Consider the following 57,671-nt stretch of genomic DNA (forward strand, 5'->3'; position numbering starts at 1 on the left):
ATCACTCGATCTTCCTCCATTTGTGCTCCCCCTAGGCAAAAAAGGCTCGCTGCGCAGCTTTTCCTTTTTTGATCAAACAAAAGTGATCTTGGTGAAATTTTCCTATTACATACTAGTACTACGAATCCCAAAAGGAAAGCGTCCCAAAATCAGGGCGATTTTCCAAAAACGATATAAATCTTTTCCAAAAAGAAGGAACTTTAAGAATTTTAATAGAAAATGGAAGGAAAATCCTATTGCGTACGAAATAAATAGTCAAATATTACCAAAATATATAATATTTTGCTAATATTTGTAGATTTCTGTAAATTCATGAAATATAATGAACTTGTCTTCATTTTCGATCATAGAGAGGAGGAACTATCCATGAAAATCCAAGCGAAAAAAGTTGAAAGCGTTCGCACTACTGCAGTAGCAGCTTAATTCTCTTAAGAAAAGGGGGAGTAGCACACGAGCTATTCCCTTTTTTCATCTAAAATGAGCCGGGTTAGCGAACCCCACCATTGGGAGGAGTTTTATGGAACGTCGTCCTTTATTTAAACCAGTGCATCCCGTCTATGAAGTGACAGAGAAGATGATCCGCTTGGGGGAGGCTCCTGGCTATACCTTCGAATTGGAAGACGAGAATGGGTCCATCCGCAAGATGATCAAACTGATGGATGGCACTCGTACTGTCGGTGACATACATACATTATTGGTTGTCGATTACCCTGAAATTACGTATGAAGAAATATCGGAAGCAGTGGAATCACTGAGTGGCTTGGGCTTCCTGATGGATCAGGCGAAGGAAGAGGCTTCCGTCCTGACTTCGGAACAAAAGGAAAGATATAAAGCGAATATCCGCTACTTCTCCTTGTTTACCGATCTCAATCAAAGTCCAAGCGAGCTACAGGAACAGGTAAGTAGAAAAAAAGTGACGATCTTAGGGATGGGTGCCTTTGGCTCTACGCTACTGGTCAATCTGGTAGGAGCCGGAATCCAGCATATCAAGCTCGTGGATTTTGATAGAGTAGAGCTCAGCAATTTGAACAGGCAAATGGTCTTTAACGAGCGTGATATTGGTCGCTTGAAGGTGGAAGCGGCACGTGATTTCATCGGAAGGCTTCATTCTGAGGTATTGATTGAAACGGAGACGATGCAAATCAAGTCCAGTGAAGACGTGGAGCGGGTTATTGCCGGTAGTGACCTCGTGATGCTTGCAGCCGATCAGCCCTTTTTCTTTTTGCAGAGATGGGTGAATCATGCCTGCACCAAGCTGCAAATCCCGTTCATTGCTGGTGGATTCAACCTCATCGAAGGACAGTTCTTCATGGTAGAACCGGGCAAGACAGGCTGTATCGACTGCATGCATTTGCATCGTTCTAGACAGATTGAGGACTATCCGCAGTTGATCCAAAGGCTGCTCGATACCAACTTTATTCTGCCTACCGCCACCATTGCGCCTAACACCATGATGATTACGGGAATGATGGCTTCCGATGCAATCAGGTATTTGACAGGAATTGCTCCGGTACAATCTGCGGGCAAATTTATCATTTTCGATTTCAACACGTTGGAAAAGAGCGTGTTTTTTGAGTGGGAGCGAAATGAAGCCGAATGCCCGACTTGCGGAGGTGGCAGCGGAGCGGAGCCGATTTTTCATATCAAGAGAAGTGAAGTGCTCGCAAAGTAAAGAGTCGTTCCTGTAAGAGAGGAAGGTGTCTGTCAATTGAATATCTCGGGAGATAGCATTCTCAAGATGCACCCGCTTGCGCGACGGGCGGAAAACGAGGAAGAGATCCTCATTGGGCGAACAGATATCAGCAATTTCATTGTGCTTCCGGCCATTGGTGTCGAGATCATCGATATGCTGGATGAAGGGAAGAGCATCAATGAAGTCGCGACGATCATGGAAGAACAGTTGGGCGAACCGGTAGATGTGCTTGACTTTGCTCAGGATTTAATTGCTTCCTATCAATTTGTGTATATGGCAGATGGAGAAGTTGTCAACGAACCAGTACCAGTAGTGGATCATTTCTCTTGGATCAAGCAGGGTACGGGTCAGTTTTTCTTTAACCGTGTTGCCTTTGGATTATACGGTATCTTATTTGTCACAGGTCTTTTGATTTGTGTGTTTACGGGCAAGTATATCCCGGTCTATTCCGATATTTTTGTTTCTTCTTCCGTGACGGTTTCGGTAGTGGTTTCTTTTTTGGCCACGTGGGTTTTTCTGTTTTTCCATGAGATGGCCCACTTGATGGCGGCTCGATCATTGGGGATCGGTAGTCGTATCGGTCTGGGGCATCGACTTGTTTTTGCCGTAGCAGAGACGAACATGTCCAATATTGTTCTCGTTGAGCCACAGCGCAGATACAGGGCGTTTTTGGCGGGAATGTCCTGGGATGCGATGTTTATGGGAATCGGTGTGATTCTGTTGTTTGCCAATGATCAAGGCTGGTTGACGCTTGTGCCCTTCATGGAAGCATTCATTCGTATGCTGAATGTGATCCTGCTCATGGCTTTGGCCTTTCAGTTCATGGTTTTCATGCAGACCGACTTGTATTACGTGTTGGCAACCAAGTTCCAATGCTCCAATCTGATGGTGAATACACGCCTGTTTCTAAAAGCGAAATTCCGTTCCTTGACGCAGGATGAGCAGGAGGAATGGGAGTACGTAGCCGACCATGAGAAAAGAGTCATCCGCTGGTATAGCTGGGTCTACTTGATTGGATCGGTGTGGGGAATCTGGTTCTTTGTCCAGTATCAGCTACGCATGGCGGTTGATTTCATTTGGATTATCGCCGACGATATGAAAAACGCTCCGCTTCACTCGTGGGAGTTTTGGGACGGCATCCTGTTGATCCTGTTGGTTCTGGTTCCGTTTCTCATATTAGGCTGGTCGTGGATGAGAGCCTATCGACAACAGAGAAGCGAAAGAGAGCGAGCAAAATCCTTGCAGGGCACATAATTTGCGTCTTCACCTTGCCAAGCTGTCCTGTTACGCTAGGGGGAAGAGAGATACCGAGGCAAAGGAAGTGCTCACATGAACCCGATGATCCAAAATATTATTCATCTGCGAAAAGAGGGGCATCTGGACGAAGCGATCCAGCTTGCCCTTCAGCTCGTTAGCCAATCCCCGACTGATCCTGTCGCCCATTATCAATGTGCGTGGTGCCACGACGCAGCCGGAATGGAGAAGGAAGCCGTTCCCTTTTACGAAAAAGCGATTGAGCTCGGACTGTCTGTCGAAGAAGACCTGCAAGGGGCATTACTCGGTCTGGGCAGTACGTATCGCACGCTGGGACAATACGAGCAGGCAGCAGCTACGCTCGCGAAGGGGATGCAGCAGTTCCCCGATGATCGTTCTTTTCCGATTTTTCTTTCCATGGCGTATTACAATCTTGGGAAGCACCACGCAGCCATGAATCTCCTCCTGAAAAACCTCGCAGAAACCTCAAGCGATCCTACGATTTTGGCCTATCAAAAAGCGATTCTGTTCTATGCAGATGACCTGAATAAGACGTGGTAGCGCCATACCTTTCCATTTGCAGGAAAACAGTCGCCTCCCGTTGTACAAGTACAACAGCGGGAGGTGCCTATGTATAAGCTGATATTGGTAGATGACGAAGAAGATGTAAGAGAAGGGGTTAGCCAAGAAATTGACTGGCATAGCCACGGATACGAGGTGGTTGCCAAAGCAGAAAACGGCAGAGAGGCATTGGAACTGGTAGAGAGGCTGCGACCGGACGTCGTCGTCACCGACATCAAGATGCCCTTTATGAACGGACTTCAGTTGGCAGAGTCCATCGGGCGCGAGTTCCCTGCCATTCGTATCATTATCCTGACTGGGTTTGATGAGTTCGAGTACGCGCAAAAGGCCGTGAAGCTGCAAATTGATGAATATGTACTTAAGCCGTTTTCCACGAGCGAACTGATGGAAGCACTGGATAAGGTCAAGAGACGGATGGATGAAGAGGCGGCCCATCGGGAAAACGTTCAGTTACTGCGCGATAGCTATCGAAAAAGCTTGCCGGTTTTGCGGGAGGTTTTTTTATCATCTTTGCTGAGTCGTCAGCTCGTACAGAACGATGTTTTTTCAAAAGCATGCGAATACGGGATAGAGCTCAGGAGTCCCGAATATCTCGTGGCGGTCATCTGTGTAGACCAGCCCAAGCAGGAGGAGCAGCAGCTTTTTCTTTTCGCTGTGAAAAATATTGCAGAAGAGCAGTTGAACGTAGGAAAACAGGCGGGAATCGTTTTTCTCCATGAAGATCAGGTTGTACTGCTCATGCGAGCAAAAGTAGACGACACGCAGCGAATAGAAGTGCGAACACAAAATATCGCAGAAGAAATCAGGCGAACGATTGAAAAATATATGAGCATCACGGTAACGATCGGAATTGGCAACGTCGTGACCGATATAGCGGCACTCCCTTACTCGTATGAGGACGCCATGCAGGCACTCGATTACAAAAGCATCCTCGGCTGCAACAGGATGATTGTGATCCAAGATGTGGAAAAGCAAGCGAGTGAGCAAATACGCCTCGATGAGAGAAGGGAGCATGAATTGGTTCGGTGCATCAAAATGGGGACGAGTACGGAGCTTCGGAACGTGATTGATGAATTGTTTGATCAGGTGGAGGGTGTACCCGTATCCCTCGAGGACTACCGAATTTATTTGTTGGAGATTATGACGACCATTTTGAAGACTGCCCATCGTGCCGAAGTTGACATGGATCAACTGTTTGGCGGACAACGTTATCTGTTGCAGGTCATGACGACTTTTACCGGTATGGAGGATGCCCGAGAACAGATCACAGATATTTGTGAGCGCCTCATGGCGAGTATCGCAAGCGGACGGCAAACGACGTACAGGCGATTGATCACACAGGCATTGGACTACACCCACGCGCATTATCATTCTCCCGATATATCCATCCACAAGGTGTGCGAACATCTGCACATCAGCCTCGGTTATTTTAGCGGTATTTTCAAGAAAGAGACGAAAACCACCTTTGTGTCCTATCTCCTGTCATTGCGCATGGAAAAGGCCAAGGAGCTTTTGAGGACGACCGATTTGAAGTCCTTTGAAATCGCGGAGAAAGTCGGATATACCGATCCCAATTACTTTAGTTTCAGCTTTCGCAAGTATGCAGGTATGTCCGCCAAAGAGTACCGAAGTCAGAGCGAGCAGGAAGACTAACCGATGAAACGATTGCTCTCGGTGATCAAGGTCAAAGGCATTCAATTTATCATTACCACTTCCTTTACACTCGTGACGGTACTCGTCATGCTGTTTGTCGGGGTGATGCTGTACGGAAAATTTGCGCAGACGGCAGAGCAAAACGCCTATCTGCACACGCAGCAAATCCTGGAGCAGGTGAAATACAATCTGGACAGCTATTTGAATGGGATGACGCAAATTTTCGAACTCGTCGATGACAAGATCAGAAGAAGCAAGGGACTCACGGCAGACAAGCTGAGCGAACAGCTTGAGACCATCGTAGAAACGAGAAAGGATATCGTCTCCATTGCGGTTTTTACACGAGACGGAACGTTATTGGCCACAACTCCTTCCAAAATACTGAGGAGTAACACTCGTTTGACGGAACAGAGCTGGTTCCAGAAGGCGATCGAGGACCCGACGAACCTGTCCTTTTCGCTCCCGCATATCCAGAACTTGTTTAAAGGGGAGTACACCTGGGTCGTCTCGATGAGTCGGGAAATTCTTCTCCATGGACCTGATGGAGAAATTCCTGCCGTACTTTTAGTCGATGTGAATTTCAAGGAGATCGATGAGCTCTGTCAGAGAGTGGGCTTGGGGAAAAAGGGGTACGTCTACATCATCGATTTGGTCGGGAACATCGTCTACCATCCGCAGCAGCAGTTGATTTACGCCGGATTGAAAAATGAAAACCGTTCCTTGCCGCTGAAGCATTCTTACGGCAGCTATGTAGAAGAGACGCAGGATGAAACGCGTTTGATCACCATCAAGACGATTGATCAGCTAGGCTGGAAAATCATTGGGGTGTCCTACATGGACGAGATTGTGACGACCAAAAAAGAAATCAGTCGCTTCATTTTTTGGCTACTCATCTTTGTGATTGTTATTGTGTTGTTCGTACTGCACTATCTTTCTGCGAAAATATCACGACCGATCAAGCTGCTGGAGCGGTCCATGGAAAGGGTGGAGCAGGGAGACTTTTCGGAGAGTGAACCGATCCGGGGAAGCCATGAGGTCGAACAGCTTTCCTTGCGTTTTCATCTGATGGTCGCGAAGGTCAGGGAATTGATGCACCAGATCATTCGGGAACAGGAAGCCAAACGAAAAAGCGAGCTGGAGGTGCTACAGGCACAGATCAATCCGCATTTTCTATACAACACGTTGAACTCTGTGGTCAGAATGGTCGGCAACGGAAAAAACGAGGATGTCATCACCACGATTACTTCGTTGTCAAAACTGTTTCGGATTAGCCTGAGCAGAGGCAAGAACATTATCACGGTGCGAGAAGAGCTCGAGCATGTGCGTCATTATCTTATTATTCAAAAAATGAGGTACAAGCAAAAATTTGAGTACGAGATCGTGGTCGAGGATGAGGATGAGGATGAGGTGCTCAACTGTCTGACGCTGAAGTTGCTGCTTCAGCCGATTGTGGAAAACGCTATCTACCACGGGATTGAGCATTTGGCTGATCCGGGCCGGATTCGCATATTGGCAGCAATCATCGACGGCAAGGTGTTACTTCAGGTAAGCGACAATGGATTGGGCATGTCCCCTGATGTTCTCGCACAAGTAAAAGCTGGCTTTTACAAAAGCGAAGAAGGCACGGGCGTTGGGATTCAAAATGTGCAGGAACGCATCCGCTTGACCTTCGGCGAACAGTACGGTTTGGAAATCGAGAGCGAACAGGAAGAGGGGACTGTTGTGCGTGTGTGGATTCCGCGCCAGGTTGCAGAGGAGCGAGATCGTTTATGAGGACAGCAGCGGTAAAACGTTTGAGCGTATACGGGTTGGTCGTTTTGGCAGCGGTGACGCTTTTTTACTCGTGCAGTGCTCCGCTTACGGATGGGGAAGTAGACAAGAAAAAGACAGTGGCGCTGATCGTCCGTATGAAGCACGGTGATTATTGGCGAACGGTCAAGCTCGGGGCGGAGATGGCTGCCAAGGAATATGAGCGTAACCTGAATTTTTACGCGCCGGACTATGAGGAGGATGCCAGTAGGCAAATGGAGCTGGTGCAGCAGGCAATCGCAGATGGCTCCGAGACAATCGTGGTGGCACCTAGTGACGATCGAGTTTTGCGAGAAGCCATCAAGCTGACAAGAGAGCGGGCCATCCCGATTCTTGTACTCGACACAGTCGGAAAAGATTCAGCCGTCAAAAGCTACATTGGGACAGATAACTACGATATGGGCATGAAGGCATTCGAAAAAATGGTGTACCTGATTGAAAAAAAGGGACAAATCGCATTGCTCGGCACAGATCGGGTAAAGACAAATGCCAAACGAAGAGAGCAGGGCGTCCTCGATTTGCTACCACGGGAAACGCAGATTGAACTGATTGCCAACGAAAATGTTCCCTTGGATAAAAAGCAGATCGGTGAGTGGACGCGCGAATTGATCCGCAAGCATCCGCAGGTGAAGGGAGTGATTGCACTCGATGCCAGTACTGCGATCGGTGTGGCCGAGGAAATGGAAAACTGCGGGCTGCGGGACAAAGTAAAGATTGTAGCAATCGACAGTCCGCCTGAAGTGCTGGAGTATTTGCAGGAAGGAATCATTTCCGCGACGATCATCCAGAAGCCGCTATCGATGGGATATCTCGGCGTCAAGTACGCAGTCGAAGCGAGCAACGGAGAAGCAGTGCCCAGTCTGGTCGACACGGGAACAAAAGTAATCGATAGGGAGAATATGTTCTGGTCGGAGAATCAAAAGCTCCTCTTCCCCTTCGTAAAATAAGCCACCGAAAAACAGGTGAGAATTTTGATAAAAATGCGCAGGATTTTCGATGGAAGACATATGGGAAAACGCTTACATTTGGTGTATATCAGATGTAAACATAGGGGATAAAGGGGGATTATCGAATGAGAAAGCTGATTGCCACTACACTGGTGGCCGCTGTTACACTCTCGGTGGTTGGATGCTCACAATCAGGCGGTTCGCAGCCGACAGCTTCGGGGGGAGGAGCTGCTCCTGCGGGGAATCCCAAAATCGGAGTCGCCATCTACAAGTTCGATGATACGTTCATGACGGGAGTGCGCAATGCGATTTCGAAGGCCGCGGAGGGCAAAGCGGAAGTGGACGTTGTAGACAGCCAAAATGCCCAGCCTACGCAAAATGACAAAGTGGATTTGTTCATTAACAAAAAGGTAAATGCCCTCGCCATCAATCCGGTGGATCGCACGGCTGCTGGCGTCCTTATCGACAAGGCGAAGCAAGCCAATATTCCTGTCGTCTTCTTCAACCGTGAGCCGATGCCAGAGGATATGCAGAAGTGGGATAAGGTCTACTACGTGGGAGCAAAAGCGGAGGAATCCGGCACGATCTCTGGGCAGTTGATTGTCGATTATTGGAAGGCAAATCCGGAAGCAGATAAAAACAAGGATGGCGTCCTCCAATACGTCATGTTAAAAGGCGAGCCAGGGCATCAGGATGCTGAGCTGCGGACGAAGTTTTCGGTGAAGGCGATTGAAGATGCAGGGATTAAAGTAGAGAAGGTCGCCGAAGATACGGCCATGTGGGATCGCGTCAAAGGGCAGGAAAAGATGGCCGCCTTCCTCGCAGCTTCCGGTGACAAGATCGAAGCCGTTCTTGCCAACAACGACGATATGGCACTGGGGGCAATCGAAGCGCTGAAGGCATCCGGCTACTTTGCCAATGGCAAGTACATGCCCGTTGTTGGCGTGGATGCCACAGCGCCTGCACTGAAGGAGCTAGAGGCGGGAACCTTGCTCGGAACGGTCCTCAACGATGCGAATAACCAGGGAAAAGCAACGCTTAGCATCGCGGCGTCTTTGGCGAAGGGTGAAACGCCAACGAAAGATTCCACAGGCTTTGACATTACGGACGGCAAGTACGTATGGGTGCCCTACAAAAAAATCACCAAGGAGAACATGAACGACGCGAAATAAGAAGCAGGAGAGTCGGTGAAGAGACGAATCCGACTCTCCTGTTTCAGTGATGGGGATGATTTTGCAAAAAGGAGGGCATTCACATGGGCCAGCATGCGTTTTTGTTGGAAATGAACCACATTCATAAAGAATTTCCGGGGGTCAAGGCACTCGATGATGTCACGCTACAAGTCCGTCCCGGAACAGTCCATGCACTGATGGGAGAGAATGGAGCAGGCAAATCCACCCTGATGAAGTGTCTCTTCGGAATTTATCGGCCAGATGCGGGGGAAATCGTATTAAACAATGAGCGGGTGACGATGAGCAGTTCAAAGGACGCGCTGGGACACGGCATCTCCATGATTCATCAAGAGCTGCATCCGGTGCCCTTTCGCAATGTCATGGAAAACATATGGCTAGGACGTTTTCCTGTCAAAAGAATCGGGCCTTTTCCGTTTGTGGATGAGAAAAAAATGCTTGTGGATACAAAGAAGCTGTTTGCTGATCTGGGGATGGACCTGAATCCGCACGCTGTTGTCCGTGACTTGTCTGTATCCAAGGTACAGTCGCTTGAAATTGCCAAAGCTGTCTCCTACCAATCCAAAGTGATCATTATGGACGAACCGACATCTTCCCTGACGGGTAACGAGGTGGAGCAGCTATTTGCGATCATCCGCGAGCTGAAGAGCAGAGGTGTCGCCATCATCTATATTTCACACAAGATGGAAGAAATTTTGCGGATTGCGGATGACGTAACGATCATGCGCGATGGCAAGCTCATTGGAACATGGCGTGCAGCCGAGCTGACGACAGATCTGATCATTTCCAAAATGGTCGGACGGGACCTGACACAGCGTTTCCCGAGTCGATCCAATATGCCAGGAGAACCGATCTTGAAGGTAGAGGGGCTGAGCTCTCCATTTTCCCAGTCCTTTCAGCACGTGTCGTTTGAATTGCGCAAAGGTGAAATCTTAGGAGTAGGTGGCCTCGTAGGCGCACAACGAACAGAGCTGATTGAGGCATTGTTTGGACTGCGCGCGGTTTCAGCAGGAAAAGTGTCGATCAACGGTCAGGAGGTACGGATCAAATCACCGAAGGATGCGAAGAAATACAAAATGGCGCTCTTGACGGAGGAGCGGCGAGTCACCGGCATCATTCCTGTCTTATCGATTCTGGAAAATACGGTCATTGCGAATTTGGCCAGTTACCAAACACCTTTTCTACTCCTCAATGAACGTAAGCGAAGAGCGGATGTCAGCCGCAGCATTGAGATGCTCCGCGTCAAGACTCCCTCTATGAAAGCTCTGATCAAAAACCTGTCAGGAGGCAATCAGCAAAAGGTTCTGCTGGCGCGGTGGCTCTTGACTGATCCGGATATTTTATTGCTGGACGAACCTACGCGTGGAGTCGATGTCGGCGCCAAATACGAAATCTATACCATCATCGCGGAGCTGGCGAGCCAGGGAAAAGGCATCATCATGATTTCCTCGGAAATGCCGGAGTTGCTGGGAATGTCAGATCGAATCATGGTCATGTGCGAGGGTAGGCTCTCCGGTTTTTTGTCAGGTACAGCGGCATCCGAAGAAGAGATCATGCGGCTGGCTACCAAGCATCTTGCATGAGAAAGGAGGGGAACAGGCATGTCTTCGTTGTCTGCTAAACAGGTGCAAGGCTTTGTTACGCAAAATGCCATCTATATCGTTCTGGTTTTGTTGATTGCGGGAATCGCGATTTACGATCCCAATTTTCTTTCCATTACAACGCTTCGGGATATTTTGTTGCAATCCTCAACTCGCGCCATTATTGCCTTGGGTGCTGCGTTTGTTTTGATTACAGGCGGAACGGATCTTTCAGCGGGGCGAGTGGTCGGGTTGACGGCTGTCATCTCCGCCTCGATGCTGCAAAGCCAAGACTATCCCCGGAGGTTTTTCCCGGATCTACCCGATTTGCCGTTGCTTATCCCTATTCTCATCGCGATTGCTGCGGGCTTGCTGGTTGGCCTGATCAACGGCATTATTGTGTCTCGTTTTAGTGTGCCCCCTTTTATCGCGACGTTGGGCATGATGGTCATTGTGTACGGGTTCAACTCCATCTATTTTGATATGGAGCCCAATCAATCCCAGCCAATTGCTGGACTGCGCAGTGACTTTAATCAGCTTGGGACCGGGTACATCGGCCCGAGTGGCCCGTATTCGATTCCGTATATCGTCATCATTGCGATCATGGTTGCGTTCATCGTCTGGGTGATCTTCAACAAAACACGGCTTGGAAAAAACATGTACGCCATCGGAGGCAACATGCAGGCCGCCACTGTTTCCGGGATCAACGTCGCTTTCAACCTCATGATTATTTATGCCATTGCTGGTGCCCTGTATGGACTCGGAGGCGTTCTGGAGGCAGCAAGGACTGGTGGCGCGACGAACAACTACGGAAACATGTACGAGCTGGACGCGATTGCAGCCTGTGTGGTAGGTGGAGTATCGACGTCCGGCGGAATTGGTACCGTTCCAGGTGTGCTTGCGGGTGTCCTCATTTTTGGCGTCATTAACTACGGTCTTACGTTTATCGGAGTCAGCCCGTATTGGCAGCTCATCATTAAAGGACTTATCATTGTGGCAGCCGTTGCTTTTGACATTCGCAAATACTTGGCGAAAAAATAAGAAAACCTTTTTCGAGGCTTGCTCAAGGATGAGCGACCGCGTATTGTCGGAATGTTTTCCGTAATATCGGGAGGAAACTCGAAGATGTTTACACTTTCCGATATTATAAAAAGAGACCCCGGATTGGCTGTCAGGCAGCTTTTCTGGGGTCTTTGATTGTTTATTTTCGCAGCGGTGTGACTTTCATATACGTAAATAATCGCCATACCCACTCAAGTGGCCCCATGCGGAAGACAGACAGCCAAAGTACACTAACTACCATTTGCAATACGTAGATACCGAGGCAGATCAGTGTCGTTTGCAGGTAGCCGAGATTGCCAAACCAATCGAACAAATAGCTTCCTACAAGGATCAATACGGTTTGTCCGACGTAGTTTGTCAAAGCCATGCGACCGTAGCTGGTCAGCGGAGAGAGGACGGTCTGGACGGTTTTATTTTGCAGCAGCCGAATCAAGGTCGTCGTGTAAAAAGCAGCCATGACAAGACCTGTGGAGGTCAAGGCAATCGTGTAATTCATCAACTGCTGAAGGGTTTCTTCTGACACGGTATCGTCTACAACCAGATTCGCCCCACCCATTGCCGGATCTGCTGGAGTCAGTCGGTATTGGATAAACAAGCCGATTAACGAAAGGACGAAGGTCACGCCCTGCACTTTTTTAATCACTGGCAAAAATCTCGGAATGTCCTGAAAGACCCCGTACTGCCCGACAGCCAGTCCCAAAATAAACAACGGAAGCACCAAAAGCGCCTTGAAGCCGGTAGCACAGACAGCCATTGATAGAATAAGCCCGATGATCAGATTGGTTCGCGCCTTCAATCGATAAAAAGGCAGCAAGATGAAGCCGAAGATGGCGTAGATGAAAAGTGCTTCGCCAGGGTGAAACATTTTATGCACATAGCCAAGAGCGAGTAGCGCAATCAGACGCCGAATGAACAAAACGGTGCTGTTGGCGCCTTTTGCTTTTGCTCGATTGATGAATATATAGAAGCCCACGCCAAACAAGAAGGAAAAGATCACGAAGAAGCGAGATTCCACAAAGAAATTGAAAAACTGGAACAGCCAGTGGTCCACACTTCCTATCTCAGGTGTCTGTGCATACAGCAATGCCACGATGTTGACGAGGAGAATGCCCATTAAAGCAAAGCCTCGTACGGTATCTAATGTATCAATTCGTTGATTCATGGTCGGTGCGTTTTCTTTCAATCCCATCACTTCCTTCTCTCGGTGTTCGTCGTCCGATTCGCGCACTTTTCCTATCCTAGCTCATCAGGGGATGGTGGAGAAAGGGCATTTGCTTACGTCTTACTTACAAAAGTGTAAGAAGTGAGGGGATCTCCCGTATTCGACCGCAACTTCATCCCAAATTCATGCGTCTATTGTAATAATCAGGAAGTCGGGGTGCACAATGAAACCGATCGTACGGGGAAAGTGGCGTCTGGCAGCAGGCATGGCCTATTTTCGTTGGAAAAGGTATGTACAATGGACATTTGGTCAAACGAGGTTCGCTCAGGAGAAAAGAAGCGATTTGTTGCGTTATGTCCATTATTCTCATCAAACGATTTTGTTACGCCCTTTGCAGAACGTGGAAATGTGGATGCAGCACAACAAAGTGATCAATTTGCGTCTGGCCATTGCACGACTGAACGGATTGCTCATTCATCCCGGAGAAACCTTTTCGTACTGGAAGCAGATTGGCAAGCCGACCCGTAGCAAAGGCTATGTAGAGGGTATGCTGCTCTCACAGGGACGCATCACGGCCGGAGTTGGCGGAGGGCTTTGTCAGCTCTCCAATCTGCTGTACTGGATGACCCTGCATACACCATTGACAATCACGGAACGACATCGTCATAGCTACGATGTTTTTCCCGATTCGAATCGGACACAGCCGTTCGGAAGTGGAGCGACTTGTTTCTATAACTATCTGGATTTGCAAATCGCCAACCGGACGACCCAACCCTTTCAACTGCATGTCTACCTGACCGATACGCATTTGGTAGGGGAATGGCGGTCAGACATGCCATCGACACGGACGTATGTCATTATCGAGAAAGAACATGAGATACATCCATCGATTTGGGGAGGGTATGAACGGAAGAATGAATTGTATCGTGATGTTTATACGCTGGAAGGAGAATGGGTGGAGCAAGAATGGCTGACGCAGAATCGGGCTTATTTGATGTACGAGCCATTTTTACCGAAAGGATGATGTTTCCTGTTCGGGATACGAACTGGAACTCCACTGCGATCTGTGCGAAAATAGGAACATATGCTTTCGTCTAGGGAACGTGGAAAGGTGGATTTATACATATGTCTTTTGCAGATCGTATCACAGCAGGGCTGAACCCGGAGCAGCGGGAAGCAGTCCTTACAACAGAAGGCCCCGTCTTGATTTTGGCCGGTGCGGGTAGCGGCAAGACCAAAGTACTGACTCAGCGCATCGCATACCTGATCAGTGCCAAACAGGTAGCGCCTTGGAGCATTTTGGCGATCACCTTCACCAACAAGGCAGCGCGGGAGATGCAAAACCGTGTGGCTGCCATAATTGGCGGAGCGGCAGCGCAGGATGCATGGCTGTCGACGTTTCACTCCTTGTGTGTGCGGATTTTGCGCAGGGATATCGACCGACTCGGCATCAATCGCAGCTTTTCCATTTTGGATGCCGGTGACCAGTTGTCTGTCGTCAAGCAATGTTTAAAAGAATTGAACATCGATCCGAAGCAGTATGAGCCGCGTTCGATTTTGGCAGCGATCAGCGGAGCGAAAAATGAGCTGACCGATCCAGAAACGTATACGCGTCTGGCGGGCGATCCATTTGCACAAGTGGCAGCCAAGGTTTACACGGCTTATCAGAAAAAGCTGAGAAACAACCAGTCGCTGGACTTCGACGATCTGATCATGACGACGGTTCGTCTGTTTAAAGAAGTGCCGGAAGTATTGGAGTTTTATCAAAAGAAATTCCGATACATTCACGTTGACGAGTATCAGGATACGAACCGGGCGCAATACCTTTTGATTTCCATGCTGGCAGACAAGTATCGAAATGTATGCTGCGTGGGGGATGCTGACCAAAGTATTTATAAATGGCGCGGTGCCGACATCTCGATCATTTTAAACTTTGAAAAAGACTATCCTGAAGCCAAGCTCATTAAGCTCGAGCAAAACTATCGCTCCACCAAGACGATTTTGCAGGCGGCGAACCAGGTCATTGCCAACAACAAGCTGCGCAAGGAAAAGAAGCTCTGGACGGAGAATCCGGGCGGCGACAAGATCATGTGCTTCCAGGGTGATTCCGAGCACGATGAGGCTTATTTTATCGTCGATACGATCCGCAAGCAGATGGCACAGTACAAGCGCTATGACAAATTCGCAATCCTGTATCGGACGAATGCACAGTCTCGTGTGGTCGAGGAAGTTTTCATCAAATCGAATATGCCGTACACCATCGTCGGCGGAACCAAGTTCTACGATCGCAAAGAGATCAAGGACATCTTGGCTTATTTGCGTCTCATCTCCAATCCGGATGACGATATCAGCTTGCAGCGCATCATCAACGTACCGAAGCGTAATATCGGGGATACGACAGTAGACAAGCTGCAAGCGTATGCGAACGCAAATGGTCAGTCCCTTTTCCAAGCGATTCAGGAGACGGCTTATATGGGGCTGCCTTCACGTACGACGAATGCGATTCTGTCCTTTAATGATCTCATCTCGAACTTGATGCAAATGACTGATTACTTGAGTGTGACAGAGCTGGTGGAAGAAGTGCTGAAGCGCTCTGGGTACCGCGATTCTTTAAAAGAAGAAAAAACGCTGGAAGCACAGGCTCGTCTGGAGAATATCGAGGAGTTCCTGTCTGTAACCCAGGAGTTCGAGCGCAAAAATGAAGACAAGAGCTTGCTGGCCTTCCTGACTGACCTCGCGCTGGTGGCAGACATCGATTCCTTGGGAGACGATGGTGCCCAGGAGGAAGTATCGGCAGAGGGGCAGGTTGTATTAATGACCTTGCACAGCGCCAAAGGACTGGAGTTCCCTGTCGTGTTCCTGGTTGGTTGTGAGGAAGGTGTCTTCCCGCATAGCCGCTCTTTGTTTGACGATGCCGAGATGGAGGAAGAGCGCCGACTGGCTTACGTGGGAATTACACGGGCGGAGGAGCGTCTGTACATGACATGTGCCCGTATGCGGACGTTGTTTGGACGAACCAATGTGAATGCGCCGTCTCGCTTCCTGCAAGAAATTCCGGCTGAGCTGTTGGAAGGAAATCCAGCGGCAGCGGACCGAAGCTTTGGCGGTGGACGCAGCAGTGCATTTGGACAACGGGATGGCAGTGCATTCGGACGTGACACAGGAGCGAGACCGTTTGGAGCGTCCTCCTCACAAGCAGGCTCTGCTCCGAAATTTGGCATGGGTCAGCGAACCGCAAGCAGCACACCTGCTACATTTACTCGTCCGGCGGGTGAAAAACTGCCTGGACACGGTCAGGGAGCCGGCGTTGATTGGAAGGTTGGCGACAGAGTGGCGCATGGAAAATGGGGCAACGGTACGGTCGTCAAAGTAAAAGGAACGGGTGACGACATGGAGCTCGACATTGCTTTCCCAAGCCCGACTGGCATTAAAAAGCTTTTAGCGAAATTCGCCCCTATTCAAAAAGGATAGTGTGCAAATGCAAATGCAAATACAGCCAATCGCAAATGTAAAGGATGAACGAAATGGATCGATTGACGGCGGAAACAAAAATTAAAGAATTAGCGAAACGAATTGAGCGGCATAATCGTCTTTACCATGAAGAGGATCGACCTGAGATTTCTGACCAGGAATACGATCAATTGATGCGGGAGCTAAAGGAGCTAGAAACGAGCTTCCCTGATTTGCAGTCTCCTGATTCTCCTTCCTTGCGTGTAGGGGGAGAACCGTTGCCCTTCTTTGAAAAGGTCGTTCATAAGACACCGATGCTCAGTCTCGGCAACGCCTTTAATGAGGAGGACATCAGGGATTTTGACCGCCGGGTGCGTCAGGCCGTTGGCAGTCAGGCTGTCCGTTATGTAGCTGAACTGAAAATTGATGGTCTGGCCGTGTCCCTTCATTATGAAAATGGGCTGTTCGTTCGCGGGGCTACCCGTGGAGATGGAACAACAGGCGAAGACATCACACAAAACCTGAAAACGATTCGTTCCATTCCTTTGCGGCTGACGAAGCCGTTAACCCTTGAGGTTCGCGGTGAGGCTTACATGTCCAAGGGAGCATTTGAAAAGCTGAACAAAGAGCGCGAGGAGCGAGGAGAAGCGTTATTTGCCAATCCGCGCAATTCCGCAGCAGGCTCGCTCCGACAGCTTGATCCGAAAATTGCCGCATCCCGTCAACTGGATACGTTTATTTATGGCATTGGTGATTTGCAAGGGGAGACAGTAGAATCTCACAGTGAAGGGCTTGATTTGCTGGAGACGCTCGGCTTCATGGTGAATCAGGAGCGACGTGTATTTAACGACGTCGATGAATTGCTCGCTTTTATTGCGGGCTGGACAGAGAAGCGTCCTCATTTGCCTTATGAAATCGACGGCATGGTGATCAAGGTCGACAGTTACGCTCAGCAGGAGGAGCTCGGATTTACTGCGAAAAGTCCGCGTTGGGCTATCGCATACAAGTTCCCTGCCGAAGAAGCAGTTACGATTCTCGAAGGCATTGAAGTATCTGTAGGGCGCACAGGAAATGTCACCCCGACTGCTTTATTGAAGCCAGTCAGTTTGGCAGGTACGACCGTGAAGCGAGCTTCCTTGCACAACGAAGATATTATTCGGGAAAAAGGTCTTCTTATCGGTGATCATGTTGTCGTCAAAAAAGCCGGAGACATTATCCCGGAGATTATCGCGGTCTTGCCTGAGCGTCGTACTGGAGATGAAGTACCGTTTGCCATGCCAACGCATTGCCCCGAATGTGGGAGTGAGCTGGTACGCTTGGAGGAAGAAGTGGCACTGCGCTGCATCAATCCAATGTGTCCGGCACTAATCCGTGAAGGCATGATTCATTTCGTGTCCCGCACGGCCATGAACATTGACGGCTTGGGAGAAAAGGTCGTAGCCCAGCTGTATCGTGACGGTATTATCCACAGTGTCGCTGACCTGTATTATTTGCACCAGCAGCGCGATGTTCTACTGGGCATGGAGCGCATGGGTGAAAAGTCCGTAGATAATTTGCTTGCGGCTATCGAAGCGAGCAAGGAGAACTCGCTGGAGCGCGTATTGTTCGGTCTTGGTATTCGCTTGGTCGGAGCCAAAGCGGCACGTGTTCTCGCGGAGCATTTTGGCACTATCGATGCCATTATGCAGGCATCCGAAGAAGAGATTACGCAAATCGATGAGATCGGGCCGAAAATGGCTGCGAGTCTCGTGAACTACTTCGCACAGCCGCAGGCTCAGGCAGTTATTGAGAGACTGCGAGCGGCCGGAGTGAACATGGAGTACAAAGGAATCCGCATTGAAAGTGGCGAAGACCTCCCATTCTCAGGAAAAACAATCGTTTTGACCGGCACCTTGACGCAAATGTCGCGACAAGAAGCAGAGGAAGCGATTGCGCGCTTGGGTGGCAAGGTAACGGGTAGCGTCAGCAAGAAGACAGACCTGGTAATTGCAGGCGAAAAGGCCGGCTCCAAGCTGGAGAAGGCAGAAAAACTAGGCGTGGCTGTTATGGACGAAGCAGGCTTCCTGCAAGTATTGGAGAGCAACGCCTAAGAAAACGGTGGCGACAACGGATGAGTAAGGGAAGGGACGTGAAGAGCATGAATAGCTTCCTGAAATGGGGAATCGGTGTAATAGCCATGCTGCAATTGGTTGGCTGTGGAAATAACAGCAGTACTGGCAGTGAACAATCCAATACGAATCCTCAAACAGTTACAGCTGCTGCTCTACAAGGGAACTTGACCTATCAGGACGTATTGGAGCAGGGAGCAACCATTCACAATCTGATGATGACCGATGATGATAAGCAAATATGGGTTGGTACCAATTCAGGGCTGTATAGCTCGGTTGGGGGTGGATCGTGGGGATCTCTCTCGACAGATTTACAGCAGTATACGATCGAAGGTTGGTTTGTGGACCCGGATGATCCGAAGCAAATATTTGTCGGTGGGATTGATGGGGTTCTTCATTCGACAGATGGCGGTAAAAAGTGGGCTACTGTCAACAACGGGTTGCCAGAGCCTGCGAATATCAGCAGCTTTGTGGGGAGTCGCCAAGGAGACGAAGTACGTCTGTTTGCTTTTGTCTCGGGTGAAGGCATTTATCAATCGACGGACGAGGCCCAATCTTGGAGCCTATGGCAGCCGATGGATCAGGAAGTATTTGCCATGGACTTTGATCCCGAACAAGACCGACTCTATGTAGCGGCCCAATTCAGCTTGCTCTATAATGAAGAGGGGCAGTGGAAGACAGAGGAGATTCCCGGAGCAGAGCAGATCTATTCGCTCGCCATTAACAGACGAACTGGCACTCTCGCTGTCGCAACCGAAAAAGGTATCTATGAGAAAATCAAGGGCGAATGGCGTTTGCTTGATGCTCGTTCACCGGAAAAGCTGATTGTCCTTGCTTCAGGTGGCGAGGATACAAAATGGGTGGGAATTGGCGAATCGGCATTGATCTACAAACTCGAAGACAATCGATGGATCAAGTGGAACGAATGATTTGTACATCGCCCACTTTTGGATACGAAAAGGAGTAATCTATGAAAGTGAAGTTTTTGACAGGATGCAGGTTCTTGACAGCTGTACTTCTTGTGATGGCATTGACTGGCTGCTCGTTGATACCTGGGGGCAAGGACAAAGCTCCTGAGCCTACTACACCGTCCTTGTCGGAGGTAGTGGAAGTATCCGAGGATTACTACGGCAGCATTACCCCGTACCAGCCAAACCAGACACGAGGAATGCTTGCTGATACGAAATATCGCATCGATTTCAGCCACCTTGAATTAGGCCTAATGGAGTTCGCTCGGGAGACATTCCCGACGTCCGATTATTATTTCCAAGAAGGTCAAGTGATTAAAAAAGAGCAAGTCACCCAGTGGATCGCACAGGAAAAGACGGCTGGGGCAAACGGGAAAAAGAAAAACGGAATTCTCGTGCACGTATTGGAGCATGATTACCTGAGCAAGAAGGATAAGAGCCTGGCTGGCATGGTGTTGGGCTTGTCGCTTTCGCCGAACTATCAGGATGCAACCGGCCAGGACAAGGTGTACACGACGCAAGAACTGCAAGCAAAAGGCCAGCAGGTCGCAGCTCGTATCGTGCAGTCTGTGCGCGGTACCAGTCCGGAAGTTCCGATCCTGGTTTTGATGTATCAAGTACCGGAGGCGAATTCTACTCTGGTGCCGGGGCACTTCATCATGTCAGGAACAGTAGGGGCGAATGAAGCAGCGATCTCAAAGTGGCTGCCGATCGAAGAGGAATATTTCCTGTTCCCAAGTCCAGAGGTTGAGCAGAAATACCCAGAGCAGTCGTTGCAGTACGACAAGCTGATGCGCCAATCCAAGGGCTATTTCCCTGAATATATCGGGATGACGGGTCTGGGACGTTTCATGGACGGTAAGCTCACGGAAATCACGATTACCGCCACGGCAGAGTATGATTCCAGAACAGAGGTATTGCAGTTTACGCAATTTGCAGCAGGAAGCATTAATCAGCTCTTCGACAAAAGCGTTCACGTGAACCTGTACGTACAGTCGATGAACAAACCATTGTCGCTCTACATTCGACCGACAAGTGGTGAGCCGTATATGCATATTTACAGACAATAAGGAAAAGCATCAAACACCCGAATGATCACCTGAGAAGGTGAGGAGGTCGGGTGTTTTTTTGTACACAAAAGATAGTGGATTGAACAAATGTGTGAAATGTTGAACGATGTGTGTACAAAAGTGTTCGGAATACTTGTTGAAACTTGTCGGTGATTTTTCTGCAAAAATGCAAACACTAATAGAGTCGAGCCTTTAATGGTTTTGTTGGTATGATCCTTGCATATGTTTTATGAGTGATCCGAACATGGAAGATATCGATAAGGAGGCGTCACAGATGCAAGTGGAATTCAAAAACGAGGCGTTTACCAATTTTAGTCTGCCAGAAAATAAAAAGGCATTTGAAGAAGCGCTCGCTAAGGTAGAAAGTGAGCTTGGCCGCGAGTATCCGCTTATCATCGGCGGAGAACGCATCACAACGGAAAAGAAATCCAACTCCTTCAACCCTTCTAATAAAGAACAAGTAGTGGGCGTTGTTTCCCAGGCTGACCAAGCACTGGCTGAGAAAGCGATCCAAACAGCTGCTAGCACTTTCGAAACATGGAAAAAGGTGCCTGCACAAGCACGTTCCCGCTATCTGTATAAAGCAGCAGCAATCCTGCGTCGCCGTAAGCATGAGTTCTCTGCTTGGCTCGTAAAAGAAGCAGGAAAAAGCTGGGCAGAGGCTGACGCTGACACAGCAGAAGCAATCGACTTCATGGAATACTATGGCCGTCAAATGGATAAGCTGTCCCAGCGCCATGACTTGCCACGTATCCCGGATGAGGACAACGAATTGTACTACGTTCCACTCGGTGTAGGTATCGTTATCCCGCCTTGGAACTTCCCTCTGGCGATCATGGTTGGTATGACGACAGCAGCTCTCGTAGCGGGTAACACTGTCGTATTGAAGCCTGCTTCTACCACTCCAGTAATCGCTGCGAAATTCATGGAGATTCTCGAAGACGCTGGCGTACCAGCTGGTGTTGTAAACTTCGTACCAGGTTCCGGTAGCCAAATCGGAGATTACCTCGTAGAGCACAACCTGACTCGTTTCATCAGCTTCACAGGTTCCCGTGACGTAGGTCTGCGTATCAACGAACTGGCTGCGAAACATCGTCCAGGTCAAAAATGGATGAAGCGTCTGGTTGCTGAAATGGGCGGTAAAGACTCCATCGTTGTTGACAACGACTGCGATATCGAGTTGGCTGCACAGTCCATCGTGGCTTCTGCATTCGGTTTCTCTGGTCAAAAATGTTCCGCTTGCTCCCGTGCTATCGTTCACCAAGACGTGTACGACCAAGTACTGGGCCGCGTAGTAGAGCTGACCAAACAACTGACTGTGGGCGACATCAGAACTAACGATTTCTACACAGGTCCTGTGGTTGACGAGAAAGCATACAACAAAATCCTCGAGTACATCGAGATTGGTAAAACAGAAGGCAAACTAGTTGCGGGTGGCGAAAAAGGTCCAGAATCCGGCTACTTCATCATGCCAACTGTATTTGCAGATGTAGATCCACAAGCTCGCATCATGCAAGAAGAAATCTTTGGCCCAGTGGTAGCGTTCGCGAAAGCCAACGATTTCGATCATGCAATGGAAATCGCGAACAACACCGAGTACGGCTTGACTGGCGCTGTCATCAGCCGCAACCGTGAGAACCTGGAGCGCGCTCGCGAAGAGTTCCACGTAGGTAACCTGTACTTCAACCGCAAGTGCACAGGCGCTTTGGTGGGCGTACATCCATTCGGAGGCTTCAACATGTCCGGTACTGACTCCAAAGCGGGTGGACCAGACTATCTCCTGCTCTTCACACAAGCAAAAATGGTTTCCGAAAAACTGTAAGCTACGCAATAAAAAAGGCTGCCTCTTTTACAGAGGCGGCTTTTTTGTTCCCATTTTGTCCACACTAAGGACAAAATGAAGGGCAAAGCAGGTGAGGGTAGCTGTTTACTTATATCGTGTCAGGACTCTCCTCGTTTTTTGTTGTGTATTTGTTAATGCCAGTAGCAAATTGGCTGGCTTGGAAAACAAAGCTGCTGGATATGCCCAAGGGGAGAAAGGGACATAGCCGACCAATCCCATTATCTGGTGGTTTGGCGATGTTCGTCGGTCTCTTGTTGGTGTCAACTTTTTTTGCAGGGGCGCAAAAAACCGTTGCAGTTTTGGCAGTTGGAGGGGCTATACTGGTGGTCATTGGATGGGTAGACGATACCTACAAATCGAAGAAAAAAGAGTTTCCGGCACTGCCGAAGCTGATGGTGCAGTTATTGGTAGCGACGATGACATTCCTCATGGATATTCGCTTTCGGGGAATCAATTTCATGTGGCTGGGGGGAGAGGAAGGGATGTATGTCTCATTTCCAATCCTGGTTTCTCTGATGATGACCGTGCTGTGGATCGTCGGCTTGATCAATATGGTGAATTTTTTGGATGGGGTGGACGGACTTGCTGCCGGTGCTACCGTGATCTCAGCGGTGACCTTGTTCTTTTTGTCGATGCTCAAGGGTCAAGAATTAACGGCATTATTGGCAGTTGCACTGGCAGGTGCTGCACTCGCTTTTCTACGCTTTAATTTCTATCCGGCGAAAATTTTTATGGGTGATGCGGGATCGATGTTTTTGGGATTCGCTCTCGGTGTGATTTCGTTGGAAGGAACGATGAAAGGGGCTACGCTCATTTCATTAGTTGTGACTGTGCTGGCAGTAGGCTTACCCATAATAGACACTGTACAGGTCATGATCAGTCGGCTTTTGGCAGGTTCCCCCATGTACCAAGCGGATCGTCGACATGTTCATCATCGGCTCATGTCCCGGGGGTTGTCTACGAAGCAGACGGTCATCATTCTGTATGTGGTGAGTTTGCTGTTCTCCGTCTTGGCAGTGTTTTTGTTTTACAGTCAATAATCAAATGTGGTCAAAGAAAAAGAAGCGATTGCGCCCTGTGTTTTTGGCTTGATAAAGTGCTTTGTCTGCATTGCTCAACAGTTGTTCGGCTTCGCTTGCAGATGCCGGGTAGAGGGCAATGCCTATGCTCGTCGAAAACGGGATGGCTCGCTCCTCGATCATCCACGGCTCTTGAGTCGCAAGCAGGATACGATTCGCAATTTTTTCAACCTGACGTTCGGAGTGTATGCCGGTCAGGACGATGACAAACTCGTCTCCACCCAAACGTGCGACGATATCGCCATCTCGAACGGATGACTTGAGGCGTGTAGCCAACATTTGCAAAAACAAATCTCCGGTGTCATGACCCCACGTATCGTTAATTTCCTTAAAGCGGTCACAGTCCAAATAGAGGGCAGCGACCATCTCCTCTTTTGATTGGGCTGCACGTAGAGCTTGCTGAAGCTTTTCGGAGAGTAGGCGTCTGTTCGGCAATCCCGTGAGCACATCATGATACGCCATATAGGCCAATTGTGACTCCAGGTTTGTGCGCTCGGTAACATCGCGGGTAATGGAAAAGACATGCGTGCATACGCCATTGCTATCATAGACAGGAGAAAGAATGGATTCGCCAATGATGTCACCATTCGCAGTAAAGTGGATCGGACTCCCGCTTTTTACTGCCTGTGTGTACATGTGCTGTAATAAGCTGGCTTTTTCATGAGGATACACGTCCTCAAACGTCTTTCCGTATGCTTCCTCGCACAATTGGGCGACGTGCATAGCGGATGGATTCATCAAGACATAGCGAAACTGATACTCCTCGTCCGCATCTTGTTCGACAGCCATGAGAAAGAACATGTCCGACATATGATCGAATAGACTGGTTAGGATATCACCATGTTGACTGATAAGTGTAGTAATATCGAGTTTCTTCACCATAACCGATATCTCCTGATAAGTGGCTTCTTAGAATGATTATAGTATAGCAAGACTCTCGAAGAAAATGATGAACCTCTGGTAATAGTGCGGGGTTTACTGGCTGTTAGCAGAAGTGGTAAAGTAAGGGTATTGTTGTTTTACGAAGGAGCATTTCTTATGGGCAAAAAGCTGCTCCCAGGTCTCATTCATCGCTTGCCACAAAACGCGATGTCACGGACTATGGGCAAAATTACCGCTACTCCCTTTAGTCGATTAGCCATTCAACGATACATAAAGCACTATCAAATTGATACGTCCATCATAGAAAAGCCAGCTTCGGAATACCGCACGCTGAAGGAGTTTTTTTCCCGGCGCCTGAAGCCCGCAGCGAGACCGATTGCACCTGGCCCAGATACCATTGTCAGCCCGGTAGATGGAACCGTTTCGCAGTTGGGAGATATTTGCGAAGGTACCTTGATCCAAGCAAAGGGAAAAGAGTTCAATGTGATTGAGCTGTTGGGCGGTTCGGAGGAAGAGGCCAAGCGTTACTATGGTGGTAAATTTATCACTATTTATTTGAGTCCAAGGGACTACCACCGGATTCATATGCCAGTAACGGGCGATTTGAGCTGTTACTGTTATTTGCCTGGCAGACTCTATCCAGTTAACCAACTCGGGATTGAAAACGTAGACCGTTTGTTTGCCCGCAATGAACGTTTGGTAACTCACATCAAAACAGATAGCCTGGGCGACATGGCTTTGGTAAAAGTAGGAGCCTTGTTTGTAGGCAGCGTGAAGGTTTGCTACAACACAGCTACCACGAATATCAAACACGGTCGTCAAACCCACGAGAAGATTGCTGGGACACCTCGTTATGAAAAAGGGGCGGAGCTGGGCTGGTTCGAATTTGGATCAACCGTCATTTTGCTGTTGGAGTCCAACGAGCTCGAATGGGCAACAGGCATTGAAAAAGGCAAGTCTCTCTTGATGGGGCAGGCGCTCGCGAAAAAGAAGCCAGAATAACAAACGAGAGAAGAGATTACAGTCCAGGGCATATGCCTTGGACTTGTTTTTTCTTAGTTTTCTAATAGATGTGGCTGTGGTGGGGAGAAGAATATTTCCAGTCTAGGTTCCAGGCTCCGTCCTGCCGGGGGCTGAGACTGTCCGCTCCGAAGGGCTTAGCGGGGAAACGCAAAAGTGGTAGCCGCTTCGTAGCTCGGGCACGTTGCGTTTCTACTTCCCGCTAATCCCTTCTGCGCTGGGTAGGACTCCACAAGTCGCTACATCTGGAAATATTCTTCTCTAGCGTAACTGCTCACATTCTTTCATCTTTATAAAGCATTAAAACATCGAATCACACGGAAAGCTCGTAGAGGAAACAGGAGAAATAAGCGAAGATCTTAGGGACACCGACCGAGGCGCAATGAAAAAAAGAGAAACAAGCTCTTAGCGTCCACCTCTGAGATACCCCCTGAATGGACGACTTTGGACGCGGGTTTCGCTTTTTTTCATGGAGCCGGGCAGTCAATCCCCCAGTGGGTGGACCTAGAAGCTGAGCGTTTTCTCATGTTTCCTCCCCACCACAACAGCCGGACAGAGTGTTTTTACTGGTTAATAATCGATCAATATTTTTTTGCCGAAAACATTATTTGTTTTCCCCGTCGAAATCCCTGTGAAAATTGACTGAACCTGCACTTTTCAAGTAAGATCAAAGTTATGTGATACGATTCGGAGGTGGAAAGAATGAGTGCCATTACTCGCAAAGAAGTAGAACACGTAGCTAATTTGGCCCGTTTGCAGCTCACTGAGGAAGAAGCGGAGCGGTACACAAAAGACCTGAATGCGATTCTTGATTTTGCAGCCAAGCTGAATGAGCTCGATACATCCAATATTGAGCCAACCAGCCATGCGACAGACGTGAAAAACGTCATGCGCGAAGACGTAAACAGACCGTCCCTGCCGCGTGAAGACGTGCTGAAAAACGCACCAGATCACGAAGACGGGCAGTTTAAAGTACCGGCTGTATTCGAATAACCTACTTACTGGATAACGAGAAGGGAGGAACCCACTGTGTCGCTGTTTGACAAGCGATTGTCTGAGATACATAGCGCCCTGCGCGCAAAAGAGATTTCGGTAACGGATCTGGTGCAGGCTTCCATCGCTAGCATCAAGGAGCATGACGGAGAAATCAAATCCGTCCTGCATGTAGATGAAGAGGGAGCCTTGGCTCATGCCCGTCAATTGGACGAGCGTCTGGTCAAGGGAAATGAGGAGCTGGGTCTTCTCTACGGCTTGCCTGCCGGACTGAAGGACAACCTGGTTACAAAAGATGTTCGCACGACTTGCGCGAGCAAATTTTTGGCGAACTACGATCCTGTCCATGACGGAACTGTTTCCAAAAAGGTGAAGGATGCCGATGCGGTCATCGTTGCGAAGCTGAACATGGACGAGTTTGCGATGGGCGGCTCCAACGAAAATTCCGGCTTTTTCCCGGCGAAAAACCCGTGGAACACCGACTACGTTCCGGGAGGCTCTTCCGGTGGCTCAGCGGCGGCAATGGCTGCGCGTCATTTTTATTTCACACTAGGTTCTGATACAGGTGGCTCCATCCGTCAGCCTGCTGCTTTTTGTGGCGTTGTCGGCTTGAAGCCTACGTATGGACGTGTATCCCGTTTCGGTCTGGTTGCGTTCGCGTCCTCGCTGGATCAAATCGGGCCGGTGACGAAAAACGTAGAGGATTCCGCCTATGTGCTGCAAGCAATTGCGGGACATGATGAATACGACTCTACCTCTGCCAATGTGGACGTACCGGATTACTTGTCCGCATTGACTGGAGATGTAAAAGGACTGCGTATCGGGGTACCGAAAGAGTTGATCGGAGAAGGGATTGACCCTGAGGTTCGCGATGCTGTTCTGGCAGCATTGAAGCAGTTGGAGAGCATGGGTGCTACATGGAGCGAGGTTTCCATGCCGCATACAGAATACGCAGTGCCAGCTTACTACCTCTTGTCTTCGTCTGAAGCTTCGTCCAACCTGGCTCGTTTTGACGGCGTACGTTATGGTGTGCGTGCAGACAATGCGGCAAACCTGATCGAGCTGTACAAGGAATCTCGCAGCCAAGGCTTTGGCCCAGAAGTGAAGCGCCGCATCATGCTCGGAACCTACGCGCTCTCTTCTGGTTATTACGATGCTTACTACAAAAAGGCGCAGCAGGTACGCACCTTGATCATTCAGGACTTCAACAACATTTTTGCTGACTACGATGTCATCCTGCACCCAACTACGCCTTCTACGGCTTTCAAAGTAGGCGAAAACGTAGATGATCCGGTGAAAATGTATCTGGAGGATATTTGTACCGTTCCTGTAAACCTGGCTGGTCTGCCAGCAATCAGCGTGCCGTGCGGATTCTCCAAAAACGGTCTGCCGATCGGCTTGCAGATCGTAGGTCGTGCATTTGACGAATCCACCGTATTGCGCGTAGCCCATGCGTATGAGCAAACAGCAGGCTTCTACGGCCGCAAACCGGAATGGGTGAGGGGGTAAGAGCATGAGCAAGTACGAAACTGTCATCGGCTTGGAGGTTCACGCCGAGCTATCGACCAACAGTAAAATCTTTTGCGGCTGCCCGACTGAATTTGGTGCACCGCCGAATACACATACATGCCCGATCTGTTTGGGACATCCAGGTGTATTGCCTGTAACGAACAAGCAAGCGGTAGAATTCGCGATGAAAGCAGCACTCGCCCTCAACTGCGAGATTTCCCGCGAGACCAAGTTCGACCGCAAAAACTACTTTTATCCAGACTCGCCAAAAGCGTACCAAATCTCGCAGTTTGACCAGCCGATCGGCTACAATGGCTGGATCGACATCGAAGTAAACGGTGAGACGAAGCGCATTGGGATCACTCGTCTGCATCTGGAAGAGGATGCGGGCAAGCTGACGCACAGCGATTTTGGCGGAGAGTCTCTCGTAGACTTCAACCGCGTCGGGGTACCGCTCGTCGAGATCGTTTCTGAGCCAGACATCCGCACACCGGAAGAAGCGCGTGCGTATCTGGAAAAGCTGAAAGCGATCATTCAGTACACGGAAGTATCTGACGTTCGCATGGAACAAGGCTCCCTGCGTTGCGACGCTAACGTTTCCATCCGCCCGTATGGTCAAGAAGAGTTCGGAACCAAGGCTGAGCTGAAAAACATGAACTCCTTCCGCAACGTGCAAATGGGCTTGGAGTACGAGGTACAGCGTCAGACGGAGGTAGTTTCTTCCGGTGGCAAGGTCGTTCAGGAAACTCGTCGTTGGGACGAAGCGAACAAGAAGACGTTGACCATGCGTTCCAAAGAGGAAGCGCACGACTATCGTTACTTCCCAGACCCGGATCTGGTTCGCATGCAGATTTCCGAGGAGTGGATTGAAGCGGTTCGCGCAACCATTCCAGAGCTGCCAGATGCTCGTCAGGCGCGCTATGTGAACGAGTTTGGCCTGTCTCGGGATGATGCCGGAGTCATTACGATCTCCAAGGAGACGGCTGATTTCTTTGATGAGACTGTGAAAACAGGAGCAGAGCCAAAGTTAGTAGCGAACTGGCTGATGGTTGACCTGTTGGCACACCTCAATGCCAATAATCTGGTGTTTGCTGATGTGAAAATGACACCAAAAGGCTTGGGTGAGATGATCAAGCTGATCGGGGACGGAACCATTTCCTCCAAAATCGCCAAAACTGTCTTCAAAGAGATGGTGGAGACCGGCAAAGAGCCGAAGCAGATCGTCGAAGAAAAAGGACTCGTCCAAATCAGCGATGAAGGCGCTCTGCGTCAAATCGTCGTCGATGCGGTCAATTCCAACCCACAAGCCGTGGCAGACTTCAAGTCCGGAAACGAAAAAGCAGCTGCTTTCTTCGTTGGACAGGTCATGAAGCAAACCAAAGGCAAGGCAAACCCTGGAATGGTCAACAAGTTGATTCAGGAAGTATTGAACAGCCTGTAGGGCAAAACATACGACAGCACTTTCTCTGTAGGGGGAAAGTGCTGTTTTTTTGTGCTGTGATCTATGCTAAATAGTGGAAAAAAAGTAAGATAGAATGCGTAGCTATTATCATAATTGATTAGGAGAAATGTTCATGACACAAAAATGGAAAAGTGCGACGGCTGCTTTTGCAGTGACAACCATGCTGCTGGGAACGGGTGCCCAGGCATTTGCTGCAAGCCCGGAAATGATCTTGAAAAATGCTGAAAACCCGTCCGAAGACCAAGTCAAGCTACCTGCTCGAGCGGTAGAGATTGTCGGTGCGCTGGAGAAGCTGGAGCCTGCTTTGAAAACTTTGACGGTGCGGGAAGTCTTCATTTCCGAGCAAGATGAAAATCAAGTGGTCTTGACTATGCATCATCCAGACAACATACACGAGGATGCGTATATCCTTTTTGATCGCAATAGCGGCGAGATGGTTGATTTCGAGGCTGCCACTATCATTTGGGATCAGAAAGAAAAAGCAACAGATGAGGCTATTTTGCAAAAAGCCGATAAAGCCGTTGAGGAGTTGCTTGGATCGAAGAAACGGAGCATGACGGATGCCCCACAATTGTCAACATTCGTGGAAGATCAGGAAGAGCCGTTTGAATACCGAAATGTCTATTATCCGATTCTGTTGAACGGTCTGGAAATAGAAGGAATGCGTTTTGGGATAGACGTAGACATGGATTTCGCCGGTCATTTAATCGGGGTCTCGTTTGAACCGCTCGATTTGAAGGGAGTTCAGGTTGCTGACCCGAAAAAAGCTGTCACAAAAGAGGCGATCCAGAAGCAGATTTTTACACCTGAACGGATCCAGTATGGTTATGTGTGGGAAGGCAGTGAAGGTAAGCCTGGATTAGTGTATAAGCTAAGAACATCTCCAGTATTTGATGCACTGACAGGCAAGCAGATCGTTGATGGATGGGGGGAAGAAAACGGGGAAGGCAAGCTAAATGCTCCTGATCTAAAAAATATTTCCTTGAAGCCCCAGGCAAAGCCATTCATTGAAAAAAATGCAACGGATACACAAATTTTAGAGCGACTGTTTGGAATAGATACGAAGAAGACGTATCCGACCTATCGAAAGGAGGAGCAGGATGGCATAATCTATCATTATTGGGCGAACTATGTTGAAGTGAATTACGCTTCGGTAGTGGAGGACAAAATGACAGGAGAGATTGGCGGTTATCTATTTTGGACGCATATCCCAAATCTTCCTGCTCCGCTCACCAAAGAACAGTCGTTACAAAAAGCGATTGCTTTCTTGGAGCCTTATGCTAAAAAATCCGAATGGCAAGTCGAAATGTACGAACAGATCAAACCAGAAGATCCACTGGCTATGAAGCTTCTATCGAATAAGGATAACAAGCAAGAGACAGAAGAAAAGAAATCTGTCGAGCAGTATGGCTTTTTATTTTTTGAGAAACAAAACGGTATACCAGTCATGGAGTATTCCTATGGGGTAGTTATTGATCCAATGAAAGGACAAGTCGCAGAGTTCCTAGCCTCAGTTCCCGCAGAGGATCGCAAATATCCTGTGCTCAAACCATCCGTAACAGACCAGCAGGTTGCTGAAATTTTTGCCAAACAAGTACCGGTGAAGCTGACTTACATCTGGCCGACATCCAGTGATTATGATGCTCCCATTCTTGCCTACAAACTCGATACCAGCAAAGGCTGGCCAACCGTAGATGCTGTAAACGGATCGTTCAAATGGAGTGAGTCCGAGGAATAGTAGCCCGTATAGAAATACGAGACAGGAAGAGAGAAAGGCTTGATCAACATGTTCATAAAAGGCTTATCAATTGTTCTAACAGTAGCAACGATACTCTTTGGAACAAGTGGATCGGCATTGGCTGCAAGCCCTGAAATCCTCCTGAAAAGCACAGCAGCTCCAGCTCCAGAAGAAATCAACCTCCCGGAAGGCGCCGCTCAAATCGTGGCTGCTTTAGAAGAGCTGGAGCCCGAATTAAAAACGTTGACAGTGCGAACCGTTAAACTGAGGACGGGTAATGAAGTAGTCTTGTACATGAGCCATCCAAAAGATGAGTACGTTGGAGCCTCTCTCGTTTTTGATAGGGAAACCGGGGAAATGCTCAGCTATAACGCAGCCCTGGAAATTTGGAATGCTAAAGGGAGAGTAACGGACGAGGTTTTATTGCAGCGTGCAGAAAAACTTTTTCTCGCCGTACAATGGTCAGATAAACGGAAAATGACAGGTACTCCTAAATTATCGCAAATTGAGGAGAAGCGTTCCGAGATAGTCAGATTTCGGTACATAGAATATCCTGCTATGCTGAATGGTTTGGAAGTAGATAGAGGGATCCTGACTGGCATATACATGATTACGGATTACGAAGGTCATCTTGTAAGTTTGTCTTTTCATCCACTTGATTTGGAAGATACCAAGGTTCCTGATCCAAAATCGGCATTGGCACCAGAAGCCGTCATAGAGCAGTTATTCACCCCCGATCATTTCGACTACGGATATGTTCAGGAAGGGAGCGGCAGCAAACCGAGTATACATTATGCATGGAGAACTTCACCATTTATAGATGCTGTAACAGGAAAGCAGATTGAAGCGCCTAGCGGATTAGAGATCGTAGACGATGGAAAACGAAATCCTGTCTATGTGAAGAACATTACGATCACTCCAAAAGAGAACTCACTTATTGTCTCAAACCGGGCTGATGCAGAGAAAATTGTTACGAATTTGTTTGGAACAGATAAAAAGTTCACGAATATGCCCTATGATGCAAGGAATAGTTGGGGAGACTTCGTTTATTCTTGGACAGATCGTGGTGGGGTGGATATTCTCCTTAAGGTGGACGAATCTACTGGACAGGTTATCAATGCTATGGATTGGACACGAAAGGAAAACCTATCTATTCCATTGACGAGGGAAGAAGCACTAAAAAAAGCGATTGCCGTCCTTGAATCGTATGCTTCGATTTCGGCTAATGAATGGCAAGTAGAGATATTCGATCCATATAAACCTGCGGTGTTGGCCGACTGGATGATGGAATTAAATCAGGTTAAGGAAAGACATACAGATAATTATTCATTCAGGTTTCATAGGCTCCAAAATGGTCTGCCTGTGCTCGATCACCATTATTGGGTCGTGATCGAAATGAAGAGCGGCCAAGTCGTATATTTCTCTCCAACTATACCGAACGAGGAAGGTGGACTTCCAGTACTTAAACCATCTGTGACTGCACAGCAAGCTGCTGATCTGGCAGCAAAGAATCTTCCGCTCAAGCTGTCCTACTTCTGGCCAACCTACAATGGCAAAAAATCTCCTTATCTTCAGCTCGTCTATACAATTGATACTTATAAGGGCTGGCCAACCGTAGATGCAGTAAGCGGGAAGTTTGAATGGAGCAATAACCTAAAAGAAGTAAGGCGACCATAAATCGCCTTACTTCTTTCGGTTTACTTTCCTGCTTTATTCTCAAGTCCAGCCTGAATTTGTTCCAGGACGGATACAGCCTCGCGCTCATTTCGCTCAATCGCCTGCAACAACGCAATAGCCTGCTTGCCCTGCTCTGCATCGTTCGGCTCGCCCCCGGCCGGGAACGGGAAGAGCTTGCTTAACGTGTCAAAGTCATCGGCAATCGCCCCGTACAAGCTAGCCGCTTCTTTCATCAGCGGACGAACCTCATCAAACACAGAATCTGTCCACGTATCAACGATTTCGCTCCAGAAAAGAGAGGCGTAGCGACGTGCATCCCCGTTTATCACGGTCGTATACGCGTTGCCATTCGGCTCAACCGTTCCCTTTTCATAGGCTTCCTGCCAAGCAGCATAGGCAGCTAGACCATTGGCGCAGCTCGGGTCCTGCGGTTCTTCTCCACGATAATGAACGAGTGCAGATTGGAGAGCATTTGCGAGCATCGTGCGTTGATCGATCGGAATCGCATGATCGATGGCAAGGACAAACAACTCCTCGAGGATACCTCGCCCCAAGCTTTCATAGGGAATGGTACTATCGTTTTGGCAGTTATCTCCTGCGTAAAACATTCTTTTTTCATCATCATAGCCGTAGATCAATCCGAACTCTGGCATGAACAGGTCCCAAGCAAGTACAGGATGCCCTTTGTCGATGGAGCGGTGCACCAGTTCCAATGCTTCTGGCAGGAGGACAGACAACTGGCGCTTTTCGCGTGCCTCCGGGCTCAATAGCGAGGGAGCAACTTGATTGGCATTAATGGTTGGTTCACAGGAAAGATGATACGAGGTGACGGCACGAGATTCAAAGCCCATGTTTTTCAAACCCTGCTGCAAGACTCGTTGAAAGTGAAACATCGTCGGGCCTGCAATATGGATATTTCCAGGAACGATCGTCAAGCGAAAGGCGTGGCCGCTCAGGCCAAGTATCATCGGCAAAGACATTTTTCGTTCGGTCGATTCTACCAATCCGTATAGTGCCGCTGCGCAAGTAACCCAAGTAGGCATCGTGAATGCTTCTGGCTTATTCAATACTTCTTGCTTCATACTCCCCGCAACCTTTCTCGTCTTCATGTATTGATCAACAACGACACGAGTTTTTTCCTGAATCAGTTTTTTGCGAGAACGCGATAGCACTTGGTAGACATTCGCCTGGGACATCTGGAACATGTGGGCGATCTCATGAGGGGCCAAATGATCAAAAAAGTGAGATTCCACAATGCGCCTCTCCCGAGGATTGAGGCAGTGCAACAGGCTCCTGATCGTTTCAAACAGTTCACGCCGAACCATGACCTCTTCGGGATTGGTGTTCTGCGCAGAGTGTGACCAGGACCGTCCCAGCCTGTGCAGAATACTGTCGAGGTCCTCCCAGTCAGTCGGTTCCTGCTCCTGCGTTTGTTTGCCCAGACTCGAGAAAACGGTTTCCCTTTTTTGCGACCCCTTCGAAAGTCGTGTGTACGCCTGATTGCGCACAATCCGATGCAGCCAGGGAAGGAAACGTCGGCTGTCCACCAGTGTCCCAAGGTGCAAAAAGGCGCGAATGAGAGCATCCTGAACGATGTCTTCGGCAAGAAAGGCTTCTTGTGTATACGACCGTGCATAGCCGTATACTTTGGAGCGGTGACGTCTGACCAGCTCGCTAAACGCCTCCTGATCTCCGGCCTTTGCCTGTTCTACCAGAGTCTCGTCTTCGATCTGGGTGTGTTCCTCATGAGTCTTGGGCCTGATTATCAAGTGATCCATCGCAAAAACTCCTCGTGATTTGTTGATGTACTGTGTAGACTTCGGGTTCACGGATTTTCTGACACGGGATGCGAAAAAATTTCGGAGTTTTTTTAACCGTTTTGTTTAGTGTAGCAGACAAATAAAGGCAGTGGTTTTTCCAATGGCAGACGACAAAGCAATTTGTAACAATTTCCACTCTCCCCTATAATGAACGTACAGGAAGAAAAAGGAGGATGGAAGTACATGAAGCTCGTTTCTGTTGCAGGAGAAAGTGTGGCAGCTGGAAAAGGTGGATCACCGTCTGATACATTTGATCGTTCCATTGCTACGTGGCAAGAAAACGGTCAAGAAAAAACAATAACCGTCACCTATGTACGTTATTTTGGCAAAGTGCTCGCTGAGCGGGGCATTTACGATCAAGAGGCAGAAGGTGTTCCTGTCAGCCATTTGGTAGCGACGCTGTTTCTAGAAAAGCATCCAGAGGCAAAAGAAACCCGTCATTATATTAACGATACGGAGGATTTCGTCGCGCTGTTTGAAGGCTTTTCCCTGACTAAGTGGAAAGAGCGTTATCCGCTGTAGAATACGAGCGTTACCGTTTTTAAAGTCAAAAGATTCTGATTCGCCAAAGGCACATACGGGTAACTTTTGTGAGGGCATGCTAAGGGCAACCAATTATTGGAGGGAATTAGCATGTTTTCTATTTGGCTGCCACTGGTGATGACATCTTCTGCGCTTGTGTTTGGTGCCATACCTTCGCATGTCCCTGCGACTATGACTTCCTCGGTGGCGTGGATGGTAGCTGTACAGGAGTTTGATGCGTTTTTGCAGGACTGGAAAAAAGGGCAGACGCTTGCGAACCTGCGTCACCCGCTTTTTGATCTCACGGAAGTGTCAGCGGTCTCAGGAATGATGGAGATCATCCGTTTTTCGGGAGAGGCCCACGGGCAAGCAGGAGAAATCACCCTTTCGTTTTACACACTGGAAGGCGACAAGGTCTTTTCGCCCCCAGGCTCCGTGTCTGTCGCGCGAGTCGATGAGAAGCGGCGAGAATTTCATGTCACTGGGGCTATACCGAGGGTTTTGCGCGGGCGGACGGGTGTCGTACAGGTGACGTTTACGGGAGAAAAGCGGGCGTCGTACTTGCTAAAGGTACGATTCTAGTGAAAATACGGGAGAGGAGGGGCTGCTGTTGATTGAGGTCAAGAATGTTAGCAAGCGATTCAAGGAGATCGCAGCGGTCCAGCAAGTATCGTTTCGAGTCGAGGCAGGCGAGGTATACGGACTTCTCGGCGAAAACGGTGCAGGTAAGACAACGACGATGCGCATGATGGCGACGGTTTTGACCCCGACCGAGGGAGACATCGAGATTAGTGGATTTTCCGTTCGACAGCAACCGCTTGAAGTGCGCCGCAGAATCGGCATCTTGTTCGGGGGAGATGTGGGTCTTTACAGCCGTTTGACAGCGAGGGAAAATATCGCGTATTTCGGTCGCCTATACGGATTAGAGCAAGCGAGGCTTGCAGAGAGGATTCACAGTCTAAGCCGGATGCTCGAGATGGAAGATTTTATTGACAGGCGAGTGGGGGCCTTTTCCCGGGGAATGAAGCAAAAGGTAGCGATTGCCCGGACGCTCGTACACGATCCGGATGTCATTTTGTTGGATGAACCGACAACAGGATTGGATGTTACGGCTGCTACCATCTTTCGAAGAATGGTCAGAAAGCTGCAAGAAGAGGGGAAGACGATTCTGTTCTCCAGTCACAACATGGGTGAGATTAACAAGCTGTGCAAAAGGGTTGCGCTCATTCACAAAGGTAAACTGCGGTTCGCGGGGGGATTGGATGCTTTACGCGAGCAGTTTGGGACAGAGGATCTGGACGACATTTTCATGGCTGTCGTGGAAGGGAGCGAAGGCTGATGGGCTCGCATGTCGTTTGGACCGTATTGAAAAAAGAACTGATGGACTTGTTTCGCGATCGCAAGGCGTGGATGGGGACGCTTCTAGTGCCATTACTGGTCATTCCGTTCGTCTTCTTTTTGCTGGGAACGTCCTATAGCAATGTGGAAAAAGAAGCGAGGGAGTACATCCCGTTAGCTGTTCAAGGATCATCTTCGTTGATTACGGTTTTGCAAAAAAATCCTGCCGTTCAAATTCTGGAACCGTCTAATCCAGAGCAAGCACTGCACGCGGGGCAGCTACGCGCTGTTTTGACAATTCCTGCTGGCTTCGATGAGGAGATCGCGGCGGGAAAAACAGCGCAGTTATCGGTTGCCTATGACTCGACCAATCAAAAGTCTGTCTATGCCCGTACGTTGATCGAGCAGACAGTAGAGGCTTACAGCAAAGATGTCGTAGCGAAAAGGTTGAACCAAGCGGGCTTGTCCGAGCAGACGATTCAACCGATTGTCTCCACCTTTCAAAATGCAGCCTCTGAGGAAAGGAAGTCGGGAGGGATGCTGGCTGGCATCATTCCGTTGATGTTGGTAGTCTCGCTCGCATCCGCGGGAATGGCCGCAGCGAATGATCTCGTCGCTGGTGAGAAAGAGCGGGGAACGCTCGAATCGCTGTTGACGGCGCCGATTGCAGCCCAGCACATCCTCACGGCAAAGCTGTTGGCTGTCATGACGATGAGTACCATGGGGGCAGTAGCATCGCTGATTTCTGTCACCCTGGCCATGCGTCTGGGACCAATGGGGACGGAAGGAGATCATTTTACACTCGCCTTCTTTTCGCCTGCCACTTTGGTGGTGCTCATCGTGACGATTTTGTTGTTGGCGGCGCTCTTTGCAGGGTTGGAGCTTGTTTTGAGTACGATTGCCAAGTCTTTTAAAGAGGGGCAGACGTATATGAGTGCTGTCCTATTTTTGGCAATGGTTCCGTCGTATATGCTGATGCCAGTCAGTCCGATCGACATCCCTGCGCATTACTACGTGATGCCTGTGTTTAACGGTGTCGCACTGTCCAAGGAAGTGTTTTATGGCAAGGTCGACCCGATGCATGCGCTCCTGGGGATTGGCTCCTTGCTTGTCTATGTGGTGTTCACTATTTTTCTCGCGTCGCGCATATTCCGCAGAGAAGGAGCGGGGTTAAAGCACTGAACACGGAAATGAACCTGCCTTGTTGCTTCTTTGGTCGCTGTCATTTCGAGAAAGCTGGTGAAATGTTGTGAATCCGCTGTATGTTGGTGTGTTATATATTTTCGGATCGGCTGCTGGCTTTGGTGTCATGTCTATTTTCGCTGTGTACGCCTATGAAGCAGGTGTGTCTGTTTCGACACTCTTGTTTTTGCGGTTTTTATTGGCGACTGCCCTGTTTTTTGGTTTGTTGCTCTGGCGCAAGGAGTCACTTCGCTTGGACAAAAAACAGGTACTCGCGATGTTTTGTCTCGGCGGGATTTTGTACACGCTGCAATCCCTTAGCTTTTTCTCGGCGGTGCAGTACATCCCGACCTCCATGGCGGCTTTGCTGCTGTACACATTTCCGGTGTTTGTTGCCATATTGAGCTACTTCGTCGAGAAGGAGCGGTTGACGAAAAAGACTGTCATCGCCATGCTGATTACACTCGTCGGACTTGGACTGGTGCTCGGCTTGTCATTTGGCGGGATTCAGCCAGTTGGCGTATTGTTGGCTCTTGCTGCGGCGTTGTTTTATTCCGTTTATATTGTCGTGGGGAATCGGGTGGTAAAGGGCGTTTCGTCCTATGTAACGTCTGCGTACATCGCCCTGTTTGCTACCATTTCTACTTTTTTCATTGCGCTAAAAGACGGAGGTGTTGATCTGTCTTTTGCGGTACAAGGGTGGTGGGCGCTGCTGGGGATCGTTGTTTTTTCTACGGTGGTCGCCATCAGTTTTTTCTTCCGCGGCTTGCAACTGATCGGGTCAACCAAAGCGTCGGTGCTAAGTACGCTGGAGCCTGTTGTCACGTTTGGGTTTTCGGCGTTGTTGTTTGGCGAAGCCTTTAGCCTGCTCCAACTGTTGGGAGGATGTGCAGTGCTCGTCGGTGCTGCGCTGATTGTTTCGGGGAAAGGCGGGGAGTCAGAGCTGGCACCCAGTCAGGCTTCTTCATAAGGTTATACCAAAAAGACGCTCTTGCTGTGAGACTTCACGTGCAGGAGCGTCCATTTTCTTTTTATGTGGCCCGATCAGGATTCGTTCATCTGTGAGCGGATTAACCAGCCCGCACCGTACACACCCGCATCATTGCCGAGTTCGGCCGGAACGATCTCTGTGGACTCGACGACGTAGGTGAATGGAACAAAGCGTTTGAATGATTCACGAATTCGGGAAAAGAGGAAATCACCGGCTGCAGCCACGCCTCCACCGATCATAAACTTCGCGGGATTCAGTACATTCGCCAAATGAGAGAGAGCGAGACCGAGATAGAGCGCCACTTGATCGATAATCGCGAGAGCCGCTGCGTCTCCTGCTACGGCTGCTTCGAGGACATCCTTGGCGGCAATGTTTCCTTTGGCGGCTAGTACAGCGGCAAGCGCCGGGCTTGATCCATTCGTAGCTGCAAAGCGCCCTTCACGAATGATAGCAGTCGCAGACGTATATGTTTCGAGGCAACCTGTTTTGCCGCAATTGCAGGGGGCACCGCTATCCGGGGTCATGGTGATGTGACCGATTTCGCCCCCAACACCGTTGATGCCATGGATGACCTTTCCATTCAAAATGACGCCTCCCCCTACACCGGTGCCGAGTGTAATCAGAACGAGGTCTTGCGCCCCTTGGCCTGCACCTTGCCACATTTCTCCGAGAGCTGCGACATTGGCATCGTTGTCGACCGCGACTGGCAGACCTGTAAGGGCTTCCAATTTTTCTTTTAATAAAACGGGTTGGCGCCAGTGAAGATTCACCGCTTGGAAGACGATTCCCTTCTCGCCATCGACGGGGCCGGGTACTCCCACACCGATTCCGCAGACTTGTGAAAGAGAATAGTCATGCTGCCCAAGAAGATCATGAGACATGTCTACGATTTTTTGCAAAATGCCATCCTCGCCGTCCGCAACAGGCGTCGGTTCTTGGGTTTTTGTAACCAGCTCGCCGTCTGGCGTAATCAAAGCCATCTTGATTGCAGTGCCACCCACATCTACTCCCACGATGATCTTCTTCACAAGCGTCTCCCCTATCTCCTTGTTTTCCATCTTTTTCTATCTTATCACGCGATATGGAGCATAGCGATTCCCAAAAATGGCTATACAGGATATGATGGAAGAGAGTACCCCCGTGAGCGAGGGAAGGAAGAAGGGATCTGCCTTGAAACGAGCCAGATTAATCTACAATCCAAGCTCCGGCCGGGAGATCGTGCGTCGGCGATTGCCGGAAATCCTCGATTTAATGGAGTCGGCCGGATATGAAACTTCATGCCATGCGACCAGAGGGGAAGATGATGCGACAGAAGAAGCTGCTCGTGCAGTAGCTCGCGGTTTTGACGTCATCCTGGCCGCTGGTGGAGATGGAACCATATATGAAGTAGTCAATGGGATGGCAGAGCATAAAGCACGTCCATCTCTTGGAATAATCCCCTGCGGAACAAGTAATGATTTTGCCCGAGCGGTCGGTATACCGAAATCGATCACGCGTGCAACGGAGATTGTCGCCAAGGGCAAGAAAAAACGCATTGACCTGGGGCGCATCAACAACCGCTATTTTATGAATATCGCGGGTGGCGGCTCGCTGACGAATTTGACCTACGAGGTCCCGAGCAAGCTGAAAACGCTAATCGGACAAATGGCGTATTACGTCAAAGGATTGGAGAAGCTGCCGTCGCTGCACCCGATCCGTGTTCGTCTGGAGAGCCGCAAAGAGGTGCTGCTGGATGAAGAAATCATGGTGTTCCTCATCGCCAATAGCCGCTCGGTAGGCGGTTTTGACAACATCGCTCCGGAAGCCGATTTGTCAGACGGCAAGCTAGATGTCATCGTCGTGAAGAAGTTGAATATTGCGGAGTTTATTCGCTTGGCGACACAGGCAGTTCGCGGCGAGCACCTGAAGGACCCAAACATCCTGTATTTCCAGGCAGATTACATCAAAGCCACTTCGCCGGGCGGAGAGACGGTTCAGCTCAATCTGGACGGAGAGCTGGGCGGACAGTTGCCTTGCGTGGTGGAAGCATTGCCGGGGCATATCGAGTTGTTCGTCCCGTAAGAAGATAGTAAAATGAATAGCAATAGCCGTGGGGATGCCGCTTTTCGCTGTGCATCCCTGCATGCTTCCAGGAGCGAAAACGAAAACCTATAGAGCAAGATAAAAGGAGCAATAGATAGTGGCGAAGACAACAAAGAAGCGGCGCGGTCCGCATCCGACAGCCAAAGTGGAGCTGGACGTCCCTGTACGTGTCGGACAAACCGTGGAAGTGGAGATAACCGGACTGAACCACGAAGGAGCAGGAGTCGGCCGGATTGAAGGATATACGCTGTTCGTGGATGGCGCACTTGCAGGAGAGCGGGTTCATGCGCGCGTCGATCATGTGAAGAAAAACTTCGGCTTTGCCAAGCTGACGGAAGTAGTAGAAGCGAGTACCCATCGCTTCCAGCCGCCCTGTCCACTGTACGACCGTTGCGGTGGCTGTTCGTTACAGCATCTCGCATACGAGGAACAGCTACGTCACAAGCAGCAAATCGTGCGGGACAACCTGCGGCGCATTGGCGGTTTCCAAGTCGAAGGGGAAGGGGCTATTACCGTTCATCCGACACTTGGTATGAGTGATCCGTGGCGCTATCGCAACAAAGCACAAGTACCGATTGGCGAGGAAAACGGGGCGTTAGTCGGTGGCTTTTACGCGGAGAAATCTCACTCGATCATCGACATGAACGAATGCCTCATCCAGCACCAGGCGAATGATGAAGCAGTGGCAGCCGTGAAGCAGGCGGCGACCAAGCTGAATATCAAAGCATATGATGAGGTACGCAATACCGGATTGCTCCGCCATGTGGTTGTAAAGGTGGGCGTAAAGACTGGGGAAGTCATGGTCGTGCTCGTAACGACTGAGGAGCAGATTCCGCAGCGAGATGAGCTGGTGGAAGCGATTCGTGCACAGGTAGCTGGCGTGACGAGTATCGTGCAGAACATCAACCCGGATAAGACGAATGTTATTTTTGGCAAAAAGACCGTGACGCTCTGGGGCAGTGATGTAATTTACGATTATATCGGCCCGATCAAGTTTGCCATTTCGGCACGTTCGTTTTATCAGGTCAATCCTGCTCAGACAGAGGTGCTGTACAACAAGACGCTGGAGTACGCGGGTGCGACTGGTACGGAGACGGTCATTGATGCGTATTGCGGCATCGGGACGATTTCGCTCTTTTTGGCGCAGAAGTCCAAGCATGTGTACGGTGTGGAGATCGTGCCGGAAGCAATTGCGGATGCGAATCGGAATGCGCAGTTGAATGGTGTGGAGAATGCGACGTTTGAGGCAGGGCCTGCGGAGGTTGTCATTCCTGCTTGGAAAGAGAAGGGCATACGGGCGGATGTGATTGTGGTTGACCCGCCGCGCAAAGGCTGTGATGAGGCGTTGTTGACGACGATTTTGGAGATGCAGCCGGAGAGAGTGGTTTATGTTTCGTGTAATCCTTCTACGTTGGCAAGGGATTTGAAGGTGCTTTCTGACAGTTATACAGTGAAGGAAGTGCAGCCGGTGGATATGTTTCCGCATACGGGGCATGTGGAGTGCTGTGTGCTACTGGTGAGGGAATAGTTGCAGAAAACAAAAATAGTCCGCTGCTGCCGTACAAAGTCTGCCACTTAGCAAAATAAGTTGCCGTTGAGTCGACCGAATTTCAGGCATGTACCCTGATTTTCGTTCGGCTCTTTATCCTTCTTTTCCTCTTGCGTCTCCAAATTGAGAGCTTCGACCCTCTTGTCTTATCAACTTTTCTAGATTTTTTAACCTGTTATTTTCCCTAACCTTAAAAATCTCTATCGTCATGTATGTAATTGATTTATATTAAAGTGGAGGAAATTTCTGTATAATAAATCTACTATAGCCTTTGATGTGCATAGGGAGTCTACATATTTGATGTTTTTATTTCTCTATCAGTAGGAACTTATATGGACGGAGGAATATCGTTGGTTAATTATAACTATCACAAATTATTAGAACCTATGGAGTTTCAAAAATTCTCAAGAGATGTCATACAAATGAGAGACAATATTTTTTTAGAGTCATATAAAGAAGGAAAGGATCAAGGGATTGATGGAGGCTACTTTCACCAAGGCAGTACGATTATTTTTCAAGCGAAAAGATGGAAGTGCGACTATAGAACCCTATATAGACATCTCAAAAATGTTGAAAGAGAAAAAGTCGAAAAATTAAATCCTGATAGGTACATTTTGGCGATAGCAATGGATCTTTCTCGGCTAGAAAAAGACAAAATTAAAGAATTATTTCATCCTTATATTAAAAGTAGCGATGACATTCTTTGTGAAAGTGATTTTAATAATTTGCTTGGGCAAGACAAATATAAATCGATAGAAAAAAAATACTATAAATTATGGATGCCAAGTACCAATGTGTTGCAAAATTTGTTAAACAGCACGCAACACGGTGTGTTGTTATATGAATCTGCAAGAGAATTTGAGGAAGCCTTGAGAAGAGCGGAAGTATTCGTGAAGACGAAACCATACAATAATGCACTAAAAAAACTTGAGGAAAAGAAAGTTGTTCTTATTTCAGGGGAACCTGGAGTAGGGAAGACCTCAATTGCATATCAACTGGGAAGATATTTTATTCAAAGCAAAAGATATACAGCTTTCTATTGGGTTAAATCGGTAGATGATATTTATGTGGCATTAAGAAGTGAAGAAAAAAAAGTTATTTTATTTGATGATTTTTGGGGAAGCATTTTTCAAGAGAGTTCAGTTTCTGGAAAAGATGAGCAGCGGTTGGCAAAAATTATTGAACGAATAAAAGACGACAAAAATAGCGTCTTAATATTAACGACTAGAGAATATATTTTAAAACAAGGTTTTAAAAAGCATGCAGACCTTAAAGACGTAGTTGAAAAGTATAAGCTTGAGTGTAGGTTGGATGAATATAGAGATGTTGAAAAAGTAAAGATTTTTTTTGGGCATTTAAAACAGTCAAAATTAACTTGGCAACAAACAGAAGAAATGTTTCACGAACACAAAAAAATAGTAAAGCATGCCAATTATAATCCACGAATCATTGAAATGTTTCTACGGAATGTTGATATAAAAGAACATCCCCAAGAATTTGTGGAAAATTTTTGGGATTATTTAGAGTGCCCTGAAAATTTTTGGCAAGCTATATTTAATAATCTATCAACAGAGGCAAAGTTATTATCTATAATTTTATTAATTTCACCAATACCCATCCAGAGTAATAATCTAAAGGAAATGTATAATAGATGCCTGAAACAAATGGATAATGTAATTGAAAAAAAGAGTTTTCAGGAATGCATTGCAGAATTAGAGAGAACGGTTATTAAATCACTAGCTTTTGAAGAAGAGAGTACCATTATTATCAAATTTCAAAATCCTTCGGTACAAGAATATTTACATAGTTACTTACATCATCATATAGATCATTATTTTGATATTTTATTACATGGAATGTGTTATTACAATCAATTAGTATATTTATTAACTGATTTCTCTAATGACCTATCAGATGAGAAATATAGAATAGTATTGAAGAAGTGTATTGATAATTTTGAATCAATGCCTCGGATTACGAAAAATTTTATGGATTTTTTAGATGATAATGAGTTTGAATACTTCGAGGCTAAAATAAACGGAAATAGTACATTTCATCAATTTTATGATTTGATATGTTGTTATGGAATTAGGAAGCTAAGCGAGTATCAAGCTTTTTTTGAAAAGTATATAAAAAAATTCAGTAGCCAATTAGGAAATTTCGACCTGGTAATTGAAGATGAAGATCTTGATATTTATCCTCATGTGATAAAAAAGTGTATCTCCATTGGAATTTCCTTTAGTGGTTTAAATATAATCAAAGCTTATTATGATAGAATTTGTTATGAAAATCGGTTTCTAGACATCATTGATTTTAAGGGGGTTTTTCCCAAGGAGTATCAAGTTTTCCTCACAGACTATAGAGAGAAAATTAAAACTTATTTGGAAGAATATTATATTGACAAGCTGTATTATTATTTGGAAATGGATGATGTATCGCATTTCAAATATTTATGTTCCGAAATTCCTGAGCAGTTGGATATTTACGGACTCGCATATACTTCGGAGTTTAAATCAATAATTGAAGAATATTTGGGGGCATTGGATGAAGCTGCTGCGGTAGTAGAAGAATGTGATGATTATCAAGAAGAGAATCAAGTTGGAGAATCAGAATTAGCCTATAATGAAGTAGTTAATATTTTCAAAAACGATATATTTGGCGAAAATTCTTTCTTTTGGGAAGAAGATTTACAAGATTATATTCGAAATAGTGTTTTAAGTGAGTCTTTAAAAAACGAACTGATAGAATTAAAAGAAAAGGACGAATGCTGGTATATTCATGAATTTTTAAAAGATGAAATGTCATTTTTGTTTCTAGAACGAAACTTAATTGACGAGGGAGTGTTATATAAGAATGCAATGTTGTTTACTTTTCAGCTAATCGCCAATATGTCATCCTGTAGTGATATACCCAACCAACAATTAATTGGATTTCTTATAGAGATTTGTCCAGATATTATGTATCGCGAAAATGCAATGTTAACCAAAGAAGAAATAATGTCGACGGAAGCATACAAAATACATTTTGAAGATGAGGAACGATTTTTTGAGCAACTAGTAAAATGCGGATTGTTTGTTGAACAAGGAAAATGGTACGAATTAGTCAATATCCTTCTTGTTATGATGCCGTTTGGTTTGTTTATCGCAAGTTTGGAACAGGAAGATAAAATTGATTATTATAATTCTATGAATATGGAAAAAGAATGGCCAGTATTACGAGTTAGAAAAAAGAAAACAAGTGCAGTGGAGGGTAACATTTATACAGCAGATATAGGATTCTATTATTTTAAAAACACTGATTGGGAAAGAGTGTTTTTTAAGATGTTCTTTGAGTTTGATCAGGCTGATTATCTTGAATATTACGTAATACCGATGACTCATACTTATTTCCAGGAAGTAAACAGGGATACAGACATAGAGACAGTTGCAATTGTTCTTAAGAATTTGGAATTTACGATCGACATTAATAGGAATGGTGAAAATGTTGGTGATCAGATGTCTGTACCTCCAGTGTGGAGAGTCATTGAAAGTCTTGATATTGGATACATTTTTGACTTGGTCCCTTATAATTTCTCAGAGGAGCAAATGAATTATATAGCTAAAAAGTTTGAAATAATCCGGGAAGGAGAAAGTGAAATATATCGTATTAATTTTGGACGATTAGAGAATACAGAGATAATCTCGGAATTAGAAATAGATATATCTGCTCAGAGAGTCTTCAAAAAAATATATGAAGTTCTGCAAATTTGTTAGTCAAATTAATAAACAATTAGATTGTGGTTTTGGCTAGGGCGTCTAAAGACCGTATATTAAAAAGATTAAAAACAATAAAACAAGCAAATACAGTCTCATCAAGGCAGTCAATTTTACGCAATCCACACATGTGGAGTGTTGCTCACTGTAGGTGAGAAAAGAATAATATTAAGATGAATTGGTGCTCAGGCCCTTCCCATATATGGAAGGGTTTTTGATTTAATATACCGAACTTTATTGAAGGAGGAGTTTAAATGCAGAATTTGCGTACTTTAAATAATTATGTGGTCAAACTGGTGACAACAAACATTGTATCGAATTCGTTACAGGTGGAAAAAATCAGGTTGGAGTTATTGTAGATGTAGAGACTTGGCAAAATTATTTACATAAATATCATTGGACTGCAATCAAAAAGGATAATTATATCTATGTAAAAACGAGTGTTAACAAGTACTCTGTACGACTACATAGAATGATAATTGAAAATGAATAATTGACTATTTGGTAATGCTGAACTCTGTAGCCTAAAAGAGTAGTTAAAAGGCTTTCAGTGTTTACAGGTGAGTAGTAGAACAGGGGAAAGTATCGTTCGATTGAAGAAAGAACTCGAGCAGTTCATGAGTTTAGATGAACTGACAACTGATATGGTGCATAGGTTTATTGATAAGATTGAAGTTCAAGCGGATGGTTCGGTAAACATTCATTACAAGTTTACCGCCACCGCTCTTCTTACGTTTTAAATTACAGTGACCGACACTCAAGTATCGTGGGGGTAAAAATGAATAATATACGGAATAGAGTATTAGAACGGGATAATTATACATGTCAGTATTGTCGCTATAATGGGGATTACAAGGTGCTTGTAATAGACCATATAGTTCCCAAGAGTGCAGGCGGCTCAAGTGAATCAGACAATTTAGTAACAGCATGCATGAATTGTAGCTCTATGAAAGCCAGTAAAGAATTAAAAGACTATTTAGCTTATACGGTTTATACGAATACTGAATACTATAATACATTCCAAGAGAGTATGAATAACATAAATACGCTCATACAAACTCAAGTAGAAAGCTCTTCTGCTAGAAATACCTTTTACCAATTACTGTTTTCTAACGTAATTGCTTCAATGGAAACATATTTATCTGATGCTTTTATTATTACAGTGCTTAGTAAAAAAGAATATATCCGTAAACTAATAGAAACTGACCCCGAATTCAAAAAAAGGAAATTAGATTTAGCTGATATCTTTAAATCTATTGATGATATTCAGGATACTGCTTCAAGTTACTTGCTTGATATAATCTATCATAATATATGGAAAGTAAAGAATATGTACTATAGTGTACTAGATATAGAATTTCCTGATGATTTATCTGAAATATCAAAAGCAATAATGGTACGACATGACATCGTACACAGAAATGGAAAACAAAAAGATGGAAAAAGAATAGAAATTGATAAGGATAAAGTATTAAAATGTGTTGTGGATGTTAGTACTTTGATACGGCATATTGATGACAAATTAAAAGTTTCAACAACTGGTAATAAATATTTAGGTGACTTTATTAAAAAGAAACTAGATGAATTAGAAAGTAAAACATATGAGGAGTAAAAAGTTCATGTTATAGTGACCGACACTCCACAAACTTGGAGTGTACAGTGCTACTTAAATTGAAAGGGGCTAACCTGTTTACTGTTGGTCAGAAAAACAACAATATAAGTGAGCTGTATTGGCGGAATAATAAAGAGGGGTGGAAGCCCCTCTTCTCTTTTGTACTAGTTTGGTATTAGCCATGAAAATATTGATACATGGATGGAAGAGATAAACAAACCAGTTTATGCTAATATAGCCGATAACAAATCTTAACCAAACTAATTAGTTGTGATGGCTGAAAGAAAAATGGATAAATACGAAAAATATGGAGAGTCGTATTACAAAACTTACCCTGTGCCGGATAAAATTTATATAAACCGACCTATTTGCCTCCGAATAGCAAATAGGTCGGTTTTCAGTTCGTATATCTAAAACCAAAGAAACGAAATGTTTCATCATTGCCTCTTCTTAATTTAGCAATAATCGCACCGCTTTCATCAAATTCATTAATAACGTCTTGCTCTAATTCATCAATATTGAGGGTAATAAAATTGAGGACGAAAGGGGACGCGAGCGATTCGCATCCCCATTAAATCTTTATCAAAAGCCATTTCTCAAGAGCCTTTGGATTCTGAAGGGGTCACCAAAAAGTCTTTAATGGACTCTTCGAATCTAAAAATCTCTAAGATTGCATAGTTTTTGTTTGAGATGTTAATGCCGTATTCAGGCTTGCTTGTTTGACCGGGTTTGTCATAATTTCGATCTACAAAAACTTCATTAGGGACTTCCCATGCTTTCGAAGGTATTAAAAAGAAATCAGGCATGAGACCTTCTTTGAAGATAAGAAGGGCCATATATAAGTTCGGACTACTGATATTGAACTTGCTTTTTTGTGCAAAAACGTACCCCGTACCCCTTAACGATTTGACCTGTATTTCCGAGAAACGCCCGATTTTATCCTTAATTATAAAGTCAATTCCTCGATCATCGACCTCTGATGAAAACACCTCAAGTCCGTAAGATGCGAACTCCATCTTGGCAAAGTATTCAGCGTATTTACCAAGTTGTAATGAGTTAAGCACAGTCCAGTTCACATTTGGCAATTAAGATCACCCTTTTAAGTTTAGGTTTATCTCGTATACTTCTCTTATTCCACTCGAACAACTCCAGATTCATTTACCCAGTAGATTCGAAATGGCATCGATTCTTTCAGCCATCTTATGCGGGTGACTAAATTTTCGTAAGTAGTGAAACCATCAGGAAGAGCAATGCCTAACAGTATCTTGGAATTCTCACCGTGGTAGAGAACAAGGTCGAATATTGCTCCAGAAAACCAGTGACGAGCTTGAACGTGCTGGCTTTTTTCTGGATATCCTTTTACACTAATCCAGAATTCTTTACCGTCTTTGGAAGCGATGATGTCTTTACCAGGTGTGCGTGAGGCCGTATCTGAAACGCTGTGAATCGTGTGGCCATTTATTGCGAGGTACCCTACGACCTTGCTCTGAACGTTACCTTCCCAGTACCACGTTGTATGTTTTGATTCTGTTGAATATGAATTAAATACTTCATCCGACTCTGAACCATTCGCAATGAGTAGTCGATTGGTTGTTTTTGTTTTGTGGCAATGATCGCAAATGCCATGATATCGATAAATTATCGATGATTCGCTTAATGATCGGCAAATTGTATAGACAGTCTGTCTCGGTTTTACACTGGAGGAATTAGATAAACAATCGTCACATAACTTCGTATATAGCAAGGCTGCAAGAATCTTATCTTTATTAGACATTCGGAGCCTCCTTAATAAACGGTTCATTTTCCTATTTTACTATATAGTGGTTCTTGAATTATCTGAAAATGCTTTAACCGGATTTGGTTTTACATGGCTAAACACCATTACAAGCAAATAAATTACGTAATTTGGCTACATGGTTTTTGAGATAATGTAAGAATAAAAGAGTTAGAGGTGGCGGGCCGTGGTATATTTTGATCGTGCGAAAGCATCGGTAGGTTTATCAAACTTTGTGGAATTTTTTGAGGATTACCGTCAATACTTTGAACAACCTTCAATACCGAACAAAAGGAGTCTTGCTCAAAAGTTGCTGGATTCGAATCCCCAAGCGTCATCGATTGACGCGCAAGTTACAAGAATAAACTACACTAACATTATTTTTTTAAATAAATGGGAGGCAGAGATGTTGAAGTCAGCAATAGATTCAAAGCACCCAAGCGTTTCAAATGAGATAAAGGCTAAGGTAAGAGAATTATTAAAAGACTTCTAAATAAGGCTTTGAGTAAGCCTCTGAAGCTTTTAATTGCAATGATCGAGAGGATGTCAGTGGTCTGTTGACAAACTGCTGGAGGAACCATTGTAAGTAGTTCTATCAGTGGACACCAAAGATATATCCGAAGTGGAAAACACGGTATAATTGCTCTACCACAACGTCAAGTAACTTTCGAGAAAGATCTACAACATCAATTGAGCACGAATGGCTTTGAAATTTTATTCAAAATTACTCGGATGTTACAAAGTGATATGATTTTTGAAAGTTCCGTTCCCCGGATTAACAAGATAATTGAAAAATTGAGAAAATACTTAGAGGGAATGACTAAAATGAATGAGATTATAAACCTAGATAGCTTCAAAATAGTCCTAACTCAAGGAGAAAAAAACTATAAAGAAATTTTTGATTCGATTGATAGAACAAGCCATCTGTATATTACTACCTTTAATTATTCAATGCCAGAGGAATTGGAAGAATCCTTGAAAGAAAATATTGAATTTGTTAATGATGTTAGAGTGGTTTTTAATGTATATAATTTTGATGGAAAGGAAGAAGAAAAAGTATACAAGTTGGTAGTTAAAGCATTGAATAAAAATCCCTATGTTCAATTTTTCTATGGCTCAACTAATCACTCAAAAATAATAAGTACTGGTAATAAAATGTACATAGGAAGCTCGAATTTAACAGAAAACGCAACTAATAATTTTGAGGCCGGAGTTATTATTAATAATATAGAGACAATAAAAAAATCGAGCAGCTAGTTTTTGAATATCCACATATTAAATATAAACCAATCATTACTGATCCAATTACTCCTCTCATTATACCCTATCAATTTTTCATATCAGAGGCTATAAAAGAGTATAATATGATAAAAGAAGTGATTAGCTCAGCTAAAAAAAGTAGTTTTGTTTTCCAAGATGATGAATTCCCTATTGAAAATTGTAATGACTCGAGAATCTTTCTAAAAAAATACTATCTGACATTTAAATTAGCAAAAGTAGAACTAACCAAGCTCGTTTCATTGCAAGATAGTGGGTTTATATTGAAATTTTTATTCGAGGATATTGATCAAGAATTAAAGGAACTGTGTGAATATCCTCCGCTAGGAACATCTACAGTAAATTTTTTTAGTTTTATGGAAGATTATCGTAATACTCTTGAAGAATATAAAGATCATTACTGGAGAACTCAAACATTTCAAGCTGATACCGTAGTTCTTGAAGAAGAGGTCTATATCTCTCGTCTAAAATCTTTATTAGACATGTTTTTTCATTTAAGAAAAACCTGGATAGATCTGAGAGGGGTTAAAGGACATTTCACCTTAGATACGCAAGAACCAATTCTTTTTTGGTATGAGGAACCCTCAATGGCCGAGCAATATTGGAGGTACTTCATTAAATAAGGTAGCTTATTGTTATTCGGGGACGAATTGGTGACGAAACCAACATTTCCAGGTGAACGGTAACGAAAAAGAAGTACTCAAATCGAGAAGATCCTTATAAATCAAGATTTTAGCACGCTGCGTCAGATGGGAATAAAATAGGCTATACTCCCTCACACGGAGCATGTGGAGAGTGTAGCAGTAGTTAGAGAATAAGAACAAATAGTGGATACGTATTGGTGTAGCAGAGGGACCTCCTCTGCTTTTTTGTCTGTTAAACGTCCCCAACTTACAGAAAAAAAGCCGAGAGCTTAGTCCCAACTTTTTTCCAGTCATGCATTAGTCGTCCGGTTCATCCTGAAGACGCACTATAAAAGGCGGCCTTTTATCTTACTCCTACTTCTCAATGGGTCGATCCCAAAACTCAATTCCGTCATGCTCAATAAGTTGTTCCAGCAACCCTGTGAACGTCAGGTCTATGTCGATAGTATCGTCTGGTAGTATCGATCCAACCAATGTGAGGTACCCTTTACCACTATGTATTCTGTCTTGATCCACACATATACAGCTATTTGAGATATCGCTCCAAATGATAGGATAGTAAGGATGGTCTATGCTGTAGGCTTTCCAGTACCCAATGACGAGCTCGGTACTTAGCACATCATAACCCCCAGAGTTATGCTTGGCGCTCTTGAATAGTGTTGCACTTTCGTAGTGGCTTAAAAAACTAACGTAATCCTCTGGTAACTCAAACGATTTTAATTTCTCCTTTGTATCTGTGATAGACTCGTTCGAGATGTAGAATGTAAAATGATATTCCTCGTTTTTGATATGCATGTTCCCGTCTACACTTGTCTTACTCTCCCTGATCTTACTAATGAGGGCTTCAAAAGGATTACTCATAGGATCCCATCCTTCAATGAGAGTAGGGACTGTCAATTGAATGACAGTCCAATTTTTCTACCTTGATATTAAAAACATCCAACCCTTTAAATGAGCACGTATAACAATTTTCTGTATCCGAGGTAACTTCCATAAAATTTGCTTTCCCGTCGGCACTGTACTATATGTGAAAGTAGGGGGCAGATTCAATCTGTTTAGAGTAAGCTTGAATGAGTGCTTCCACATCTTCCTTACAACTAGACAACAAGAGAAGTCCCTCTGAAACGCTGATGTATCATGAGTTTCGATATTAAAAATGGGGTGTCTCTCAGTCGAAAAAATCGACTTTTGAAACAGCCCCTTCTTTATTTCCACTTACCAAGTCCAAAACTCTGTTCCTTGTGCAATGATTAATCTTTCTAACCAAGTTTCAAAAGTCATATTTAAGTAATAACCTTCTGAGGTTGAAACATCATCATGATTAAAACATACTAAATAGTTGTTTTGACCGGACGCAACTCGATTAGAGTCAATAAAAATGTAGTCACCATTGTTAATCGAGATAGGGTACCAATGCACAGGCATATAATCGAGATGATTATCCTTAATTTCATCTAGACTGAGTAACTCATATCCTCCACCATATCTTACACTCTTGAACAGCCATGCTCCATTATGGATTAGGAGAAAATTCTTATAGTCAGTTGGTAAGTGCCAGTGAGTGCTCCTTAAAAACTCCTCAATTTCTTCCACATTAGCAGGAGGGTTAAATGTAAACTGGGCTGTATCAACTTTTCCATTCCTATTTTGCACTAATAATCGATTACTATTATCGAGTCTTTTTTTTAACCCTTCCAATACCAATTCAGATAAATTGTTCTTCAAGGAGAATCACCTACTATTCTTTAATAGTCATCACCAGAAGGTACATATTTGCCATAACTAGCCCACCAAGGAGTAACTTCTTTACGGTGGAAGTCTTTTGGTAACGGAATTAAATTATCCTAGCTGTTATCCCCACCAAATGCAAAAGGAGAGATTGAGTCCACTCTTGGGTATGCCAAGCATTTCACGAAAAATAAGCGGAGATGGTTTGGCGGACTGAAAAAGTGGGGCGGAGAACCCCTCTTTTTTGTGCTAATGTGCTACCTACTACAAATGAAACACTATCAGTTGAAAGTAGAGAGTGGGTCATGGCTGCTACCAAAGTAACTGAATAGGTGCATCTATTCGGCATGTCTTGTATGTATCTGGTTTATCGCCAGACATGTTCCCCTAACCAAAAATAAGATTCACCAACGATTTAATAATCCAAATGCTCATAACAATAGCAAAGTATTCAAGAATAATAAACTTCCAAGTAGCATTATGCTTACTTAATCCATACCTAAACAAACTGAAAAAGAATATGCCTCCAGCAATTTCAAGTAGCTCTATAAAACTAAAGACAGATTCGCTCATATACCTTTACCACACTCCAATAACCTAAATTATACCAAAAATGAAAAGGATGCCTAGAAGACATCCCTACATTTTCTTCAAATCTACTAATCCACTACCCAATGCTCGTCAAGGACTTGCGTAGCAAGGGGTTTACCCTTTATCCTTGACGAGCATTGGTGCAGGAAATAAAAAGCTACTTTGTGTGAAATGAAGTATCGTAGGTGGTTAACTCGAAGATGAGTGTTTAAATATTTATATATTGGGAAATTATTAAGTCGCTTAACGAACGGAAAGTAGCGTATGCTAAGGTGTTGTAGTTTTACCAGCCAGTCGGAGGCCAATAGTACGTTGCTCTGTCCCTCTAATCGAATGCATTTTTCATTTAAACTACCAGTAATATTGCTATTAAGAAATTTTAAATATTTCCGAACAAGAGCCAAAAGCGGAGCCGGGATTCCCCCCAACTTACAGAAAAAAAGCTGAGAGCTTACTCCCAGCTTTTTGGCAGTCATGCATTAGTCGTCCGATTTCATCCTGAATTACTCTTACTCCTCATGGAACGGAATCCAGAATTCCTTCCCCTCATGCTCGATGAGCTTATCCAGCCATTCTGTAAATGTCAGATCAATGTCAATCGGATTATCAGGGTCCATCGATTCGATCCATGTGAGGTAGCCGTTTCCGCTATCAAGTCGGTCTTGATCTACGCATATACAACCTAGCGAGTGGCTACTCCATGCGATAGGATAGTAAGGGTGATCTATGCTGTATCCTTTCCAGTATTCAATAACATTGTGAGGGTCTAATATCGTGAAGAGACTGCTGCCAAATTCTAAATCGCGAAATAATACGGCTCTGTTGTACTGAGAGAAGTAGCTCACATAATCCTCGGGTAGCTCAAATGACTTTAGTTTCTCTAACTCTGCGGCAGAGTCAGTAGGCATTTGAAAAATAAACTCAAATTCTTCACCGATAATATGCAAATCACCGTTCAATTGCTCTCTTCTTCCCTTGATCTTGTCTAAAATACGGTTAAAAGAAATGCTCACGGAGTATTCACACCCTTTCTAATGAAAATACGGACTACCATCCCACAGACGGTAGTCCATTTTTCTCAATTCTTCCGGTAACTCTCCCACCACTCAGTTACTTCCCTATGTGGCAGAATGTAATCGTTTTTTCTATCCTTTTTGAGAAGAGGAATCAGGTTGTCGAAATGGTTCCTTCCATAATATTCTAGCGGAATCATATGATGGATTTCAACATCATCCCAAGCGAAATATTGAGGTTGACCGAAGTAACCAACGTAACGTCTCTCGAAGTCCTTTCTATACCCCGAATCTCGCTCCCTCTTCTGAGGTACCATGTCAGCGTCCGGTTTAATTAACTTGATGTTTGACTGCGGATCAACGTAATCAGGGTAAATTTCGCCTTTATTGTTAGTCAGGATCTTTTCTACCTCCCTCAAAGGAGCGATAGGCGAGGAGCCCCCTCCCAGGTATCTAACAACTCCTTCCAATTTTCCTGACCACCAGTAAGTCTCCGCATTAACGCGTACCCTATGCGTAGATAGGTTCTCGTAAGGGGGGTTAAAATACAAACTTCCGTTTTTTTCCACGTTATATTTCCCGTCCTCTTTTGCCGAACGGATGATAGTGTGAGTAGCGTCTACAGAGGCTACTCTGCCTACCACGGCGATTACTTTAACTGTCGAGTATACGTCACCACCAGCCCAGTCGGACGTCATCTGGTGATCAAAGAACACTCCATCAATGCTAGGACGCCAACTCCTTGGCTCAGCCTCGTCAGTGTCAGATTCAGCAACCTTGGCAACTTTGTCGGCACCATTGTAAGAGAAGGCACCGAAGTCAAAGTTAGAGTCATCTTCTTTTTCAACTGGTGCTGCATTAGGGCTATACACCATTTGACGCTTTCCGATGACTTCATCCGCTGAGCTGTTCTCTATTATAGTTACGTTTTTGCTTTCAAGGATGCGTGGTTCATTGATGGCCTTTGCCAATTCCTCAAGTGTTACCCCCTCCGCCAGTTGTATGGGAAGGTTTTCGAAATCAACGACTTCTTCTGTCTCGGCAATTTCCTGTATACTTTCAGCAGATGCTGGCGTCAAGACGGACACAGGAGCAACTAGCAATGAGAAAACAACAAAAGGCACTAATACTCTTTTGAATTTCTTCATAGGCTTTCCTACTCCTCTTTAAAAATTATTCTCTAAAATTAATTATCCGAGTTCTTCGAATAAATGCTCAGCCATGTTTTTTAGGTCTATTTCGTAAGAATCTCCTTCTTCCAAATCTGAATATCTCGTGATAGATTACTAATAGGAGTTTCAAGTGCTCCTAGTAAGGACGTTCCTGTTGCCGGGAAGCAAAGGAGGAACGTCCTTTCTCGTTGATCTGCCTTCCCAAAACAAGTCCATTCACTTTGGTAACCTACCTCCTTTCTGATAAGTTAGATTTCTTCGTTGACACTCTAAGATGTACTCATCTAGTTCTTGACTTATCTTCAACATATCGGAGTCTGTCAGTTTGCCCTGTTGTTTGAAGACTTCTTTAAGCTGATATTGTAGATTCTTGATGATTTGTGTAAGGTCTTCGTTGCTTACTTCTTGCCATTCAACCATCGTTATCTGTCCCCCATAGTCTCACCCCCTCTTTTTTCACTATAGCACCTATATCAAAAAAACTATGGAAAAATTTACCTTGATACATTTGACATTATTCGATGATTTCCGCAAATTTCAGTCGAAATATGTCTGTTTGTTTTTGTTGAATTAACAAACATCAACTTGCTATAATCCTACTCGATCATATTGTAAAAAAAAGGAAGTTTGTGCTGTGGGGGGATATAGTGCAAAAGAAAACAATTGGGGACATGTTGTCTGAGAGCCGAAGAAATAATGGCTTGTCTTTTGCTGAGTTAGAAGATAGAACTGGTGTAAGTAGGGGCGTACTACAAAAGATTGAGAGCGGAGAGACAAAACGCCCTGAATTTAAAACAGTGAAGTCGATAGCCGCTCTATTTCCGTACTCGTTTGAAGAAATTATTGAAGGATACCTTGAGGATGAGACTAGGATTGAGACGTTATTTGAAATTCTTCAAGAGGTCATTCAGTGTGAATATTCTTCATTAGTGGAAAGAGTATCATTGAAAATTCTCCAATCGCCGAATGAAAAGATTGAGAAGGCATTAGAGCGACTTTATAGCTTCGCTGACTCCATTGCTATAGCTGAAACAAATGACGAAATTTGTTTGGTTCTCTTCAAGGTAATTGCAAATTATGCACGACAATGTGGAGAGCCGAAGTACATTGCAAAAGCATTATTGAAAAAATATCTGATTGAAAGAAATGATCTGAAAAGGCTAGAGGAAACATTCCGAATGGGTGAAGAGGTTTTATATTACACAGACTTCCTTACGATTGAGGAAAAGATCATCTACTATTTTAGAATGGGACTCCATGCTCATAACACCCAAAAATATTCAATGTGTATTGAACTATGCCAGAAAGGTCTTGCACTTGAAACAAGTATCACTGAGTTAAAGGCAAGAGCCTATCTTGCCATGATTAACTCTTATTTCTTCTTAGACAATTTCGATGCAGTTGAACAGCATCTAGATGTGTTTGAAGAGTTTGAATATGATTTCGTTGTAGAATCCACCAAGATTAACCGGGCAACTACTAAAGCAAGGAAAAAGGATTACGAAGTCGCTATTCCGATGTTAAGAAAGTACATGGATGAACTTCACAAAGAGAACAAGATACATGTGGTAAACGAGTTGCTCGAAATTTATTTAGAATTAGGTAATATGGATGCTATCGAAGAAGTGCTGATGAACGAGAAAGCAATCTTACCTGCTACTCCTCAGACACCTTATAAACACCGCTCGATTGGTGCTTACTACCAGCTAAAAGGCAAATTCCAAACTAAATTAGGGCGATTGGATGAGGGCATGGAAAGCTACGTTAACAGCTTAAAAGCGTATGGTGTCATTAGTGCATTTGAAGAGATGCATAAATGTTTGAACGAAATGCTAACTTATTTTGATGAAAATTCACTGCCGATGGATTTACAGTATGTCCAAAAGCTTAAA

Annotated in this window: 48 protein-coding genes (2 of these 48 running past the window's edge); 36 read left to right on the forward strand and 12 right to left on the reverse strand. The window is 45.8% G+C overall.

Annotation, left to right across the window (positions count from 1 at the left end):
* Window positions 1-20, reverse strand: partial view of an RNA polymerase sigma factor gene (locus tag AB432_RS03915; protein WP_048031122.1) — the start only. 538 nt of this gene lie to the left of the window's left edge; 20 of the gene's 558 nt are visible here — the first part of the coding sequence; the start codon lies at window positions 18-20; its stop codon lies off the left edge, out of view.
* A 497-nt stretch (window positions 21-517) separates the two neighbouring features.
* On the opposite strand from AB432_RS03915, the gene AB432_RS03920 reads away from it, so the two are divergent.
* The 9 genes from AB432_RS03920 (at window position 518) to mglC (ending at window position 11,749) form a co-directional block, all read left to right on the forward strand.
* Window positions 518-1,672 (forward strand): HesA/MoeB/ThiF family protein, encoded by a 1,155-nt coding sequence (locus AB432_RS03920; protein ID WP_048031123.1) that lies wholly within the window; start codon window positions 518-520, stop codon window positions 1,670-1,672.
* A 36-nt stretch (window positions 1,673-1,708) separates the two neighbouring features.
* Entirely contained in the window at window positions 1,709-2,947 is a 1,239-nt protein-coding gene (locus AB432_RS03925; protein ID WP_048031124.1) for a membrane protein, read from the forward strand.
* Window positions 2,948-3,022: 75 nt separating this feature from the next.
* Window positions 3,023-3,508 carry a tetratricopeptide repeat protein gene (locus AB432_RS03930; protein WP_048031125.1) on the forward strand — a complete coding sequence of 162 codons (486 nt, stop codon included), beginning with the start codon at window positions 3,023-3,025 and terminating at the stop codon, window positions 3,506-3,508.
* A gap of 69 nt (window positions 3,509-3,577) precedes the next feature.
* Window positions 3,578-5,182 carry a response regulator gene (locus AB432_RS03935; RefSeq protein ID WP_048031126.1) on the forward strand — a complete coding sequence of 535 codons (1,605 nt, stop codon included), beginning with the start codon at window positions 3,578-3,580 and terminating at the stop codon, window positions 5,180-5,182.
* Between the two features lie 3 nt (window positions 5,183-5,185).
* Window positions 5,186-6,955 (forward strand): cache domain-containing sensor histidine kinase, encoded by a 1,770-nt coding sequence (locus AB432_RS03940; RefSeq protein WP_048031127.1) that lies wholly within the window; start codon window positions 5,186-5,188, stop codon window positions 6,953-6,955.
* Window positions 6,952-7,938 carry a substrate-binding domain-containing protein gene (locus AB432_RS03945; RefSeq protein WP_048031128.1) on the forward strand — a complete coding sequence of 329 codons (987 nt, stop codon included), beginning with the start codon at window positions 6,952-6,954 and terminating at the stop codon, window positions 7,936-7,938. Before AB432_RS03940 ends, AB432_RS03945 begins: the two co-directional genes overlap by 4 nt.
* Window positions 7,939-8,063: 125 nt before the next feature.
* Window positions 8,064-9,110, forward strand: a complete 1,047-nt coding sequence (locus tag AB432_RS03950; RefSeq protein WP_048031129.1) for a galactose ABC transporter substrate-binding protein — start codon at window positions 8,064-8,066, stop codon at window positions 9,108-9,110.
* Between the two features lie 83 nt (window positions 9,111-9,193).
* A complete protein-coding gene (locus AB432_RS03955; protein WP_048031130.1) occupies window positions 9,194-10,711 on the forward strand; it encodes a sugar ABC transporter ATP-binding protein in 1,518 nt (505 codons plus the stop codon).
* An 18-nt stretch (window positions 10,712-10,729) separates the two neighbouring features.
* Window positions 10,730-11,749 (forward strand): galactose/methyl galactoside ABC transporter permease MglC, encoded by a 1,020-nt coding sequence (gene mglC / locus AB432_RS03960; RefSeq protein ID WP_048031131.1) that lies wholly within the window; start codon window positions 10,730-10,732, stop codon window positions 11,747-11,749.
* Between the two features lie 160 nt (window positions 11,750-11,909).
* On the opposite strand, the gene AB432_RS03965 is transcribed toward mglC, so the two are convergent.
* A complete protein-coding gene (locus AB432_RS03965) occupies window positions 11,910-12,959 on the reverse strand; it encodes a DUF418 domain-containing protein (protein WP_048031132.1) in 1,050 nt (349 codons plus the stop codon).
* A 196-nt stretch (window positions 12,960-13,155) separates the two neighbouring features.
* Between AB432_RS03965 and AB432_RS03970 the strand changes: the two genes are divergently transcribed.
* The 7 genes from AB432_RS03970 to AB432_RS04000 all read left to right on the forward strand — a co-directional run bounded on the left by AB432_RS03970 (window position 13,156) and on the right by AB432_RS04000 (window position 23,411).
* Window positions 13,156-13,956, forward strand: coding sequence for a VanW family protein (locus AB432_RS03970; RefSeq protein WP_048031133.1), 801 nt, complete (start codon window positions 13,156-13,158; stop codon window positions 13,954-13,956).
* A gap of 101 nt (window positions 13,957-14,057) precedes the next feature.
* Window positions 14,058-16,403 carry a DNA helicase PcrA gene (gene pcrA, locus AB432_RS03975; protein WP_048031134.1) on the forward strand — a complete coding sequence of 782 codons (2,346 nt, stop codon included), beginning with the start codon at window positions 14,058-14,060 and terminating at the stop codon, window positions 16,401-16,403.
* Window positions 16,404-16,456: 53 nt separating this feature from the next.
* Complete coding sequence (gene ligA / locus AB432_RS03980; protein WP_048031135.1) at window positions 16,457-18,472, forward strand: NAD-dependent DNA ligase LigA; 2,016 nt, start codon at window positions 16,457-16,459, stop codon at window positions 18,470-18,472.
* A 20-nt stretch (window positions 18,473-18,492) separates the two neighbouring features.
* Window positions 18,493-19,419, forward strand: coding sequence for a WD40/YVTN/BNR-like repeat-containing protein (locus AB432_RS03985; RefSeq protein ID WP_048031136.1), 927 nt, complete (start codon window positions 18,493-18,495; stop codon window positions 19,417-19,419).
* Between the two features lie 41 nt (window positions 19,420-19,460).
* Window positions 19,461-20,528 (forward strand): CamS family sex pheromone protein, encoded by a 1,068-nt coding sequence (locus tag AB432_RS03990; RefSeq protein ID WP_048031137.1) that lies wholly within the window; start codon window positions 19,461-19,463, stop codon window positions 20,526-20,528.
* A gap of 274 nt (window positions 20,529-20,802) precedes the next feature.
* Window positions 20,803-22,350 carry an L-glutamate gamma-semialdehyde dehydrogenase gene (gene pruA, locus AB432_RS03995; protein ID WP_048031138.1) on the forward strand — a complete coding sequence of 516 codons (1,548 nt, stop codon included), beginning with the start codon at window positions 20,803-20,805 and terminating at the stop codon, window positions 22,348-22,350.
* Window positions 22,351-22,607: 257 nt separating this feature from the next.
* A complete protein-coding gene (locus tag AB432_RS04000; RefSeq protein ID WP_048031139.1) occupies window positions 22,608-23,411 on the forward strand; it encodes an MraY family glycosyltransferase in 804 nt (267 codons plus the stop codon).
* On the opposite strand, the gene AB432_RS04005 is transcribed toward AB432_RS04000, so the two are convergent.
* On the reverse strand, window positions 23,412-24,332 hold the full coding sequence (locus tag AB432_RS04005; RefSeq protein ID WP_048031140.1) for a diguanylate cyclase domain-containing protein: 921 nt from the start codon (window positions 24,330-24,332) through the stop codon (window positions 23,412-23,414).
* Between the two features lie 156 nt (window positions 24,333-24,488).
* Here AB432_RS04005 and asd point away from each other — a divergent pair, with 156 nt between their 5' ends.
* From asd to AB432_RS04035, 6 genes are all read left to right on the forward strand, one after another.
* A complete protein-coding gene (gene asd, locus AB432_RS04010) occupies window positions 24,489-25,334 on the forward strand; it encodes an archaetidylserine decarboxylase (RefSeq protein ID WP_048031141.1) in 846 nt (281 codons plus the stop codon).
* A gap of 720 nt (window positions 25,335-26,054) precedes the next feature.
* Window positions 26,055-26,345, forward strand: coding sequence for an Asp-tRNA(Asn)/Glu-tRNA(Gln) amidotransferase subunit GatC (gene gatC, locus AB432_RS04015; protein WP_007717539.1), 291 nt, complete (start codon window positions 26,055-26,057; stop codon window positions 26,343-26,345).
* 36 nt (window positions 26,346-26,381) lie between these two features.
* On the forward strand, window positions 26,382-27,854 hold the full coding sequence (gatA, locus tag AB432_RS04020; RefSeq protein ID WP_048031142.1) for an Asp-tRNA(Asn)/Glu-tRNA(Gln) amidotransferase subunit GatA: 1,473 nt from the start codon (window positions 26,382-26,384) through the stop codon (window positions 27,852-27,854).
* 4 nt (window positions 27,855-27,858) lie between these two features.
* Window positions 27,859-29,295, forward strand: coding sequence for an Asp-tRNA(Asn)/Glu-tRNA(Gln) amidotransferase subunit GatB (gene gatB, locus AB432_RS04025; RefSeq protein ID WP_048031143.1), 1,437 nt, complete (start codon window positions 27,859-27,861; stop codon window positions 29,293-29,295).
* A gap of 133 nt (window positions 29,296-29,428) precedes the next feature.
* Complete coding sequence (locus tag AB432_RS04030) at window positions 29,429-31,054, forward strand: hypothetical protein (RefSeq protein WP_048031144.1); 1,626 nt, start codon at window positions 29,429-29,431, stop codon at window positions 31,052-31,054.
* A 48-nt stretch (window positions 31,055-31,102) separates the two neighbouring features.
* A complete protein-coding gene (locus AB432_RS04035) occupies window positions 31,103-32,731 on the forward strand; it encodes a YcdB/YcdC domain-containing protein (protein ID WP_048035685.1) in 1,629 nt (542 codons plus the stop codon).
* 20 nt (window positions 32,732-32,751) lie between these two features.
* Here AB432_RS04035 and AB432_RS04040 read toward each other — a convergent pair whose 3' ends face one another.
* Window positions 32,752-34,509, reverse strand: a complete 1,758-nt coding sequence (locus tag AB432_RS04040; protein WP_048031145.1) for an RNA polymerase sigma factor — start codon at window positions 34,507-34,509, stop codon at window positions 32,752-32,754.
* Between the two features lie 225 nt (window positions 34,510-34,734).
* Here AB432_RS04040 and AB432_RS04045 point away from each other — a divergent pair, with 225 nt between their 5' ends.
* From AB432_RS04045 to AB432_RS04065, 5 genes are all read left to right on the forward strand, one after another.
* Window positions 34,735-35,073 (forward strand): hypothetical protein, encoded by a 339-nt coding sequence (locus AB432_RS04045; RefSeq protein WP_048031146.1) that lies wholly within the window; start codon window positions 34,735-34,737, stop codon window positions 35,071-35,073.
* A 111-nt stretch (window positions 35,074-35,184) separates the two neighbouring features.
* Window positions 35,185-35,655, forward strand: coding sequence for a hypothetical protein (locus tag AB432_RS04050; protein WP_048031147.1), 471 nt, complete (start codon window positions 35,185-35,187; stop codon window positions 35,653-35,655).
* 28 nt (window positions 35,656-35,683) lie between these two features.
* Complete coding sequence (locus AB432_RS04055; RefSeq protein WP_048031148.1) at window positions 35,684-36,412, forward strand: ABC transporter ATP-binding protein; 729 nt, start codon at window positions 35,684-35,686, stop codon at window positions 36,410-36,412.
* Entirely contained in the window at window positions 36,412-37,593 is a 1,182-nt protein-coding gene (locus AB432_RS04060; RefSeq protein ID WP_048031149.1) for an ABC transporter permease, read from the forward strand. The genes AB432_RS04055 and AB432_RS04060 overlap by 1 nt, the downstream gene beginning before the upstream one ends.
* 67 nt (window positions 37,594-37,660) lie before the next feature.
* Complete coding sequence (locus AB432_RS04065) at window positions 37,661-38,563, forward strand: DMT family transporter (RefSeq protein ID WP_048031150.1); 903 nt, start codon at window positions 37,661-37,663, stop codon at window positions 38,561-38,563.
* A gap of 74 nt (window positions 38,564-38,637) precedes the next feature.
* Here AB432_RS04065 and AB432_RS04070 read toward each other — a convergent pair whose 3' ends face one another.
* Window positions 38,638-39,612: an ROK family glucokinase gene (locus tag AB432_RS04070; RefSeq protein WP_048035686.1), complete on the reverse strand. Its 975-nt coding sequence runs from the start codon at window positions 39,610-39,612 to the stop codon at window positions 38,638-38,640.
* A 142-nt stretch (window positions 39,613-39,754) separates the two neighbouring features.
* Between AB432_RS04070 and AB432_RS04075 the strand changes: the two genes are divergently transcribed.
* From AB432_RS04075 to AB432_RS04095, 5 genes are all read left to right on the forward strand, one after another.
* Window positions 39,755-40,645 (forward strand): diacylglycerol kinase, encoded by an 891-nt coding sequence (locus AB432_RS04075; RefSeq protein WP_048035687.1) that lies wholly within the window; start codon window positions 39,755-39,757, stop codon window positions 40,643-40,645.
* A gap of 118 nt (window positions 40,646-40,763) precedes the next feature.
* Window positions 40,764-42,194, forward strand: a complete 1,431-nt coding sequence (gene rlmD, locus AB432_RS04080) for a 23S rRNA (uracil(1939)-C(5))-methyltransferase RlmD (RefSeq protein WP_048031151.1) — start codon at window positions 40,764-40,766, stop codon at window positions 42,192-42,194.
* A gap of 353 nt (window positions 42,195-42,547) precedes the next feature.
* Window positions 42,548-45,967 carry an ATP-binding protein gene (locus AB432_RS04085; protein ID WP_082195866.1) on the forward strand — a complete coding sequence of 1,140 codons (3,420 nt, stop codon included), beginning with the start codon at window positions 42,548-42,550 and terminating at the stop codon, window positions 45,965-45,967.
* A 560-nt stretch (window positions 45,968-46,527) separates the two neighbouring features.
* Window positions 46,528-46,707 (forward strand): DUF4368 domain-containing protein, encoded by a 180-nt coding sequence (locus AB432_RS31460; RefSeq protein ID WP_082195867.1) that lies wholly within the window; start codon window positions 46,528-46,530, stop codon window positions 46,705-46,707.
* A 38-nt stretch (window positions 46,708-46,745) separates the two neighbouring features.
* Window positions 46,746-47,579 carry an HNH endonuclease gene (locus AB432_RS04095; RefSeq protein WP_053079543.1) on the forward strand — a complete coding sequence of 278 codons (834 nt, stop codon included), beginning with the start codon at window positions 46,746-46,748 and terminating at the stop codon, window positions 47,577-47,579.
* 596 nt (window positions 47,580-48,175) lie between these two features.
* On the opposite strand, the gene AB432_RS04100 is transcribed toward AB432_RS04095, so the two are convergent.
* A complete protein-coding gene (locus AB432_RS04100) occupies window positions 48,176-48,655 on the reverse strand; it encodes a DUF4365 domain-containing protein (RefSeq protein WP_235617723.1) in 480 nt (159 codons plus the stop codon).
* A gap of 53 nt (window positions 48,656-48,708) precedes the next feature.
* Window positions 48,709-49,353 (reverse strand): hypothetical protein, encoded by a 645-nt coding sequence (locus AB432_RS04105; RefSeq protein WP_048031153.1) that lies wholly within the window; start codon window positions 49,351-49,353, stop codon window positions 48,709-48,711.
* A gap of 187 nt (window positions 49,354-49,540) precedes the next feature.
* Between AB432_RS04105 and AB432_RS04110 the strand changes: the two genes are divergently transcribed.
* From AB432_RS04110 to AB432_RS04120, 3 genes are all read left to right on the forward strand, one after another.
* Window positions 49,541-49,846, forward strand: a complete 306-nt coding sequence (locus AB432_RS04110; protein WP_048031154.1) for a hypothetical protein — start codon at window positions 49,541-49,543, stop codon at window positions 49,844-49,846.
* Between the two features lie 239 nt (window positions 49,847-50,085).
* On the forward strand, window positions 50,086-50,610 hold the full coding sequence (locus AB432_RS04115; RefSeq protein ID WP_162630227.1) for a phospholipase D-like domain-containing protein: 525 nt from the start codon (window positions 50,086-50,088) through the stop codon (window positions 50,608-50,610).
* 107 nt (window positions 50,611-50,717) lie between these two features.
* Window positions 50,718-51,254 (forward strand): hypothetical protein, encoded by a 537-nt coding sequence (locus tag AB432_RS04120; protein WP_048031156.1) that lies wholly within the window; start codon window positions 50,718-50,720, stop codon window positions 51,252-51,254.
* A gap of 375 nt (window positions 51,255-51,629) precedes the next feature.
* Here AB432_RS04120 and AB432_RS04125 read toward each other — a convergent pair whose 3' ends face one another.
* From AB432_RS04125 to AB432_RS04155, 5 genes are all read right to left on the reverse strand, one after another.
* The gene (locus AB432_RS04125) at window positions 51,630-52,136 is read right to left on the reverse strand and encodes an SMI1/KNR4 family protein (protein WP_053079544.1); all 507 of its coding nucleotides are present in this window, start codon (window positions 52,134-52,136) and stop codon (window positions 51,630-51,632) included.
* A gap of 354 nt (window positions 52,137-52,490) precedes the next feature.
* Window positions 52,491-53,000, reverse strand: a complete 510-nt coding sequence (locus AB432_RS04130; protein ID WP_048031157.1) for an SMI1/KNR4 family protein — start codon at window positions 52,998-53,000, stop codon at window positions 52,491-52,493.
* Window positions 53,001-54,103: 1,103 nt separating this feature from the next.
* Complete coding sequence (locus AB432_RS04145) at window positions 54,104-54,607, reverse strand: SMI1/KNR4 family protein (RefSeq protein WP_082195868.1); 504 nt, start codon at window positions 54,605-54,607, stop codon at window positions 54,104-54,106.
* Window positions 54,608-54,672: 65 nt separating this feature from the next.
* On the reverse strand, window positions 54,673-55,755 hold the full coding sequence (locus AB432_RS04150) for an HNH endonuclease (protein WP_048031160.1): 1,083 nt from the start codon (window positions 55,753-55,755) through the stop codon (window positions 54,673-54,675).
* A gap of 240 nt (window positions 55,756-55,995) precedes the next feature.
* Window positions 55,996-56,199 carry an aspartyl-phosphate phosphatase Spo0E family protein gene (locus AB432_RS04155; protein ID WP_048031161.1) on the reverse strand — a complete coding sequence of 68 codons (204 nt, stop codon included), beginning with the start codon at window positions 56,197-56,199 and terminating at the stop codon, window positions 55,996-55,998.
* A gap of 227 nt (window positions 56,200-56,426) precedes the next feature.
* Between AB432_RS04155 and AB432_RS04160 the strand changes: the two genes are divergently transcribed.
* Window positions 56,427-57,671 carry the 5' portion of a helix-turn-helix domain-containing protein gene (locus AB432_RS04160; RefSeq protein WP_235617609.1) on the forward strand. Its footprint extends 39 nt past the window's final position, so 1,245 of the gene's 1,284 nt are visible here — the first part of the coding sequence; the start codon lies at window positions 56,427-56,429; its stop codon lies off the right edge, out of view.

This window comes from Brevibacillus brevis (genome assembly GCF_001039275.2).
Classification (GTDB): Bacteria; Bacillota; Bacilli; order Brevibacillales; family Brevibacillaceae; genus Brevibacillus; species Brevibacillus brevis_C.

What these genes read in the sequence shown, in the direction of transcription:
- AB432_RS04115 (WP_162630227.1), top strand. Translation starts at nt 50,086, where the DNA reads ATGTTACAAAGTGATATGATTTTTGAAAGTTCCGTTCCCCGGATTAAC.
- AB432_RS04045 (WP_048031146.1), top strand. Translation starts at nt 34,735, where the DNA reads ATGAAGCTCGTTTCTGTTGCAGGAGAAAGTGTGGCAGCTGGAAAAGGT.
- mglC (WP_048031131.1), top strand. Translation starts at nt 10,730, where the DNA reads ATGTCTTCGTTGTCTGCTAAACAGGTGCAAGGCTTTGTTACGCAAAAT.
- AB432_RS04035 (WP_048035685.1), top strand. Translation starts at nt 31,103, where the DNA reads ATGTTCATAAAAGGCTTATCAATTGTTCTAACAGTAGCAACGATACTC.
- AB432_RS04060 (WP_048031149.1), top strand. Translation starts at nt 36,412, where the DNA reads ATGGGCTCGCATGTCGTTTGGACCGTATTGAAAAAAGAACTGATGGAC.
- AB432_RS03945 (WP_048031128.1), top strand. Translation starts at nt 6,952, where the DNA reads ATGAGGACAGCAGCGGTAAAACGTTTGAGCGTATACGGGTTGGTCGTT.
- gatC (WP_007717539.1), top strand. Translation starts at nt 26,055, where the DNA reads ATGAGTGCCATTACTCGCAAAGAAGTAGAACACGTAGCTAATTTGGCC.
- AB432_RS04000 (WP_048031139.1), top strand. Translation starts at nt 22,608, where the DNA reads ATGTTCGTCGGTCTCTTGTTGGTGTCAACTTTTTTTGCAGGGGCGCAA.
- AB432_RS04095 (WP_053079543.1), top strand. Translation starts at nt 46,746, where the DNA reads ATGAATAATATACGGAATAGAGTATTAGAACGGGATAATTATACATGT.
- AB432_RS03970 (WP_048031133.1), top strand. Translation starts at nt 13,156, where the DNA reads ATGAAACCGATCGTACGGGGAAAGTGGCGTCTGGCAGCAGGCATGGCC.
- AB432_RS03930 (WP_048031125.1), top strand. Translation starts at nt 3,023, where the DNA reads ATGAACCCGATGATCCAAAATATTATTCATCTGCGAAAAGAGGGGCAT.
- AB432_RS03950 (WP_048031129.1), top strand. Translation starts at nt 8,064, where the DNA reads ATGAGAAAGCTGATTGCCACTACACTGGTGGCCGCTGTTACACTCTCG.
- AB432_RS04050 (WP_048031147.1), top strand. Translation starts at nt 35,185, where the DNA reads ATGTTTTCTATTTGGCTGCCACTGGTGATGACATCTTCTGCGCTTGTG.
- gatB (WP_048031143.1), top strand. Translation starts at nt 27,859, where the DNA reads ATGAGCAAGTACGAAACTGTCATCGGCTTGGAGGTTCACGCCGAGCTA.
- AB432_RS04125 (WP_053079544.1), bottom strand. Translation starts at nt 52,136, where the DNA reads ATGAGTAATCCTTTTGAAGCCCTCATTAGTAAGATCAGGGAGAGTAAG.
- AB432_RS04085 (WP_082195866.1), top strand. Translation starts at nt 42,548, where the DNA reads ATGGACGGAGGAATATCGTTGGTTAATTATAACTATCACAAATTATTA.
- pcrA (WP_048031134.1), top strand. Translation starts at nt 14,058, where the DNA reads ATGTCTTTTGCAGATCGTATCACAGCAGGGCTGAACCCGGAGCAGCGG.
- AB432_RS03985 (WP_048031136.1), top strand. Translation starts at nt 18,493, where the DNA reads ATGAGTAAGGGAAGGGACGTGAAGAGCATGAATAGCTTCCTGAAATGG.
- AB432_RS04155 (WP_048031161.1), bottom strand. Translation starts at nt 56,199, where the DNA reads ATGGTTGAATGGCAAGAAGTAAGCAACGAAGACCTTACACAAATCATC.
- AB432_RS03990 (WP_048031137.1), top strand. Translation starts at nt 19,461, where the DNA reads ATGAAAGTGAAGTTTTTGACAGGATGCAGGTTCTTGACAGCTGTACTT.
- AB432_RS03920 (WP_048031123.1), top strand. Translation starts at nt 518, where the DNA reads ATGGAACGTCGTCCTTTATTTAAACCAGTGCATCCCGTCTATGAAGTG.
- AB432_RS03965 (WP_048031132.1), bottom strand. Translation starts at nt 12,959, where the DNA reads ATGGGATTGAAAGAAAACGCACCGACCATGAATCAACGAATTGATACA.
- AB432_RS03940 (WP_048031127.1), top strand. Translation starts at nt 5,186, where the DNA reads ATGAAACGATTGCTCTCGGTGATCAAGGTCAAAGGCATTCAATTTATC.
- asd (WP_048031141.1), top strand. Translation starts at nt 24,489, where the DNA reads ATGGGCAAAAAGCTGCTCCCAGGTCTCATTCATCGCTTGCCACAAAAC.
- AB432_RS04105 (WP_048031153.1), bottom strand. Translation starts at nt 49,353, where the DNA reads ATGTCTAATAAAGATAAGATTCTTGCAGCCTTGCTATATACGAAGTTA.
- AB432_RS04040 (WP_048031145.1), bottom strand. Translation starts at nt 34,509, where the DNA reads ATGGATCACTTGATAATCAGGCCCAAGACTCATGAGGAACACACCCAG.
- AB432_RS04030 (WP_048031144.1), top strand. Translation starts at nt 29,429, where the DNA reads ATGACACAAAAATGGAAAAGTGCGACGGCTGCTTTTGCAGTGACAACC.
- ligA (WP_048031135.1), top strand. Translation starts at nt 16,457, where the DNA reads ATGGATCGATTGACGGCGGAAACAAAAATTAAAGAATTAGCGAAACGA.
- pruA (WP_048031138.1), top strand. Translation starts at nt 20,803, where the DNA reads ATGCAAGTGGAATTCAAAAACGAGGCGTTTACCAATTTTAGTCTGCCA.
- AB432_RS04120 (WP_048031156.1), top strand. Translation starts at nt 50,718, where the DNA reads ATGATAAAAGAAGTGATTAGCTCAGCTAAAAAAAGTAGTTTTGTTTTC.
- AB432_RS04150 (WP_048031160.1), bottom strand. Translation starts at nt 55,755, where the DNA reads ATGAAGAAATTCAAAAGAGTATTAGTGCCTTTTGTTGTTTTCTCATTG.
- AB432_RS03935 (WP_048031126.1), top strand. Translation starts at nt 3,578, where the DNA reads ATGTATAAGCTGATATTGGTAGATGACGAAGAAGATGTAAGAGAAGGG.
- AB432_RS03955 (WP_048031130.1), top strand. Translation starts at nt 9,194, where the DNA reads ATGGGCCAGCATGCGTTTTTGTTGGAAATGAACCACATTCATAAAGAA.
- AB432_RS04005 (WP_048031140.1), bottom strand. Translation starts at nt 24,332, where the DNA reads ATGGTGAAGAAACTCGATATTACTACACTTATCAGTCAACATGGTGAT.